Source organism: Bacillus sp. hwrm1 (assembly GCF_040207805.1).
GTDB lineage: Bacteria > Bacillota > Bacilli > Bacillales > Bacillaceae > Bacillus > Bacillus velezensis.
Genome location: NZ_CP157943.1, coordinates 1,892,326 through 1,946,448 on the forward strand (window position 1 = coordinate 1,892,326; position 54,123 = coordinate 1,946,448).

The following is a 54,123-nucleotide window of genomic DNA, read 5'->3' on the forward strand; positions in this document are numbered from 1 at the left end:
GAGGACGAATAGATGTCGGAAAGTAACTATAAACCGTCAGTTCCTAGATGGGTTGGTGATATTCTCTTAAAACAGAAAAAACAAGATCCATTCGCTACGCTCGGGGAAACGAAAAGGTGGGACGAGTGGAAACATAGATATTCAAGAAAATTAAAGTACGCAAGATTAAACGGATGGACGATTGAAGAAGAGTAAGGAGGGCAAAAAGATACGGATTAAATCTAGATAAAATCACAGTTTCATAGGAAGGGGAAGCAAAATGAGTGCAGCAAGAAAGTGGAGAGATTTGAGAAGCAAATTAATTGGATATAAGGTCTACGGTAAGTTCAGCGATGTTGTTATTGACCATATTCTCAATGATATGGATAAGTTAGACGTAAGACATGACAAAGATAAAAACAAAAAATAGAGAAAAGGGAGTTGTGGAATGGGAGCTGCTAAACAGTTATACGTTAAGCGCAGTCACTTTGTAACCTTGGATGAAGCAAAAGAAAATACGCAAGTACATATGAAAAATGGTGGCTCATACACTGCTTTAAAAGGCGAACTGATTGCGACCAATCTTGAAGGGGATCAAATGGTTATCACGCAAGAGCAGAAGGATAACTACATTCCAGTACCGATGACAGAGCTATCAGACTATGAAGCTCAAATGGCCAAAGGCTATGCTGAAATGGGAGACATTAATTTAGAAATGTCTGAAGCTTTTCATCATGCTGAAAATGAAGCAGAAACAACCACCAACAGTTTGGTTAACGGAGAATATAAAGAATATTGATTATTACATATGAAAGCAAGACAGGCAATGTGAAAAGGTTTGCTCAAGCTTTACAAAGGGAGTTAAACTTCGATGTCATTGAAATTACAGATGACTTAATCATTGAAGAAGAATTTATACATATTACATATACGATAGGCTTTGGGGAAGTGCCTGAAAGGACTTTGAATTTTATTATTATGAATAAAAATAAAATAAAAGGTGTTGTTGTGAGTGGTAACAAGGTTTGGGGTGATAACTATGGTTTAGCTGGGGACAAACTTTCAGCAATGTTCCACGTACCATTGTTATTAAAGTTTGAACTAAGTGGAACAAAACAAGATTTGCAGAAGATTAATCGGGAGGTACAACTTATTGACAAACACAATACCAAAGTGGATCAAGCTCAATAATGAGATCATGATTCAGAAAGACGGTAAGTTTCAATTTGAGAAGGATAAGGAGGCCGTGCACAGTTACTTTGTTGATTACATTAATCAAAATACAGTTTTTTTCCATGATTTAAAAGAGAAACTGGATTATCTGATTAAAAATGATTATTACGAAGAAGAATTCTTAAGCGAATATACATTTGAGCAGATTAAATCAATTTATAAGATTGCTTACAGTTACAAATTCAGATTTCCATCTTTCATGAGTGCCTTTAAATTCTACAATGACTATGCATTGAAAACAAACGACAAAACAAAAATCCTAGAAAGATATGAAGATCGCGTCTCAATTGTAGCTTTGTATTGTGCAGATGGTGATTATGAAAAGGCTGTTGAGGAAGTACACGTCATGATGAAACAAGAATATCAGCCGGCAACACCTACTTTTCTAAATGCCGGACGTAAGCGCAGAGGTGAAATGGTGAGTTGCTTCCTACTTGAAGTGGGAGACAGTTTGAATGATATTTCACGGGCGATCGATATTTCCATGCAGCTGTCTAAAGTGGGTGGTGGCGTAGCATTAAACTTAAATAAATTAAGAGCCAAAGGCGAAGCGATTAAAGATGTTGAAAACGCCACAAAAGGCGTTGTAGGCGTGATGAAACTTCTTGATAATGCTTTTAGGTATGCAGATCAGATGGGACAAAGACAAGGGTCAGGAGCAGTTTATCTAAGTGTATTCCATCCAGACATCACAGACTTCCTGGATACTAAAAAAATAAGTGCTGATGAAGATGTCCGAGTTAAAACACTGTCTATTGGTGTAGTTCTTCCTGATAAATTTATTGAATTGGCAAGAGAAGATAAGGACTTTTACATGTTCTATCCTCATTCAGTTTACAAAGAGTATGGGCAGTATCTTGATGAGATGGATATCAATAAAATGTATGATGAGCTTGTTGAAAACCCTAAAGTTAGGAAAGCAAAGGGGAATGCTCGAAAGCTGTTAGAGCATATGGCCATTCTTAGGAGCGAATCGGGCTATCCGTATATCATGTTTGCTGACAACGTAAATAAAGTGCATCCAAATGAACATATTTCAAAAGTGAAGTTTTCTAATTTGTGCGTTACTGGAGAAACACTTCTTTTAACTGAGAATGGATATGAAAAAGCAGCTGATCTTTACAAAAAGCAGAATGATCTTAAAGTGGTCATTGATAATAGAACAAAAGATTTTGCAGTTGGCAGCAAAGGCACTTCAATAGTAGATGCAATTCCAATGCAATTGACTAAAAAAGATGCGGAAATATTTAAAGTCAAAACGAAGCAAGGATATGAAATAAGGGCAACTGAGTGGCACAAATTCTATGTGAAAAGAGATGGTGAAATTCAAAAGCTCCAATTGAATCAACTGAAAACGGGCGATAAACTATTAGTCCAATCAGCTGAAGGAGCATACGGTGATATTCATGAGCCAGATCTTGCTTACATCATGGGTATTATTGCTGGTGATAGAACCATTACCGATAAAACTGCCAAGATTTATTTATATGACAATAAAAAAGTTCTTGAGCAGAAAGTTACTGAAGCCGTACATCGGGTTATACAAAAACACAAACTCGATCGTGTATATAAACACAATACATCACTGGTTCCAACATTTAATATGGCCAATCCAGATAAACAGGATTTGCTCTACATGAATAGCACTGTCTTATTTGACATCTTGAAGAAGTTCGGTATGAACAAAGGAACAAAAACAAGAGTCCCAGAATTCATTTTTCAAGCTAATAAGGAAACGCAAGCAGCTTATTTATCGGGTTTATTTCAGACTGATGGGTGCGTAAATGCAAATCATAAAGCCAAAGCATTAACTATTGAGTTAACATCCATTCACTATGAGAGCCTTCAGGACGTTCAGAAGCTATTACTGAACATGGGTATTTATACAACGATCTATTCTAACAACAAGCGTTCACAAGAACTCCTTCCTGATGGGAAAGGCGGTTCTAAGCTCTACAATGTAAAGCCAACACACAAACTAAGTATTCAAGATAGAAACTCAAGAGAGTTGTTTATGAGTGTTGTTGAAATGAAAGAATACGATATTTATAAATTCAATTTGCTAACTGTGACATTGCAACCTAAGTCAAGAAAGCCAAAGCATGATTTTACAACTGAAATTATCAGCATTGTAGAAGATGGTGTTGAGGATGTTTATGATACAACACAGGAAGACTATCACTCCCTGATTTTCAATGGGATTGTTACTGGCAACTGCTCAGAGGTGCTCCAAGCATCACAAGTATCAACTTATACAGATTACGATCAGGAAGATGAAATTGGATTAGATATCTCCTGTAATCTAGGTTCAATGAACATTGTAAATGTAATGAGCAACCAATCAATTGCTTCAACGGTCAGAATAGCAATTGACTCACTGACAACTGTCACAAGGAAAACAAACATTGTAAATGCCCCAGCCGTTGCGAGAGCAAATACACTAATGCGATCAATTGGTCTAGGGCAGATGAACCTGCACGGTTTTCTAGCTCAAAATAAAATTGCTTATGAAAGTGAAGAAGCAAAAGACTTTGCAAATACATACTTTATGATGGTTAACTTCTACTCCCTGCAACGTTCAATGGAAATTGCAAAAGAAACAGGGGAGACGTACTACAAGTTTCACGGATCAACTTACAAATCAGGCGAGTATTTTGATAAGTACGTGACAAATGATTATAGCCCTAAATATGAAAAGGTTAAAAACCTGTTTGGAGATCAACATATTCCTAACATTGAAGATTGGATGAAGCTTAAAGAGGATGTTATGAAATATGGCTTGTATCATTCGTATAGGCAGGCTATTGCACCTACAGGAAGCATCTCATACGTTCAATCATCTACGGCCGGTGTAATGCCTATTATGGAGAGAATCGAGGAACGTACATACGGAAACAGTAAGACATATTATCCAATGCCAGGTTTATCGGCTCAGAATTGGTTCTTTTATAAGGAAGCATACGACATGGATATGTTTAAGGTAGTTGATCTAATTGCAACAATTCAGCAGCACGTCGACCAAGGAATTTCTTTTACGTTGTTCTTAAAGGATACGATGACGACAAGAGATTTAAACCGGATCGACTTATATGCGCATCATAAAGGAATTAAGACGCTGTATTATGCTCGAACGAAGGATACAGGGCAGGATTCGTGCTTGAGTTGCGTGGTTTAAGCGAGGAGGCGCTGAAAGATGTTAAGTTCATTGGCAGTTTGGTATTTGAGAAAAAGAAAAAAGTCAGTACTAATTGGGTGTCACCTAAAGGGCGGATGTATAAAAACCCTTAATAAACACGCACTAACTTACGACAACGTATTATTTGATGTTAATTATAGGTCTGCTGATGATAGACCTATTATATTGCCTGAAGGGAAATTCACAATTGAACAAGAGTTTATATCTAAGAAGGAGGACTAATAATTGACGCAATATACAGCAGCAAACTGGTCAAAGCATGAAGATGATTTCACCCAAATGTTCTACAACCAAAACGTAAAGCAGTTTTGGCTTCCGGAAGAGATCGCATTAAACGGCGATCTTCTCACTTGGAAGTATCTTGGAACAAAGGAACAAGATACTTATATGAAAGTTTTAGCTGGGCTTACATTATTGGACACAGAGCAGGGGAACACAGGCATGCCGATTGTGGCCGAGCACGTCGAAGGCCATCAGCGAAAAGCAGTATTAAACTTTATGGCGATGATGGAAAACGCGGTGCACGCAAAATCTTACAGCAACATCTTTCTAACTTTGGCTCCAACCGAGAAGATCAATGAAGTGTTTGATTGGGTGAAAAACAATAAGTTTCTTCAAAAGAAAGCAAGAACAATTGTTTCAATTTATAAAGCAGTTCAGAAAAACGATGAAATTTCCTTATTCAAAGCAATGGTTGCATCTGTGTTTCTGGAGAGTTTCCTTTTCTATTCAGGGTTTTATTATCCACTTTACTTTTATGGACAAGGGAAACTCATGCAGAGTGGAGAGATTATTAACCTGATTATTTAATAGTCCCTTTTGTCGGCAACGGCAAATGTGAACCTCTCTAATTGCTGGAAAATCCTTTTTAGGACAATCAGCAGCGAAGCTATGCGAACCCAAAGGAGGTGAAAATGATAAGGAAAGAAGTCGAAGAAGCACCTTGGTGGATAACGGAAACGGGAGTTATCATATCAAAAAAATTAAAGAAACCAAGAAAGACATTTATTACTCCACATGGCTATGAAATGATAGGATACACGCATCCGAATAAAGGAACACAGAACTTTTTAGTACATAGGTTAGTCGCAAAATATTTTATTCATGAAATACCAAAAGGAATGTTTGTAAACCACATAGATGGAAATAAACTAAACAATCACGTTCGGAATTTAGAGATAGTTACACCTAAAGAAAATACTCTACACGCAATGAAAATTGGATTAATGTCAGGACAACCTGGAGAAAGTAATTCAATGTCAAAGCTCACAGACTCAGAGGCAACAAATTTAATCTATGATTTGCTTGCTGGAATGAATAATGTTGAAGCTGGTGAAAAATACAGCCTTCACCCTCGTTACGTTAGTCTGATTCGACATAAAAGAAGATGGAAGACTTTATGGGATCGCATAGAACGTTCAACGACTATCGCATAGGCGGCGAAATTCCGCAAAACGAGTAGGGCGCAAGCTATTGGCGTGGGTGAGAACCCCTTAAATCGAAACGGGAGGCATCCTACAGGGATGATGATATAGTCTGCTCCTTACGGTAACGTAAGGCGGTTGCGACAGGGCAACGAGCCGAGAGTAGCGAACTCGGTTGAACTAAAGGTATTAGAGACGAGGCGCTACACGGCGTATACATCGGTTTATTAGCTCAAGAGATATATAAGAATCAAACTCCTCAGAAGCAAAAAGAATTATATACATGGGCTCTGAACTTACTGCAGGAGCTTTATGAAAATGAATTGGAGTATACAGAAGATGTTTATGATCAGGTTGGTTTAGCTCCAGATGTAAAGAAATTCATCAGATACAACGCAAATAAAGCATTAAACAATCTGGGCTTTGATCATTGGTTTGAAGAAGAGGATGTTAATCCAATTGTTATTAATGGATTGAGCACAAAGACCAAGTCACATGACTTCTTTAGCCAAAAGGGGAATGGTTATAAAAAAGCAACCGTTGAACCATTAAAGGATTCTGATTTCATTTTTGATAACAAAGGAGCAATTTCATGAAGATTATTAAATTAGAGCAACCCAATTGTAATCCCTGCAAAATGGTATCCAATTATTTAAATGAAGTAGGAGTTGAATATGAGACAGTTGACGTTACACAGGAACCAGAAGTGGCGGCGCAATTTGAGGTAATGGGGGTGCCGGTAACTATCTTGCTTAATGAACAAGAGGAGGAAGTAAACCGAAGTATTGGTTTTAAACCTGATGAATTAGACGCCTTGATAAATGATTTAAGGGGGCAATAATGGGATTATTGATATTGGCTGGAATTGTGTTTGTTATAACAGCAATAGCCGTTTTAATAGATACTTACGGAGAATTAATTTATTCTTTGTTCTGTGGGATCGTGGCAGCCATTGTTACACTTTTTTGTGTTGGAGTGATTGGATTGCTTTGTCCCTTTGAAAGCCACGCAGTATTAGAAGAAGAGGTAAATGTATATTCAATCAAAGACTCCTCAAATGTCAGCGGCAAATTTGTACTTGGTTCAGGAATCATTGACGATACACAATATTTCTATTTCGTAAGTGAAAAGGAAGGGTTTAAGTCAGTACATAAAGTTAAAGCAGAAACTTCTAGAGTAAAAGAAGGAGACTATAAAACTCCATATGTGAAAAAGTATCGCTATGAATATACGAATAAATTTGTAAGGTTCATGTTCGATGAAAAACAGTCATTTAAGGAAAAATGATATGATTTCTTTTTACCGAAGCATACTGTAACTCAGGAATACAAAGTTGATCTTGAAAAGTAAACAATATTATACAGAGACAAGGAGAGATTAAATGAAAATCTGTAAAAATCATGATAAGGTATATGCTTCATCTGGATTTGCTGGAGGATCTTGCACCACTATAAATTGGATTTGTAGGAAGTGTGGCCAACGTGGTCAAAAAGTTACTAGTTCTAATCTTGGTAGTCAATATCATGTTTTAATTGGGAAGTTCTCAAAAGATAAAGACAGCAATTTCTTTAATGAACCGGAGCATAATTTATTTGATTTAAACTCAAAACCGCATTTGCAAATCAAAATCAAATACCTAGACCAAACACAAACAAGAATCAGCAAAATTGAGCAAGGGGATTGGATTGATCTTCGAGCATCTGAAGATGTTGCAATCAAAAAGGACGAATTTAAACTTATCCCGTTAGGAGTGGCAATGGAGCTACCAGAAGGTTATGAGGCTCATGTTGTTCCGCGTTCAAGCACATTTAAAAACTTTGGCATCATTGAGACAAACTCAATGGGTGTTATCGATGAGTCCTACAAGGGAGACAATGATTTCTGGTTCTTTCCGGCTTATGCATTACGGGATACAGAAATTAAAAAAGGGGAACGTATCTGTCAGTTCAGAATCATGGAGAAGATGCCTGCAGTTGAATTGATTGAGGTAGATCATTTAGGCAACGATGATCGAGGAGGTCACGGATCAACTGGGACTAAGTAATACAAGCCCTGGCTTAGATCATGATGTTTGTCCAGTGGAGGGTCATAGCCAGGGTACAACTTAAAATACTCAAAAAGCTCAATAATTATGCCAAACAAAGAGGTTGTTTCAGGATAAGGTTTTACAAAAAGGCGTCGATACAGGGATGTTGATGGGATGAACATCTCAATAAAAGAAGACTTTTATAGAAAAGTGAGGTGAGATTAAATGAACAATTATGTAGATAAAATTAAAGAACATCTTCATAAAATTGCTGAGCTTGAAAAAGGATTGGCATTATTCAGTGAAGATGAAGAAGAATACATAAGCTTATTAGCAAAGATTCAACAGATGTTTGATTTAATATCAGACGAAGCAATGGAAGGGTTTAAAGAGTTAACTTTACATATAAGAAATACAGGTCAGAAAAGAATACAACGAGGAATTGACCAGCTGCCTCACGCAATCAAAGAAAGTGTAAGTGATGAAATCGAAGACATGAAGAGAGCCGGCGAGCTGTTTGATTAAGCATAGTTATTTATAGGGTAAAAATAAAATAAGGAGATGTATTATAATTATATACTTTACGTTATTACTTGCAGCATACTTGTTTGCACTAAACATTAATGAAATTAGATTAATTACACGAGGAGAACAGAACGTTTACTCAAAAGTTACACATATGCTTTCTAATTCGCTGTATAAAGAACTGAAGAAAAATAAGAACTTAGTGTATGTCATGACATTGTTCAAGGGGATTTCTTTTATTATCCCCTTGGCTACTATTGGATTGATTACGCATGACAACTTGCTAATGTTAGCTTGGACAGCTTTTGCTTTAATTTATACCGGTTTAACAATGTTTAAAATTCTTGATGTTTTGGACGGTGACTCAAACAATAAACAAAACAAGTTCGTATATATGCTTTTTGTTTGCGGTAATATTGTCTTCGTGGTTAACTTTATTATTGATCGTTTCGTTTAAGCGTCTAGTTCATGAAACGGTTCGAGCCATTTAAGCCCTGGCCTAGAAGGATGTCTTGGTGAATTCTTAACTGTGAGAAGCCTGTTGTGGTGGGTTTTGATAGCAAATACCTCGTCTTTATTTATTCCTTTTAGGAGTTGTTTAACATCTTGGCATTGCTTATTAAAACTTCGTTTATCGAAACGTTTTGGACAATCACCCCAAGCAAAGATTACCTTTTTAGATTCTTTGGCTAAATTGGCTATAATTTGATGATTAGTCTTAACGGTAGCTTCATACAGGCTCCTGTTCTCTTTTTGAAGCTTATGAATTATTGAGGATAATTCCGCTGAATTTGTTTCGTAAAAAGGATAGAGATTGACAATATGAATGGATCCAACTTCATTTAATGAGTGGCTAAAATTACACAACTTAGTTATAGTGAGGTCGGATACTTCTTTGTCAGCAATACTTGGATTTAACATAATAAACACATACGAAGAGTCTAAATTATTGTTAAGCTTTATTGATAAACAATATCTTGCTTCAATTGAGTCTGTTAATCTTTCAGTTTTACATTCCAGTACTTCTTTAACCACCGCTGGCTTGTATTTGTAAACAGACAAAAAGATCACCTCTTTCCATTATGTGGGCAAGAATATTTTACCAAACGGTGGAATTGAAAGGAAGGAAATTATGAGTCAGTTTGATAAGCAGTACAACACAATCATAAATGACATAATTAATAATGGAGTATCCGACGAAGAATTTGATGTCAGAGCCAACTGGGATACAGATGGAACGCCGGCTTATGCACTCAGTGTAATCAGCAGGAAAATGCGGTTTGACAATACTGAAGTACCAATTTTAACGACTAAAAAAGTCGCCTGGAAAACGGCAATCAAAGAATCACTTTGGATATGGCAACTTAAATCAAATGATGTTAACGAATTAAACAAGATGGGTGTACATATTTGGGATCAATGGAAGCAAGAAGACGGCACAATCGGAAAAGCATATGGATATCAGCTAAGTAAAAAGAACAGGGAGCTAAATGGTGAGAAAGTTGACCAGGTTGATTATCTTCTCCATCAGTTGAAAAACAACCCATCTTCACGTAGACATATTACAACGCTTTGGAATCCGGATGATTTAGACTCTATGGCTTTACCGCCTTGTGTGTATGAGACACAGTGGTATATAAAACAAGGAAAGCTTGCCTTAGAGGTAAGAGCACGTAGTAATGACATGGCTTTAGGGAATCCGTTTAATGTGTTTCAGTACAATGTATTGCAACGTATGATTGCTCAAGTTACTGGCTATGAGCTAGGTGAGTATATCTTCAATATCGGAGACTGTCATGTATACACTCGTCATATAGACAATTTGAAAATTCAAATGGACAGAGAGCAGCATGAAGCACCTGAGTTATGGATTAATCCAGATGTAAAAGACTTTTATGATTTCACAATTGATGATTTCAGATTGGTTAATTATAAGCATGGAGACAAGCTTTACTTTGAGGTAGCAGTATAATGCTATCTCTTATTGCTTGCTGCGACAAATCAATGGCCATTGGATATGAAAATAAATTGCTTTACCATATTCCTGAAGACTTGAAACGTTTTAAAGAACTCACTACAGGAAAGTTGTGTATTCAGGGAAGGCTTACATACGAATCGATCGTAAACATTACAGGTAAGCCACTTCAAAACCGAAGGAATATAATATTAACCAAAAACAAGGATTTCAAGCCTGACCACTCTTCATTTGTTTATCATTCAATTGATGATGTATTAAAGCTTATAAGAGGACAATTGCATAAAGATGAAGAAGTAATGGTAATTGGAGGAGGTGCTATATACGAGGCATTCTTACCACATGCTGATAAGGTTTATTTAACGATTGTTGATTCAGTCGTTGCGAAGGCAGATTCATATTTTCCAAGGTTAAATGATGACTGGAGAGTAATTGAAAAGGATCACAGAAAAGCAGAAAACAATACCACATATAATTATTCATTTGTGACTTACTCAAAATAATTAAGAATAAAAATAAAATAGTTGTAGACTTTTGAGAGGCTGAATGATAAGATAAAGACAAGTTAAAAGCTTGTCTTTTTTTTACATACTTTTAGAATAAAAATAAAATAAATTATAGGAGTGGCGATATGAAAACTGCAACTGATTATCTTGTTTCCATTTCAAAACCTCTTGCAGCAATTGAGGAGACTAAACAACGACTTCAAAATGAAATTGATAACCTTTATAAAGAGCTCGGGAAAGTTGATAAAGAGCTCAATGAATTTTATCACAAGCTAGAAGAAGACAAATTTAATGCTTCAGAGGGATATCATCTTTCGTTAAAAGGTCAAAAGATATTAAGAAAGAGAAGGAACTTAAAACAAGAACTTCAATTATTGAACACACTTTTCGGCAGCTTAAACAATAATGGATGGACTCTTGAATCACTGAAGATTGCGGAATATAAAATTAGCAAAAAGAAACACAAGCACTTACAGTATTAATCAGTTTAAGCAATAGCCTACATTTACCTTGTGATTACATATTAAATCCTTATAAGGAGGTGATTAATTGCAACAAAAAGAGCGAGAATTGTTGTCAAAGAAAGAACAGCTTGAAGTTGATGTTTTAGAAAAGGAAGTAGCTTTACTCCGGCTAGAAGTGGAACAAGAAGATTTCAATCTCCACAAAATTGGGGAGATCGGTGTACTCAAAGATTTTCTTTTATACATAAAGAAATACAGAGCAATGTTTACTGTGCAGCAAGCAGAAGGAATTAGAAATATGGATGACCGAATGAAAGAAATCATCAAAGTCCATGAGGGACAAGTAATGATTGATGAAGAAGCTTTAGAGGGGTTCATTTATGAAATTGAGGATCAAATTAATTTAATTGGAAGTGGAGGAGATAAGGAATGGAAAACGTAAATCAAACGGCTATTGATAGCGCGAGCACAGTATTCGAAAAGGTAGGCGAGGATTATATCGGAAGCAAGTCGAGGTTCGGAGATATTCTAATCGGGGCACCATATTCGGAAGCATTCGTAAAAGCCTACGCAAACGAACGAAAAGATGTCCTCGTTATTCCGCAGACAATTGAATATACTGCGTTTCTCCACAACGAGGAAATGAAGAAAGTCGCTAAGAGCGAACAGGAGGCGATTAAAGATCGAGCACAAGCCCGCCGCGATGAAATCGTTGAGCAGGCGAAGGCGGATGTTGAGGGTCTAAGGGAGCACGGATTCTATCATACGGGCATTGACTCATCGAAAGGGAACGAAACTTACCAAGTAAAGGTTTATTACGTTGAATTTATAGTGGATTCAAAAGAACGAAAAGTAACGGCTCTGGTTAGACGGCTTAACGATAAGACACCACGCCATGTTGGTCGAGCACAAGCCGCACCTAACGACTGCTTCAACGTTCACATCGGAAAGGCGATTGCGCTAAGACGCGCGTTGGGGCTAACGGTGCCAGACGAATACTTGAACACTCCACAGCCGACTGAGGTTCGTGTGGGTGACGTTGTTCGCGGAAAGTACGAAGAGCAGATAAAAGAAATTGAGGACGGCAAGTTCCGATACATCAGCGGATATTACGACTTCATAGACAGTGCCGATCTAACGATTATCGACGACTCACGCGAAGAGGCAGAGCAGTCTGAATAAAAACGATATCAAAAGAAACATGAGATATGCACATCATTATTAGTATGAGAGAGGAGATACAGATTGGAATGGCTTTGGTGGATATGGGGGATACAACTTTTATTTCTTACTGTTTATACGTTGTTTAATATATTAAAGAATTAAGGGAGGTACTAAAGTGAGCAGGAAAGACGAAATAATTGAGGATATTAGACAGACTGTAGCGGAGATCAATGATCTTTACGAAGAGCTCCACGAATTAAAAAGGGAATTAACAACCTTAGAGGAGGGCGAGTAAATGAACCCGACAAGCACGAAGAAACAGGCAGAGGATAAGGTGCAGGAGTATCACCGATCATTAGTTTGTGATATGGATCGCGCACTTAGCTACGAGGAAGAAAGTAATTTCCGTAGCGCGATTGAAGCGGTAGAAGAAACTCTGAGCCTTCTCGGAATCGAAGGGGTGAATGTTTAGTGAAACGGCCAACACCGTACGAATTAAACGAATCAATAGCGGCGCTGAAGCTCGGCGTACCCAAACACCTTTATCATCACGTTTGGCGGCTTATCTACGAAATCGAAGCATTACATGAGGAGGCTGGAAGATGAGCGGTAAACTAACGAAATATCAACTCGAAGAAATCCGTCAGCGTGCGGAAATAACGACTAAAGGATTTTGGAATGCAAACATTCATCATGAATGGCCGGGGAATGAAAACCTTCGTTATTGGGTAGTTACTCTTGAAGATGGTTTAGCAGCAACAGTAACTAAAGAAGATGCAGAATTTATTGCAAATGCCCACCAGGATATTCCAGCTTTGTTAAACCATATTAACAAGCTGGAAAAAGAACTTGAGAAAAAAGATGAGGAGCGCAAAGAACGCAACAGTGTTTTTATAGAGTTGTTGAGTGAAGAGGTGCTTTAAAATCTGTATTTTAAAGAGAAGTTAAAGAGAAGGTGATGCGGTGAAAGAGTCGTTGAAGAATGATTTTCAAGAGTTTATGTGTATTGCAAAAAGCTTTCTTGCTGTTTCTGGAGCAGTCTTTTGGTTATTGATAATTTCACTTGTTTTTGTTGGAGGCTATTAAAATGAATCAATCATATAAAGTTAGTCTAGAAAAATTACCAATAGAAAGCTTAGAGACACTGAAGACAGACATACAAAATAGAATTAATGATGGCTTGCGTACTGATAACAACGTATACATAAAAGACCAAAGAAGAAAACTTCAAATCGTTTTAGACGAGCTGGTTAGACGAAGTACACTTGTTCACTAAAGGAGGTGAATACAATGCCAATAGTACTTTACGGATTTGGAAGAGGAGCGTAAAAAAAGAGGGGATTAATCCCCTCATAAATTAATGAAATTGACCATTCATGCTTTGCTGAGCCATGCGAACCAAACGTTTTGTGATTTCTCCACCTACTGAATCATTTGCTCGGCTTGTTGTCTCAGGCCCTAAGTTCACACCGAACTCAGAAGCAATTTCATACTTCATTTGCTCAAGAGCGCCAGCAGCTTGAGGTACGAGTAATTCATTGCTGTTGTTTGATCTGTTTTGTTGAGCCATATGATCATCTCCTAAAGTAGTATGTAAAACAAGTTTGTTCAATTGTATTGTGTGGAGATGATTTGAGATTATACACATTAATTTGAAAAGAGGGGATTTAAATGTCAATTGGTCATGGAGCATGAGTTAACTCGTACTTAAACAAAGAAGGGGGGATAAAATGAAAATCGATTATGTTTCAGATCTTCATATTAACCACTGGATTCCTTGGAACAATAACCAACTCAAATGGGAAAGGCGAACAAGGGAAATTGTTAGAAGGTTAATATCGAATGGAAATGGAGAGGTATTAATCATTGCCGGTGACTTTACTGAGTGGAATCAGCAAACACTGTGGGTACTGGATGAAGTAGCAAAGCAATATGAAAAGGTTTATTTCACATATGGCAATCATGATCTTTATTTACTCAGCAAAAATCAGCAACGAAAATACTCAGATTCATTGGGAAGGTTAAATGATCTAATTCAAAAGGCTGCAGATATCAAGAATGTCACTCCATTGATAAAGTCAACGGATACATACAAAGGTAAAGTCTTTGCTGGAGATGTCATGTGGTATCTTCCTAAAGGAAATAAAGGGTGGGATTTCTTCAAAGGAGTCTCAAATGATTCAAACTATATCAGCCTTAATGGATACAGCAAAGAAGATGGGGTAAGAGCAATGTGGAAAGAGTCAATGGACTGGTATGACACTCTTGAAAACTCTCACATTGATGTATTTGTTTCGCATGTCCCTCCTGTTCACAATCCATATTCACCATTTGAGCCTAACAGCTGCTATATGGTCGATTTGCCATTCATTAATGCGGAACATTGGGTTTGTGGTCATGATCATTTACAAGCTGAGTTTGACAAAGATGGAACGAGCTTTCACATGAATTGTATCGGATATCCGTATGACTATGATAATTACCCGAGTGTCAATGTGATACCTGGTGAAAAAGTAGACACATATAAAACGTTTGATCTTAAAACATTTGAGATTTGAGGCGAATTTGTGAAGAAACAATTAGATGATGTGTGGACAGTCGTATATAAAGATCATGATGAAGAACCTATGGCCTTTTCATACTATTCCAAAACAGATGCGGAGATTGCAAAACTGACAATTGAAAAATCAAATGGTACTAAGTTAGTCAATGAAAAGGAAGAAGTCGTTGGGCATATTCATTTAGACTGGGTCTATTTAATACAAGGGAGGTTAATTAAAAACTGACTATAGAAAGGGGAATGCAAGGTGATAACAAACATTAAAGAATCCTATGTGTTAAGTGAGGAAAATATTGAAGAAGTAAACGTTAAGATTAATGAATTTTGTAAGAATGGATTTAGCCATGCTCATGATTGGATGGAGTATAGTGATATGCCAAGTAAAAGGTTTGATCAATTAACATTTGAAAAAGATTATCCTAGTTATAAATACAATAGTGAAGCTAAATGGATAAAAGGAAAATATAAAGATGAATCCGTAATTTGGTTAAGCTCATCTCAAAATAAAAGGATATTCCATTCAATCGGTATTGGCACTGAAATAATGTTTGTTGATAATGCTATATATTACATTGAGAAAACAAGAGACTGTAAATATGTTGGTAAAATTTATTAATGAAATTCTAATTTTATAGGGAGCTTTTAATTACGAGAGCAGTCCCCACAAACAACCATAAAAAAGGTTCATCACCCAATCTTTATAAATAATCACGAAGGAAGTGACTTTTATAATTTTTATAAGCACGATTGCCGTGTTGTCTATTTTAATTATGCTGGGGAAAGGGCACAAGGATAACTGTTATAAGTGTCATAACGGACATCTATTTAACATACCTCGAACTCAGACAGTCCAGGACTACGATGGTTTTAACGAAGAGATAAAAGTATGTCCTTATTGCGGATGCGATGAGTCTTTTTATGAAGAAGTTAAATAGCAAGTGTTGCACTTTTGAGCAACTGAAAATTTAGAATATGAGAAATTAACATGTGACCATTATGAGATTTAGGTAAAGGACTGGTTAAAATGTTGATTTCATTTAGAAGGGATAAATCTCAATGAAAGAAATTGAATTTGATGAAGTTAAGAAATTTGTTGAAGTAATGTCTAGAGAATTTAGATCAACAAAGATGATGAAAATTCACATTAGTTATGCTGAATGGTTAGTTGCAGAAGTCGAACGCTTAAGGGGGTTAGTCAAGTGAGTAATAGTTTAGAGAGTAAGATTAGTATTCATTTCAGTAATGGCTCACATATCGAGTCTAAACAACTCCCCAATACACTAAGGGGATACAATAGTAATTTCTTATGGGGACAAATGCAAGAGAGTACTACAAAGGAGCTTAAATGGTGGGGAGTCACTCTAACTGGAAATCAGAGAGCTGTTAAAGCTCTAAGTGAGTTAATGGACATCAACAAAACACTGTTCGAAAATCTGTACAAAGTGCACGCAAACACAATTGAAGAACATGTAAACAAATTATATGAACAGGTTCCTGAGTATGAGAAGAAGTTTTTGAAGTTTGTCAATGAGCAGATGCCTAATCTGAGGGTGTGCTTACAGTTCGAGCTACCTTATAATCTTCAACTAATATCCAGCATAGAATATGAAATTTACATATCCGATGCCGAAATTGATTGCGAATATCCACATGATGCTAGGGATTGCATTATTACTTTCTTTCAACGGGTACCAGAAATAATCGATTTGCACAAGGAGGGAATGAATGAAGAACGCAATGTCCTGGTTTGATATAAACTTCGAGACTAAAACAGACAATAAAATTGATGGAGCTCTTATGCGGTTGTTTGATCTCATGAAGAAAAGCCTTCATATTTATTTCAATATTGAGAACTCTTCTGATATTCATGAGTTTTTAAAAATCGCTGCAACAAAGAGCAATGTTGATTATTCCTTCATTGAATGGATTAGGGGAAAGGGCATCCCAAGATTAAAGAAAATTAATTTCGAAAATTTACCAAGCAATGACCAATTTCTTGCAATGATTGAGATCGATGAATATTGTCTTAAATGTGAGATGGATTTTAAAGAGCCAGAAGAGGTAAGGGGTTGCATCATCACGATCATTAATAGTATTCAGGAATATACTAATATTTGCAAACAGTTAATCAAAGGGGGCGAATGATCTGATCGTTACAGCTTGGATTTTGTTCGTTGCATTTGGGCTTGTGTTGTTAGCAAACATGGATTCTCAAGGGGATATTAAATTTGCAGTGTATATTGGTGTAATTAAATTTATTTCAGTATTTATTGTTGCAATTGCAGCAGGAGTGATTTGGGGAGGGTTATTTCAATGAAGACTATCAAATTATATGAACTTGTATTAGAAGGCAAAAAACCGATTATTAAATTTAACGATAATGTATATGAATGGATTGAAGAATCAGTCGATCCCATGATGATGGGGAAAATAGTTGGGGCATCAATTGAGCATGATGAGATTAAATTTTTATTAGATTTGAATCCTTTTGAAGCATACAATCGAAGCGTTGCGCGGCATGATTGGAGAGATGATGAAGGGAATAATGTTTTATCATGGTTTGAGACTTCTTTCTATCCGAAAAACGGAATTGCAGCTATTTACTTGCCTATTGATGAAAAAACAGAAATCGCATTTGATTTTATAGAAGAGGATTCTTTATTAAATGAATATGCAAAAAACACTCAAGACATGTCGTATGTTGAATGGCTGGAAAATGAAGTTAAGCAATTAAGGATTAAATAAAATCGGTCTTTTATATAGAAGAAAAAGGAGTGTAAAGGATGTACGTACCATTTAAAACAAAGAAAGAACGAGATAAATACGGAGCAGAAGTTAACATTTTAACTAAAGTTAAAGATTTGGCATTTTTAGAAGATGGGGAAAGCATGACAAGAAGCATGGTCGCAGATTACTTTGAGGTCAAAGATTATGAAATTAAAACAATGGTGAAAATTCACAAGCGTGAATTACAAGAAAATGGATTAGAAGTATTAACTGGCAAGGGTTTAATCGCATTTAAGCAAGCGTATTTATCAGACAGAAGTGAATATGAGGACAGTTCTCATTCATTAGAAATCTTTTCTCCCACAGCAGTTCTGAGAATTGGCTTATTATTAAAAGATTCTGCCATTGCAGTTCAAATTAGAAAAGCAGTGCACAATAAAAATCTTCCCGTAGTGCGATATTCAAGAAACAATAACATTACAAGTATTGAATGGAGTCAAGAACTTGAAGATTTAGTTTTTGATTACACGGAACGTGGTCTTCAGGAAGGGAAAACGTTAAAAAGCTTACATAAAAATTTGTCTGATATTTTAGGTATTGAAACTAAATTTATCAGCAACAGATGGTACAACAATTGGAACAACAAACTGCCACTAAAAAAGCGTCTTAGTAAAGAATTAGAGACAGCTGTTGCTAGGGGAGAACATTTACATAAAAATGCATTAGAAAATAGAGTAAATAAATTAGAAGATGAGCTAAGAAATTTAAAAATCCAACTAGGGTTATTACTGGGGGTCAATTAAATGATTAAAATTATCAATGGCAGTATTTAAAATGCTTCCGAAGATATCATTTGTCATCAAGTAAATTGTCAAGGAGTTATGGGGGCTGGATTGGCGAAGATAATCAAAGAAAAGTATCCATCTGCATACAGAGTTTATAAATATATGTGTGACAACGTAGTATACAAGCCTGACCTGTTAGGAAAGGTTCGAGAGGTAAAAGAACATGACGGAAAGATTATTGCCCATATCTTTGGACAACTCTCTTATGGAAGAGGAAGAGTATTCACCGACTATGAAGCTTTAAATTTAAAGTGTGACTTAGAGTTAATTAAAACCTCAGCTATGACAAATAGAAGATCCTTTGCCTTGCCTTATGGAATCGGGTGCGGCTTGGCGGGTGGAAATTGGAACGAAGTATATAAAATGATCGAGACCATTTTCGAGGACTACGAAGTGGCAATTTACAAGTTAGATTAGAACTAATTTTAGAATAAAAATAAAATAAGAGAATTGGAGGGCGTAGAAATAGCTGAAGAAATTAAGAAATTTCAAACACTGTTCAACAAAATGGAAAGGCAAATGAGCACGGTGAAAGAAGCTCTCGAGAACAAAGAATACGAAAGAGCCCACCGTAACCTTATTAACCTTTCAGATAATAATGAAGAATTAATGCAGGAAATCAGATGGGCTCGGAAAGGGATTAAGATTTAACTTTTCTTCTTTCTTCATGGTTCCATTCGTACAGCTCTTCAATTGAGCAACCAATGGCATCAGCAAAAGTCATTCCTGTAGCTAAGTTCATATTTGCTTTGGCTCCACTTATATAATCGTGGATACGTTGTCTCGGGTATCCTGTACGTTTGAAAAGGTCATCAACTGTGAGGTCATATTCAAACATTAATTCATTTAAACGAGGGCGCAGGGGTGTCCATTGCTTCATTTCATACACTTCTTTCAATATTAATTAACATAAAACAGTGTAGCAAAGGTCTATTCTAATTTCAATTTTGGTTTCAATAATTTAGGAGAGTGATTGATTGGGAGGTACAAACCAAGGTAAGGTTTTTGAAGCAAACATAGAAAAATCAGCTGCAGATCAAAAGCTGTTCTTCTACAGAATTAAAGATGTTAATCCAATGTTTTTAAAAAAGGGTGCAGCGGTATCTAAAAACAAATATGATTGCTTCTTACACTTTAAAGGATATCTGTTTCCATTTGAACTTAAATCAACAAAGAACAAGTCTGTGTCTTTTAGTGAAAAGATCATAAAGCCACAACAGATTAAACACTTAAAAGAGGCAGCGCAATATCCGAACATAATTCCTGGTTTTCTGTTTCAATTTAGAGAGCCTGAGAATAAGGTTTATTTCGTACATATTAATGATTTCCTTACATATAAGACCATAGCTGAAAATCAGTTACCACATACATATAAGAATAAAGTAAACAAGTCCAGCATTCCGATTTCCATATGTGAAGAGATCGGTACTGAAATACGCTGGATGAAGAAAAAAGTTAACTATACATATTATTTGAACAAACTTTGCGATGATTTGATTAAAAAAGAACAGCAGAGTGTGAGCGCTGTATGAGTGAATTCGTTAAATCATCGTCAAAGCAATCGTTTGAAATAGAAAAATATCGTATAACGATTGAAAGCATGAATCAACCATCGGCTGATGCAATTAAGAAAGTGAATCTAAAAGTGAATGAAGTAATGTCTAATTTATTAGCAAAAGAAAAGAGCCATTAAGCCGGCTCTTTTTTTGTTGTACTTAAACTATAATGCTTGTGACGATTATCGGGATGACCTTAATGCCGGTCGCGATGAATCATATTGCCGGCGGGGAAGGCAGCAAGGATTTCGGTGATCCGGCTAACCTTGCCCTCGGATTTACGGTGCTCGTCATCATCGTGCTGCTTTATCGGTTTACAAAAGGATTTTTGAAATCCATTTCGATTTTAATCGGCATTGTCATCGGGACGGCCATCGCATATTTTATGGGAAAAGTGCAATTTGACAATGTGGCGAATGCTGACGCAATTCAAATGATTAAACCGTTTTACTTCGGGACGCCGACATTTCATGCGGCACCGATTATTACGATGTCCATCGTTGCCATTGTCAGCCTTGTTGAGTCAACCGGCGTCTATTTCGCTCTCGGTGACCTGACAAACCGGCGCCTGTCTGAACGTGATTTAGCAAAAGGCTACCGCGCGGAAGGCCTGGCGGTATTCATCAGCGGCATTTTTAATGCTTTTCCGTACACGGCTTATTCCCAAAACGTCGGCCTCGTGCAGCTGACAGGAATTAAGAAAAACGCGGTTATCGGTGTCACGGGCGCACTTTTAATGCTCTTCGGCCTTTTTCCGAAAATCGCAGCCTTCACGACCATCATCCCGTCTTCCGTACTGGGAGGCGCGATGGTGGCCATGTTCGGCATGGTCATCTCCTACGGCATTAAAATGCTCAGTCAAATTGACTTTAAAAAGCAGGAAAACCTTCTGATTGTCGCGTGTTCGGTCGGATTGGGACTCGGTGTAACCGTCGTTCCCGATATGTTTAAGCACCTGCCGTCTTACTTCAATCTGCTGACCACAAACGGAATCGTCGCCGGAAGCTTTACCGCCGTGCTTTTGAACATTATTTATAATATGATTCCTAAAACGAAAAAAACCCTTGATGTAACAAGGGTTCAAGAGGGTTAGTCATCCGTTTTTCTTAAAAAAATAACATTTTAATAACATTTCTTTATGAAATCCCGAGATCGAGGATGCTTCCGAAAGTTTGCTGAACTTTTTGCGAGGCATCCTCTTTCATTTTATTTGTAACGTGGGTATAGATTTTCATTGTTGTTTTCACATCATCGTGGCCGACTCTTTTCATTACGGTCGCAATATCGACACCTGCTTCAGCTAACATACTGATATGTGAGTGTCTGAATATATGAGGAGTCGCATGTTTTTTTATGGATGTTTTTTTTAGAATTCTTTCCATCCGATATATGATGCTTTTTGGCAGGTAAGGGTACCCGTTTGCTCTTGCGAAAATAAAGTTTTCATTATGGTACTCAGATAATTTTGTTTGTGATTGCAAATGCATCTTTTTCACTTTCGTTTTATATGCTTTCAGCATGGCTATAATTTGATCGTCTATAGCAATTGTTCGAATTGATCCAGGTGTTTTGGGCGGAGTTAATTCATACTCTCTCATGTTATTACTTTCTGAATAAATGGTTTTAGTTATCCGGAGTTCTTTTGTTTCGAAATTGATGTCAGACCATTTGAGGGCACATAACTCGCCGGATCGCATACCGGAAAACGCCAGTAAATAAAATCGTTCCAGATCCATGTGTAAACCATGGTTTTTAACTACTGAAAGAAATTCCTCGATCTCCGATTTTTCAAGGTATTTTTCAGCTATGTTGTTATTTTCGATTTCTTCAACGGTTATACGTTTTTTAGGCACTATAGTGTCTGCAATAGGGTTGCTTTTGATTAGCTTTACTTTAACCGCATACTTGAAAATCATTCCTGCTGTTGTATGTACGCCACTCATCGTGCTTCGTGAATATCCTTGTTCTGATAGATCGTTTAGTATTTTTTGATACTGTCTTAAAGTTATTTTTCCGATATTCGTTTTGGCAATATAGGAGTTTAATATTTTCATTTCTTCTCTTCTAATTCGGACAGTGTTCTTTTTCTTCCCTGTTAACATATACTCTTCTAGCCATTCGGCTGCCACTTGATCAAAAGTCATCTTTTTCACTCTTGATTCATCGATGCCATCTTCATTTAAAGCAGCAATCGCATCACGGACTCTTTGCTCGGCTTCTTTTTTTGTTTTGCCCCGCCGCGGAATTTGCTTTCGTTTGCCGGTGACTGGGTCACGAGGGCCTTCTCCAACTGCTAACCATTTTTTACCCTTGATTAATTCTTTGGTATACATTCTTTCACCTCTTAGATTAAGTATAGGAGTTGTTTTAAATACAAATGAAATTAATGAGTAGGGGGAGGAGAGTTAATGTATTCTGGAAAAGAACTTATGTTCTGGTGTTTTGTTTAAAGAAAAGCCCTAAAAGGGCTAATCAAAATTTAAAAACAGGACTTTTCTCAACGACTCGATTTTTACTGATGAGATTCCGTTCAAGTCCGGATCAGTTTCAGATGAGAATAAGATTGAAAACCCTTGAACCATAAGGGATTAGGAACATGGTGAAATTATCCTTTCGGATCGGGTTCATTTGTATTCCGGTTCAAGTTCCGATCTTATTAGTAAACAGAAATAACTTAATAAACAATAAAGAATAATTACTTTTCCTCTTTTTTGTTTTTGAAATTCTCTGCAATCATTTTTTCAATTCCATCAAGTCGCCTTAGAGCATCTGCAAGATATTTATCTTTTTCATCCTCCGTCATCAGTTCCTGTCCTTCGACATTATCAAAACGAACATCATTCTGCTTACGGAGTTCTTTAGCTTTATCTTGGTAGTACTCTTGACCTCTCAGCAAGTAATCTATGGAGACACAAAAAAAATCAGATATTTTAATAAGTGTTTCGTGATCTGGCTCTCTTTTTCCCTGCTCATATGAAGCATAGGTTGTTCTTGCAATTCCTAATTTATCCGCAACTTCTTGCTGTTTTAATCTTTTATCAACTCTAAGGTCTTTAAGTCGATTAGAAAAATTCAAATTTATCGCCTCCCACGTTTTGTGGAACTAACAATATTATAACTCCACAATAAGCGTAGTATATGCTATTACTCAAAATGAGTAATATTTTTTAAAAAAGTATTTACAGGACTCGTAATGAGTAGTATATTTAAAACAACGACACGTTATGAGTATTGGGGGTGTGAGAAATAGCTTCTAAAGTAAATCAAAGAAATTGGTTAAAGCATATACGTTTATCAAAGGGCCTGACACAGAAAGAAGTTGCAAATAAAGCTAATATTGCTCGAACAACGTACGCGTCTATAGAACAAGGTGAAAGAAATGCACGAGTTCCGACAGCAAAAGCTATCGCTAATGTTCTGGATTTTAAATGGACTCTTTTTTTTGATGATTCAGTACGCGTTTTGAGTAGTGATCAAAAATCAAACACAGCATAGGAGGTACCAAGTATGTTTACCATGCAATACGACGATAACTTCATTGATCAAATTGCAGCAAAAATTGCTGAAAGGGCAACAGATATGTTAGTCAAGCGGCTGGGGGCGTTGAATGAGCTACCTCACATCTTAACCAGAGAAGAAGCGATGAAAGTACTCAGATGCGGTCAAACAAAAATGTCTGAACTCATGTCGCGACCTGATTTCCCGGTAAATGATGAGTTCGGCAAGAAAATTCCAACCCAGCTGCTATTTAAATGGATTGAAAGAAATACCCGTTGGGTGGAGGAAAATACCCAGTATTTCCGTAAGGGGGCAACCGCATGAATCAACTTGTTTTTATTGAAGGCGATCAAGTTGTAACCGATAGCCTGACTGTTGCTGAGGTATTCGGAAAGCGTCATGATCATGTTTTACGTGATATTAAAAACCTTGATTCTAGTAAAGAATTTAATCTCCACAATTTTGGGGAGGTTGAATATAAGGACAATAGGAATCGCACTTATAAAAAATATCTCATCAAGCGTGACGGTCTTACATTCTTAGTTTTTGGTTACACAGGTGCAAAGGCAGCGCTGTTTAAAGAAAAGTATATTTCGGAGTTTAACCGAATGGAAAATGAGCTTCAGAAACTAAAGCAGCCGTCTTATATGATTGATGATCCAGTCAGCCGAGCAAAGCGATGGATCACCGAACAGGAAGAACGGCAACAGCTTGAACAAACATTGAGGATTCAGGAGCCGTTGGTCAGTTTTGCTGAATCGTGTATGGCGTCTGAAAAATCCCTGCTTGTCAGAGAGGTTGCAAAACTTGCATCAAAACAAGGCATTGTTATTGGTGAGAGGCAGTTGTTTCAGAAATTACGAGATTGGAAGATGATCTTTTCCAACAAAAATGAACCTTATCAAGAATATGTGAACCGCGGTTACTTTGAAGTAGCACAGGGAGTTCGAGAAGTAAGCGGAAAGTCAAAAACGTGGCTCACAATGAAGATTACACCAAAGGGACAAGCCTACATCATTAACAAGTTGAAAAAGCAACAGGCGAGTTAGTGTTTCCATTACTTAAATTTTATCAGTAAAAAACTGAATATATCAGGAGGCAAACATATGGAGAACAACCCATACAATTTGCGAAATTTACCGCAGATTATGCGTGGTGTCCGAAAATCGGCGGGCCTTGCACAGTATCAAATCGGTAATTTAATTGGGGGAAAGGATCAACGATATGTTTCTGATGTGGAAAATGGCTTTAGCAAACTCACTCCTGAACTATGCATTAAGTGGTTTGAAGTATGTGAAGCCTATGAACATATTGATCTCGTGCATTATCTTTTCCGTCTGCACCCAACAGCGGCTGCACCCATTGATCCTGCATTAAATGAAAGTGCAAGTGCCGCGGTAATCAATATGGTCCATCAGTTGGAAGAGGCCTTGGAAGCAACAAAACATCTAGCCCGTTGGCTGGCAAGTGACAGGCCGGGTAGGAGGGCAGGTGAACTGCCAATGGGTGATATTAAACAGATTTTCGATCTTATCCCGGCAAACAAGACACTCATTTATTCACTAGCCCGCGGACACGGTTTAAAGATACAAGAACTAGCTGATAGGTGGACAAGAAAAGCACTAGTTGATCAAGTAGCAATGGCAAAACATGAGGAGAGGCAGGCAATTACGATATGAACAACAATCAATTTCTTAAATCAGATTTAGAAGCTGCTAAACGGAAAGTGGATTCAGCAGAAGAATTGGCGATTATGCTAAGTGAGGCCCTGCGTGATGGTGATTACGAGGAAGCCATTAGCTTAGCCGGAAGCATAAAAGTTTTGACGGAGGATATTAACCGGTTAGCAAACAAAGGCCGTTTGTACGATGTAGCTATGAAAATGCAGCAGCGAGGTATTAATTTAACTGTAATAAGCAGGTGCTCGCAATGAACATTGAAAATCCAATGGTTTTGAACAACTGGCACGATAAAACGTCAGAACCTGAAATAAAAAAGGATTTTTTTGGGGACATCATAATGCCAACAGATGATTATGTAATCGACAGCGGCGAGGTAATTTTGAGGGATAATCTTGAACGGTACTTAAAGGAGCAGCTTGGTTTTGAATTTCAAACATCGCAATAAAAAAGCCCACTCGGCAAAGTGGACTTCGTAAGGCGTTTTGATTATTGATTGGAACCTAATTATATCAAAACGCCTCATAGAAAACAATGGAGGTTTTATAAATGGCAAAATCAATTACAGTGTCATTCAGCGACCGGGCGGACGACCAGGAACGTTTAAGTCAGGTTGGCGGTTCAATTACATTTGATAAGTATGGCCGTCCTGTTTTCAGTTTTCCGTCAATGGACGCATACCGAGAATGGCAGAGGCGCGGCACAAAAGCTTATTTGAGAGAGGTGGCAGCAAAATGAATGGATTGTCTCAGGTAGATTACTCAGATTATATGCCCGCACCTCAACAGGCAACCAACGTGACTACCGAAGCTATGGTCAGTCGTCAAGCTCAAGAGGTACAGGCTGCTATGGTCATTGCTAAGAAATTCCCGCGGGATGTATACGCGGCGTTCGATCGGATTAAGAAAGCATGTGAACGGAGGCTTTTGGCCGAGAACGCGGTGTATGAATATCCGCGAGGCGGCTCAAAAGTATCTGGTCCTTCTATACGTCTTGCTGAAGCGTTGGCGCAGAACTGGGGAAATATTGATTACGGGATTATGGAACTGGAACAGAAGGCAGGAGAATCGTCTGTCATGGCTTATGCCTGGGACCTCGAAACGAATACCCGTCAAACCAAGATTTTCACGGTTAAGCATGAACGGAAAGCGCGCGGTGCTATTACAAAGCTTGATGATCCAAGGGATATTTATGAAATGGTTGCCAATCAAGGCGCGCGGCGGTTGCGTGCCTGCATACTTGGAGTAATTCCAGGCGATATCGTAGATGCTGCGGTTGATATGTGTCAGCAAACATTAATCAGCGGCCATAAAGAACCTTTGGAGGATCGTCTCAGAAACGCTTTATCTCTTTTCAAAAAAGAGTTTGGCGTTACAAAAGAAATGATCCAGGAATACATCGGCAATTCGATCGATGCTTTCACTGAACAAGATTTCTTGAAAATTGGACGCATTTACACGTCCCTTCGTGATGGGATGGCAAAGAAAGAGGATTACTTCAATATCAAGGCCACAGGCGCGACTAAGTCAAAGGCTGAAGAAGAATTTAAAAAGCAAAAAGAGCAAGTTGGGAAGGCAGATGAAAAAAAGAAAAAGGCTGGTGATCCTGCTGATGAGGACGATTCCGGCGCTAAACAAGGAGAATTACTATTCTAACGAGATTGATAGATATTACATGTCAAATTCTCAATATAAGAGCTTTCTGCAATGCGAGGCGGCAACAATGGCCAAGATTAACGGTGAATGGGTGCCGCCGGGTTCAGAGGCTCTCCTCTTCGGTCAATATGTTCATGCCTGGCTTGAAGGGAAACAGGTATTTGATGAATTCAAGAGAAACACGCCATCACTTTTTACACAAAAAGGCCAGCTGTACAAGCAATATCAGTTAGCTGATCTGATGATTGAGGCGATTCAACAGGACGAACTCTGTATGTTCGTTCTGCAAGGAGCAAAGGAAGTTATCGTAACGGCTGAACTTTTCGGTGTTCCGTGGAAAGGCAAGCTGGACGTATACAACCCGGCCGGCAGCCGTTTTGCAGATCTGAAAACAACCCGTTCACTTCGAGAAAAGGTGTGGAATCCGGAAATAGGCTATTGCTCGTTTGTCGAAGCATACGGATACATCGGACAGATGGCGCTCTACGCAGAAATGGAAAAGCGTATGACTGGGCGTAACGAGTGGCTTGAACCTCTTATCGTGGGGGTGTCTAAAGAGGATCCGCCGGATAAAGCAGTCATCAATATCGATAAGGGTCGAATGGAAGTAGAGCTTGAAGAGATTGAGCAGCGCATGGGTCGTATCCTGCAAGTGAAACATGGCGGCGAAAAGCCGGAGCGGTGTGAGAGATGCAAATATTGCCGTGCAACAAATCAGTTAAACAGTATTATTCATTTCTCGGAGCTGATCAGCTGATGGAAAAGGATTTAATTAAGGTTCCGATTCCGCATTGTTATTACTGGCTGGTTAAGACAGTAAGGCGTGAAATGAGGAAGGGCTTATATACACGGTATGTAACGGACTATCTGAAGACAAATGAACCGTCTTTAGAATTAACAGATATTGATTTTAAGGCTCTAACAGCAGTGTGTAAAAGGAAGTAGGTGAGCGATATGGATACGCAAGGATTAGGCTATGTCATTTTACCCCGCCTGCCATTTAAAGATTCACGGGATGAGACAATATACGATCATTTATTCAAACGGGCAGAGTATAGAGCGGATCAGGATTTAGAGCCCGGTCAGACAATCATTAAGCTTGTGGAATTAGCAAAGCGTTTTAATTGGTCATCCGATCAGATCAAATACTCGTTAGACAGAATGGTCAAGCAGGAGTATTTAAAACTGGACAGGCTGCCGCAAAAACGCGGCTTTATTGTTACAGTTTTGAATTACGCGGATTACATACAGCTTGGCAATTACAACAAGAAGAAGGATCTTGTCCAAGCGTCGGAAGAAAGAAAGGAAGTTGATGAAAAAGTGAAAAATGTCTTTGAATTATTCGAGAACAAAGTCGCCCGTACTATCGGACCAATTGAAGCTCAGCGAATTGGCTATATGGTTGAAGATTACGGCGAGGAGAAGGTCATGGAGGCTATGAAACAGGCTTTCAGGAACAAGGGCAACAAGGTTGGTTTAAATTACATTGAAGCAGTTCTATCAAATCCGTTTACGCAGAAGAGAAAGGAGAAAAAACAGCATGATAGCTCACAAAACACAAAGTACGGACATGGCAATGGCGGGCATTCTCAAAAAACTACGGGACAGGTCAGCCCAATTTTCAGCGGAACAGGCCGCCTCAGAAGAAAAGGTTGAATATGATTGTCCTGACTGCAAGGACAAAGGAATCATTGTTTATCGGATTCACCAAGATACTGAACGACAGCTGAGAAAAGAACAAAAAACAATGGAGAGTCTTAACGCTGATCAAATGGTGAGGGAAGAGGATTACCTAGCAGGAAAAGTGTGCTTGCCGGATAAGGCCCGGGAATGGAAAACCACATTTTCAAAGCAATGCGAGTGTGTAAAACGAAAAAAGATCGCGCGGCTTATGAAGGCCAGCGGCATTACGGAGGAATTTGAAATGCTCTTATTCGGTAATTTTATTACAGACGGCAAGCCTGCCATGATTAAAGACGCATATGAGTGCGCTATGGAATACTTTAAGGATTTTCAAAAAGTTAAAGGAGAACGTTCGAACAGCATCGCCCTCCTTGGGCAGCCTGGCAGCGGAAAAACGCACCTATTAACGGCAATCATGAACAACCTTATTAAGAAAAAATCTGTTTACTGCATGTATTTCCCTTACGTTGAAGGGATGGGGAATTTAAGAGATAACTTTGATCAACTAGAGTCCAAGCTTGATGCAATGAGAAAAGCGGACGTTCTATTCATCGACGATTTATTTAAACCAGTAAAGGGAGAACCGCGGGCCACAGATTGGCAGGTTGAGCAGATCCAGTCGGTCGTTAATTATCGCTACCTGAATCACAAACCCCTGCTGGTTTCATCAGAATTAGATACAGCAGCATTATTAGATATAGACGAAGCGCTCGGATCTCGGATACATCAGATGTGCCGTAATTATACGGTAACCATCAAGGGAGACCGAATGCAATTAAATCATAGGTTAGGAGAATGGGAATGAGCTTAAAAACGAACGTTCAAGGATCCGGAGGGATTTATATGTTCGGCCCCGCTGAACAGACAGGCGGACAGGATCTCACACCGGCGATTAGGGTCCTGGAGGAGAAAATAAGGCAAATGGAGCTGGTGAGAAGTGCTTAAAGCAGTTGCTGCGCTGCCAGTCATATTACTGACTGCACCTTACAAGGAAAAGCAGATCGAGCATTGGGAACAGATTGACGGGAGGTAAAAGGCTGTTGAGTTCTATTCAGTTTATTGTTTACGGAGAGCCGATCGCACAAGGACGGCCGCGAGGATCCATTCAAAACGGAAAGGTTAGAATGTACGATCCTGTAAAGTCAAAAAATTTTAAGCAGTATGTGGCACTGGTTGCGTCTCAGCATCGACCGAAGCAGGTTATTACTGGTCCTGTCGCAATGGAAGTCAGAGTTTTCAGACCGATGCCGAAAACTGTATCCGGATCCAAGAGAAAAAAGGAGAACGCTGAAAAAGGCCTTTTACGCCCTGTAACAAAGCCGGACGTCGATAACTATGTAAAAGGTGTCAAAGACGCTTTAAACCATTTGATATACAAGGATGATAGTCAGGTAGTCGATTTGAAAGTCAGCAAGTTTTACAGCGAAGAGCCGCGGGTGGAAGTCATTATAACGGAGATTGTGTCATGACACGCCGCTTTTTCTATGGACCCTAAATCAAATTATCAGGAGGTCAACAACATGCAAGAAAACAACAATAATCCTTACGTGCCAGGACCGGTGAAGGAATGGAAGATGACGCCGGAAGAACTAGCAGCATATGTCGAAAAACATCCAATCATATACCGAGAGGAACTAAAGCCGTCCCCAGCATTCACAATGAGCGGCTGGGAGAACCCCTACTAAGGGCATAAAAAAACACCGAAGCTTATGCCTCAGTGCTTATGAATCGAATTGGTACTTCTATCATAGCACAGGAGGAGTCTAGGTGTACAACCCTAAAGAAATTAAAAATCACGAAGGAAGTATTCAGCAAAGTATGGAGCCTGGGAAAATTCGTATCATCGTTTTAGATGGTACTGAAGGAACAGCGCATGTATTGGATGTCCCAGAGCACGGAAAGACCATCATCCAAACATCAAAAGGAAGCTTTGCGCGAGTCGATCACGAAATAGGATTCAAGGTGAAATAAAACGAATGTAATTATTCAGCAAAGGGGTTTTTGAATTGATGCCATTACAAGTCAAATTACAACGTGTCGTCAAAGCAACGAAAGATGAAGCGATGACCGTCGAACAGGCAGCAGAATATTTGAAAGTTCCCAAACAATATATACCGGTCCTTGTAGCGCGTTCAGATGATTTAAAGATGATTGGTGATGAAACAATTATTGCAAAACGGGATAAAACTAATATTTGGCTGGTCGGGGCATGCGTGGGGCTTTTCTTCTTCGCTGTCTCTGTCCTGCCGGGAATGTTGGGGTGACGGGATGAAAAGTATTGAATTGTTCGCCGACATTGGGGGAATCGCTCTTGCGGCTGAATGGGCCAGCGTTGAGACGGTAGCATTCTGTGAGCGTGAACCTTGTCAAAAGGTATTAAACAAAAATTTCCCGGACGTTCCCATCTTCAGTGATGTATGTACCTTGAATAGACAGTTTTTAGAGGAAGAAAGACGAGCGAAAAAGCAGTATGTCAGGTTGGAGAATACAGTCTCAAGTCTAGAGGGGAAGCGAGTCGGTGGACAGCTGAACTCGACGTGGGTCGAGTGGCTTGTGGGATTCCCGACCGGGTGGACAGAATTAAAGGATTAGGCAACGCGATTGTGCTGTAGTAGATTTATCCGATATTTAGATTTTTAAGAGATTTCACAGTTGAAAGACATAATTTCACTTTTTTATGGTTTAATATGAATATAAATTATAAAAGGTGGGTTACTTTTTGGCTGTATCATTAGAAAACTTAGACGACTTAGAATTGACTTTGCTCTATAGTGAGTTACTCAAGGAGTTGAAGCATCGAGGTATAATACGTACGAATAATGTGGTTGGAGAGCTTGGGGAATACTTAGCCATTAATTTTTACAATAAAACTAAAGGGCTACCTAACCTTCAGGCTGCTCCGACAGGCACTCAAAATATCGATGCTTTAAGCATAAAAGGAGATCGATATAGTATTAAAACAACAACCGGAAATGTTACGGGAGTTTTTTATGGTTTGAACGATCCCGAATTAACGGATGCTGATGTTCAAAAATTCGAATATGTAATAATTGTCTTGTTTGATAAAGAGTATGCTTTAAAAGGAATATACGAATTAAGTTGGGATAGTTTTATACAGCATAAGCGTTGGCACAAGAGAATGAGAGCTTGGAATCTATCTATAACTAAATCATTGCTTTCTGATTCAAAAAAAATTTTTTGAAAAAAGATTAGAGCTTAACATAGGATGTGATTGTTAATTGGTTAAAGCAGTAATAAAAAAACTCTTTATGAATAGATTCGTAAACTTTTCCCTTGCTTTTATATTCTCCATGTTACTAACTGTATCAGTAGCATCGTTTTTTGAATCGATAAATAAACCGACGTGGTCATCTAACACTATTGTTATAGGAGTTCACGGATTAATGTATTACTACCTTATATTTGGTCTAATAACCCCTTTAGAACAGATTAAACCACCTAAAAATTTATTTCAATGGTTAGAGAACCCAATAATATATGAACCGAATACATTCTTTAAGAACCTAGAAGAAATAAAAATTGATAAGCAGAACCTCCATAATAACCTTAATAATTTTCGTTTACAGTTATTGATTTATACAAGTCATGATATTACAAAGCTAAGAATGCTTAAAGCTCTTGTTCGTACTAAAATCACTGAGGGTAGCCTAGACACGATAAACCGTACAATAATTACATTACTAGCAGGTCCGTTGTTTCTATACGTTATTAGAAACAATGCCTTTATGGAAAGCATTAAAATTCCATTAAAAGATGCAAACCCGTTATTAATGAATGTTATGAATATTTCTTTAATTTTGATGCTTTTTCTGTCTATTATTATTAATATCGTTTTCCTTTTTTCGGGAAATAAAAAACGTTTAAAGTTTATAGAAGAAATGGCTGATGCCTGTATAGAGGATATTAAAACGAAATAAGTCCAAGACGGAAAGCCTGCGGACACTGATCATTGCACAGAATTACTGTGCTCTGATTGGTGTCCGTTTTTTATTTGTCCAAGGGAACGACATGAAACAGGAATGAAAAAGCCTAATAAAAAACGCATAGGAGTTGTTCTGGACGACTTTTAGCGACGATGAAGGCCCAAAAAAGCAAATATTCGGACGAGGCAAGAACGGACCATTTAAAACAGAAAGAATAAGGGGAGTTTTAGGATGAAATACGGATTCGCTTATAAGCACGGAAAGCTTGTAAATATCTTTTGCGGCAGAGAAGAGCTCTATAACGAGTTGAAAACCTTCTTGGTCAAAACCTTCAACTTAAGAGTTTCGGAGGTATCTAGACGCCAGTATATTGCTGAACAAAAAAATAATAATTGGAACGATACATATTCATTTTGAGGCAAAGGAATGATGAAAAGTGCAAGATTTAATCATTGAATATAAAAGATCGTTAAAAGAAGCAAGAAAGATATACCGGTCATTAACGGAAACACCGGAAGTTGAAATGACGGCTGAACAAAAGAACGATAAGAAGATAATCAGTAGCATAATCAGCGATATTGAATTCACTCTTGAATGGCTGCAGAACGGAAGACAGCCGGGCGCCCGCCGAGGTGCTGACAGAAGAGACGTATATCAAAGGACGATTCTTGCTGATCCGCACTTAATTGATGCGCTGCCGGAAGAATATGCAATCGTTCAAGAAGCTGAGGGAGAGGTAAGTGATTGGGATAAGGAAAGAATCTCTGACGCCCTTTCCGTGCTCACAGAAAGAGAAAAAGACATATTCATGATGCATGCTGTGCAAAACATGTCATTTGAAGAGATAGCGCAGTTATTGGGGATTAAAAAAGGAACTGTGCAGAAGAACATTGAACGTTCCCGTCTGAAAATGAAAAATAGAGCAGATCACAGCCTATTCTGTTTAGCGTGAATAGGCTCTTTTTTATTGGAGAAATAAAGAAAAAAGCCCATCAAATAACTTGACGTAAGTAAAGTATTAGGGTATAATTAAAGTATAGAAAGGAGGGAAAGAAAGTGGCTGAAATCGCATTGGTACTGGGGATTATCCTCACAACTCTCACAGTTGTTGAAAAAGTCCTCATCATCAGGGAAAAGCTTAAAACAAAAAAGCCCAAAATCAAAAAACGCCGTCGACCAAGAAAGCGCAGATGATTTTGAGCCGAGGGAGAAGGTAGCGCTTCTCCCTTGCTCCTAGTATAACAAAAATAAAAAATAAAGACATTATTTGAAAGCCAGCCACTTTCAAAAAAAAATGAAAAGTGTACAGTCTACTACCGATATTGTTGTTCTTCTTGCCCTGGCGTATATGTTGTTCTTCCGTCAGGATGTGGCAGCGGGACCGTTAAAAACGGCTCTCGATATAAGTCTAATCATTTTGTTTGTTGTTTCAATCATTGAAAAAGCATTTTCCCTTTACTTGAAATATCGCGAGAAAAAAGGATGATTCAAAAATGTACAAGCCTAAAGAGCGTGATGCAATCAAGAAATTCTTGAATGAAGAGATACTCAATACAAGTGAAGCGCTTGAGATATTGGGGTTCACCCGTCAGTATCTGAACCAGTTAGTAAAGACCGGCGAATTGGAGCCAATGAAAGAAATGCCTCGGGACAGGCTTTTTCTGAAAGAGGATATTTTGGATTTTCAAAAGAATAGACGGAAATGAGCATCCGAAAAATAGGGTGCTTTTTTTATGTAATGATAAATATTTATTGGAAAAAAATCAATATTTTTCATATATAAATATTGACGGTGGTAAATATAAGTGTTATAATTAAAGTATCGAAAGGAGGTGTTAACGAGCATGGAAATCGTTGAATTCATCCTTAGGGATACAGCTTGGTTAGTCGGAATTCTCGTTGGGATTACGACACTGATCAAGAACATCAAGGACCTAAAGGGTGATAAAAACAAAAAACGACGTTCTCCCGCCAAGAAGAAACGTCGCAAATAACCCATGAGGGGAATTACTTCCCCTCCTTGTATTATAACATCTTAATGGTGCTTAAACAAAACCATTAAAATTCCATGCTCGGAGATAATGAAAAAAATATTAGACTCAACAACACTGTTATTTTTCGTCTTGTTTTGCTTACAATTCGCTCGTATGGACTATAACAACCTGACTGTACTGGACATAATATCAATTGTGCTGGCAGTTATATGGCTCACGCTGACGATTATAAACGTAGTTATGAAATGGAGGAATTCAAAGAATGGATAAGTTTGTATTTAGTGATGTCGAAGAATTGAGAGAGTTCCTTGATAAAGAAGTCATAACCACCTCGGAAGCGATTGAAATCATCGGTTGCAGTCGTCAAAATCTTAAACAGCTAGTTGATCATGGAACGCTGAAGCCAATCAAATCAACAAATAGAGATCGTCTCTTTCTAAGAAAAGATATTGCGGCTTATAAAAAGAAACGTTAATCTGTCCCTCTAATAAAATGATGCTTTTTCGTCTTACGATTGCCACTTATTTATAAAGGACTTTCGTTCGACAAATTCTGCATATGGTTACTATTTCCTTATAAATTACCGATAATGTTTATAAGGAGGAGATAATGATGAGTAAGAGAGTCAAATTCGATTATTTTAAAGTTTATGCAAGATCCTATGATCAGATTAGAGATGTGATGGAAGAACGTTTATGTAATTTAGATGAGGTAATCAGAGGTGCTCAAGATATTCATGTTGCTGATCGGGTTTTTTCAGCAGGAAATGATAGAGCGAGACTACAAGATATTCAAGAGAATAACGGCAAATGGGAAATGCATTTTATTCGAATACGCAAGGATAATTTCCCTCTAAAAGCTCATGATAACGGAGATGTTAGTTTTTTTGATGATATGGATGAAGCAGAGGGGTTTGGTGAAGAAGTATCCGCCCTTTTTGACCCAGAGAATTGTGTCATAATGGTTAGAAGAAACATGTTTAGTTTACCACCTAGTTCAATAGCTAGTTTCTTTACATCATTAATTGATGAGATAGGCTTCACTGTGTTATTTAAGCCGCTTGTTCATCCAAGTTCAATGCAACTCTTAAAACACGATCACTTAATAAGAAGTGCGGAAATATCTATTGCTGATGTCAAAAACACCTCTACAGAAACAAAAAGATCTTTGGGCCAAATTCTATCTCGGACCGAATCAATTAAAGAGCCAGTAAATATTCAATTTAAAATTGGATTAGCGCAAAAAGGGTCAAAGAAACATAGTAGAGTTCCGATTTACGAAGAGTTAAGAGCTATTGCCAATGACCCCAATGCAAATAAAGTTGAAGTGAAATTAAAAGAAAATGAAAATAAGAATGTAGAAACAATAGATTTGATTGAACATAGACTCTATGATATTCACAGTTTTTCTAAACTAGATATAAATCGTGAATCCAGGAATATTCTGCATGAAACTGTGATTAATAAAATGCGATTACTATATGAAAGAAGAGTTGACGAAATAAACAATATATACGAGTAAAAAACTTTTGAGGTGACTGTTAATGAGGAGATTTGAACTTACATATCCTTATATATTCGCTTTTATTTTTGGGGTAATTGTATTTTTAAAGGATTGGTCAATAAGTGAAGTGAAAAATTTCGATGCAATTTTAAACTCGTCAGTCACAGTTAGCTCGATAGTTATAGCATTTTTAGGTACAATGATATCAATCCTTATAAGTCTAACGAATGCAGAAATCATGCAAAGAATATTTGAACATAAAGGTGATTCTGACCTTACTTCTTATGTGAAAACTTCAATAATTTTTGGTTTAGTATTAGCCGTGTATTCAATGTTTTTATATGTAATGATTGATTCAACCGGACTCTTTTCAAAATTATTACTCGTATTGTTTGTCATGCTCCTTACGATTTTTATTTTGTCATCGTATAGAGTCATACAGGTGGTTTCGAAAATATTATCAGCTGTGCTTGAGGAAAGTAAACGAAACACAAAAACTCAACCCGCAAAAATTTATGTGCCTAAAATAAAGAGTTCACAAGAAGATAATAAAGTAGATTGAAAAGCTTCCTTTTTAGGGAGCTTTTTTCATTATTTAAGGGGGAAAAAATATGAGATTACTACTGATTAAGGTGAATGACAGGCTAGGGAGTAAGCATGCCATAGAGAGGGACGTGCTAAATGGTATTTGTAAGGGATACTTTGTGTATGACGATAGCTTGACTGTCTCGGTTGTTGAAATAGAAGACGTTGCAATATCAGATCAAATGTTTCAAGATCGTTATGCCTCTTCTAAGCTTGATGTGAGTAAGAATTCGGTATTTAAGCCTAGTCTTAATAAAGGTATGGACTACGTTAATCACCAAACAATTGAAGGAACAGAGGAATAGAACAATGCCGCCCAAGCCCCTAAAGGAATGTGCCGCCCGTGGTTGCCGTGCCCTTACTCGGGATAGGTACTGTGATGCACACAAGACACAACAACAAGAAGAAACAAAACATTACAATAAACATTCAAGAAACAAAACAATAACAAGTTTTTATAAATCAACTGAATGGAAACGAACAAGACAACTTGCTTTGATACGAGACAATTATCTCTGTCAGCATTGTTTGAAAGCGCATTGCTTCACTCCGGCTGACATGGTGCATCATATAGTGGAAGTAAAGCAAGATTGGTCGAAACGATTGGATATAAAGAACCTTGAAAGCTTGTGTAATGCCTGTCATAACAAAACTCACGGCAGTAAGGGCAAGTGACCCTCCCCCCCCTAACAAATCTCTGGAAGGGAAACAATCGAAGAACGGCGATCCCCCTTCTGTAAACAAACACCGCTTTTCAAAGTTCCGAAAACAGCAAAAAGCCCCCTCGGCGAATTTGCCGAGAAGGCTTGATACGACTGGTTTTATGATTGATTCCATCGTATCACGATTGATGAAAAAAACAAGCAAAAAAAAGTACTTTTTTGAAAAGAAATGAGGTGAAAACATGCCGAGACCTGCTAAATCTGCAACACTTCAACTAATCCAAGGTAATCCCAATAAAAAGAATACGGATGAGCTGGCTGCCCGTGCTGAGCACGAAAAAAAGATAAAAATGCGCTCCGACAATATTAAAGCGCCACCTTGGTTAAATAAAATTGCGAAAAAAGAATTTAAAAGGGTTGCTGCTTTGTTATCTGAGGTGGAAATTATTACTGAAGCAGATATCAGCATGTTGGCCGCCTATTGTAATGCATACTCTCAGTATATTTCCATTTCAGAAATCATTGAAAAAGATGGGATCATGGTGCATACCGAGGGACAGGATGAGGATGGAAATCCTATTCAGTTGATTGGTGAAGAGCATCCGTTATTGAAGCGGCAAAAGAATTACTATGATCAAATGAAATCAGCTGCGAATGATTTCGGCCTTACGCCATCTGCACGGGCAAAACTCGCTATTACCCGCACACAGGAGGAACGAGAAAAGACGGCTGCGGAAAAGGAGTTTGGTAATGTATGAAGACAATAAAACAATTTCTTATTGATTACTCACGCGACGTTATATCGGGTGAGATTGTCGCATGTGAAAAACACGTATGGGCTTGTCAGCGCTTTTTGAATGATATCAGCCGGGAAGGTACCAGAGAGTTTCCGTACGTCTTTGATGATGAGAAAGCGCGTCGATTTCTTTACTGGATGACACAATTCAAGCATACGAAAGGGCCGTTGCAAGGTGAAAATATTGTGCCGGAGCCTATTCAAATATTTATTTTCGGCAATGTGTACGGTTGGGTGCATAAGGATAACGGCTATCGACGATTTAAAAAAGTGTATTGGCAGGTTGGCCGTAAAAACACAAAAACACAAAGCCTGGCATGTGTTGGATCCTATGAGGCAATGGCTAACGACGAATACATGTCCGAGGTTTACATAGGTGCAACAAAAACGGAACAGGCGAAAATCTGTTGGAACGAAATTAAAGCACAGATTATGCAAAGTGACCTTTTGAATAAGCCGGAGAAGAAATACCGAATTGCTTACGGTAAGATTGAACATCCCAAAACACAGTCAAAAATAGAGGCGCTTTCGAAAGATGCAGGTAAAACGGGGGACGGGTTCAACCCGCAATGCGGCATCATCGATGAATATCACGCCCATAAAACTTCAGAGATTTACGATGTACTCGCTTCTGGTATGGCTGCTCGTGCTCAACCGTTAATGATGATTATTACGACAGCAGGGTTTGAGCTAAATAATCCCGCCTATCGTGTGGAATACGATTACGTTTCACGTATACTGGATCCCAATAAAGTTGAGCAAAATGAAAAGTATTTTGTGATGATTAATGAATTAGATAAAGACGATGACATTAAAGATGAGCGCAATTGGATAAAAGCAAACCCTATTGTGGCAGCTAACGAACACGGGCTGAATTATTTGCGTGGAGAATTGGAAGTAGCGCTTGCTGTGCCGGAGAAGATGAGAAATTTCATGACAAAGAATATGAACATTTGGGTTAATATGCGCGAGAATGGTTATATGGATATGCAAGCTTGGGCGGATTGCGGTTCGGATGAATTTCCTGAGCTGAAGAACCGAGAATGTTATGTCGGCATTGACTTGTCAAAAACGATTGATTTAACCGCCGCATCTTTCATCTTCCCGTTAGATGACGGCAGCTTTGCTGTCGATAGTCATGGATTTATGCCGGAGGATACATTCCATGAGCGGATGAACACGGATAAGGTCCCTTATGATGTATGGGAGAAAAAGAACTGGTTAACAACAACAGATGGTGCTGTCGTCGATTACGATTATATCAGAGCGTATATTAAGAAAATGGAGAAGGAACATGGCTGGCGCATCAAGGAAATTGGATACGATCCATATAACGCTACTCAGTTCGCTCAGCAAATGGAGGCAGACGGATATGTAATGGTTGAAATCCGCCAAGGGGTGGCAACTCTCTCAGAGCCGACCAAAGACTTCAGAGCAAAGGTCAAGTCCAAAAAAATCATACACCCGAAAAATGAACTTCTAACTTGGGCAATGGGGAACGCTGTAACAAAAGTTGATGCTCAAGAGAACATCATGCTGGATAAATCAAAATCAACCCAACGGATTGACCCGGCCGCCGCGCTTGTGAATGCGTATGTACGGGCTTCTCAAATCAATAATGAGGTTGATTTAAACGCATATATCAAGTCAGCTTCATTTTCTTTCTAAAGGTGGTGTAGAAGTGAAGAAAATACTGACAGCCATGATGCTTTTTTTAAATGATTTTCTTTTTATCATAGGTGCTGCTTTTATATTGGCAGCTGCATATCGTTTGCACACAGACATCGGTCTTGTTTTGACAGGTGTCTTTTTTATATTTTATGCACTGCTGCTCAGTAAGAAAAGGAGGTGATTAATTGTTTTTGGAAGGGCTGTTTTCTAAGAGATCAAATGATGAAGAGCCTTGGGGCCTCGCAAATCCTCCTGATTGGATTATAGATATGTTCGGCGGCTCAAAAACAGCTAGCGGTGAACGTGTCAGTGAATCAACGGCACTCATCCATCCAGATGTTTTTTCGTGCGTTAATGTTCTGTCTGATGACATTGCAAAGCTTGCCGTCCATACATTCAAAAAAAAGCAAGGAAATATTATAAGCAGTATGGATCATCCTGTTGCCCAATTGCTTTATCTAAAGCCGAATCAATACATGACGGCTTTTACTTGGAAAAAGCTCATGATGACTCATGCTTGTACGTGGGGGAATGCCTATTCTTATATAAAAACAGATCGGAATGGCTTTATTACAGCTCTATTGCCATTAAACCCAGCCAATACGCAAGCCTATGTAAACCCAAAGACAGGTATGCTGTGGTATGAAACGGTCATTAATTCAAAAAGTGTTGAATTGTATGCAGATGAGATCCTGCATTTCAAGGGTATGACAGAAGACGGGATCAACGGTAAGAGTCCTATCGGAGTTATAAGGGAGCATATTGGCGCGCAATCGGCTGCCACAAAATTTAATGCGAAATTATATAAAAATGATGCGACACCACGGGGAATCTTAAAAGTTCCGACTTTAATAGACGAAGATGCAAAACAGCGGGCGAGAGATGAATGGGAAAAGGTAAATGCGGGGCGGAACATTGCGATTATAGATGCCGGTCTTTCTTATGAATCAATATCTATGCCGTTGCAAGAAGCTCAGTTTGTGGAGTCTATGAAATTTAATAAGGCACAAATCGCATCTATTTTTAAAGTTCCATTGCATAAAATCAATGAGCTGGACCGGGCAACATTCAATAATATTGAACACCAATCGATTGAATACGTAAAAAATACGCTGCAGCCGTGGCTGGTTTCTTTTGAACAGGAAATTATAACGAAACTCTTTACTGATGAAGAGATTAAAGACGGATTCTATATCAAATTCAATGTAAACAGCGAGCTGCGCGGTGATGCGAAATCTAGGGCGGAGTATTATGAAATTATGGAACGGATCAGTGCATTAAATATAAATGAAATTCGTGCTTTTGAAGAGAAAAACGCAATTGAACACGGTGATAGGCACCTTGTATCGCTTAACTATACATTCCTTGATTCATTGGAGGAGTATCAAATGAACAAATCAGGTTCCGTTAAGGGAGGTGAGGACATACATGAGCAAGGAAGTTCGCCACCTAACAACGAAGATTGAGTTGCGTTCTGCTGGTGAGGGAGAAGAGAAAAGAGATTTTATTGAGGGTTACGCCTTAAAATTTGAAAAATGGTCTGAGCGTTTAGGTGGATGGTTTAAAGAAATCATCAGCCGGGATGCATTAGCTTCCACGGACCTTTCAAACGTAGTAGCGCTTTTTAATCACCGCCAGGATTATCCGTTAGCGAGAAACACCGTTTCTGGCGATGCTGGGCGGCTTGAATTAGAGACAGATGCTATTGGTCTAAAATTCCGTTTTACCCCCACAGATACGACGTATGCTAAAGATTTAATGGAGAATATTAGAAGCGGAGTCATTAATCAGTGTTCCTTCGCCTTTTCACTGAATTATAACAAGAATGAGCCGGATGAATGGCGTCATAATGATGAAGAAGATGTATATGAACGTCGAATCAATAACATCGAGCGTATTTTTGACATATCACTTGTAACAACACCTGCTTATAACGATACGGAGGCTGTGATCGGTGAACGCAGTTTAGAAAAAGTCGAACAGATTAAAGAAATGCGCGATGCGCCAATAGAAAAACTAAAAATCGAATTGGAACTTTTAGACCTAACGTTATAGGTCTATTTTTTATGTTCAAATCTAAGGAGGATACCCGAATGCCAGTAGCAATGACAAAAAAGGAACGTGAATTAAGACAAAAATTCACACAAAAGAAACAAGAGGCTTCAAATCTTTTGGAGGATGGAAAGCCTGAAGAAGCTCGCAGCATGCTGGAAGAAGCAAAAGAGCTGCAGAGTCAAATTGAATTAATGACAGAGGGCCGCAGTTTAGAACTTCCGGAGATTGGCGAGGAACGAAACTTTTCTGCAGAAATCAAAAGTGAACCGAAGAAAGAGACGGAAGATCGTAATATCTTAACAGCGACGAAAGAATACCGGGAAGCGTGGTTGAAGGTGCTAACCGGCCGCAGCCATGATCTTGAAACAGAAGAACGAAACATGATGGAACGCGTTTTGAAAGAAAACCGTTCATTATCTGCAGGCAGTGATAAAGACGGCGGCTATACAGTGCCGGATGATATTTCAAAAGAAATTTTGAAATCTATCCAGGAACTAAACTCTGTTCGTAATCTGATCCGTGTTGTTCCGAAAACTGCGCCATCCGGAAATTATACGGTTCGTAAAGGCGTTGCCGGAAAACTTTATAACACAGCGGAGAAAGAACAGATTAAAGAACTAAAGAATATGGAATTTGATCAAATTTGGTATAACGTCAAGAAATTCGCCGGAATCATGCCTGTTTCCAGTGAGTTGTTAAATGATTCATTTGTAAATTTTGTTCAAGAGATCGTGGACTGGCTGTCTGAATCAGCCGTTGTAACAGAGAATGATGAAATCTTTTATGGAGACGGCGGAGAGAAAAACGTTGAAGGTATCATTAGCAGCGGCAAATTCAAGTCTATTAAAGCACCGTCACTCATTACGATTAAGTTTTTAAGAAAAGTGAAAAACCAAATTAAGCGCGGTTATCGACGTAACGCTGTTTGGGTGATGAATACTGAAGCGTTTGAAACCCTAGCAAATATCGAAGACAAAAACGGCCGCGGCATTTTAGCGGAGGATCCAAGAAATGAGGATAATTTCTTGCTATTTGGGCGTCCGGTTGAAATCTATGATGAAGTCCTGACGGATGATAAAACACAGAAAACACACATTCTTTTCGGCGACTTTAAACGCGGCTATTTCATGTTTGATCGTCAAAAATTTGAAATCAAATCTACAGATGTTGGCGGAGATGCCTTTCTTACAGATCAGACATATTTCCGCGGTATTGAGCGGTTCGACGGAAAAGTAGTGGATCCAGAAGCTGCAATCATTGTAACTGATCTTGTTGTTGGTGAGGATGCAAAAGTGGAAACACCTGAACAATCTGCTGATCTTGGAAACTAATACTGAAAGGATTGATTAAAAGATGGCAAAACTAAACAACATTCTAAACGAAAGTAACGGTGTGCTAACGTCAGCAAGAGACAACGGGGAAGGAGCGCCTATTACGGATATTTCTGTTGCTGACAATAGCGAAGAAAACCCACTCTTTGTAAAGGGGCTTAAAGGGGATCCGGGTGAACAAGGACCGCAGGGGGAACCTGGTCCTGCTGGTCCGAAAGGTGAAACAGGCGAGCAAGGTCCTAAAGGCGAAAAAGGTGATCCAGCAGTTATTGATGAGGGCAGCATTGTACATGAAATGCTTGCTGACAAATCAGTTCGCAGCAATAACATTGGAACAGGCAGCGTCATGATGGATCATTTGAACAGTGAAGTGAAGGCTGCACTTGATGGTATGCAAAAACAAATTGATGAACTGAAATCCGCCACTCCTGTAGAATGAAAGGCAGATGATGCCAGATGACAGAAGCTGAAAAAATAGAATTAGAAAAAGCGAAAAAATTCCTCCGGGTTGATGGTGACCTGGAGGACGATTTAATTCTCACGTTCATTGCCTCCGCAAAAGAATACATCACTTCGGCAACGGGCCTTGCTTTTCCCAATCAATCAGCCCGGGCCGCTATGTGCGTAAATGCTTTTGTGGCACATTGGTATGAGAACAGGGAAATAGCTGGTACAACATCTAATTTAGACGGTGTGCTGACCTCGTTAATCAATCAGCTGAAATATACATTGCCGGGGAGGGCGTCAGATGCTGAATGATATGCGTTACCGCATTCAATTTCAAAAAAAGAAGCCCGGCGGCCGTCTGCCTGTGGAGGGAAATGATAGCTGGGAAACAGTTATTGAATGCTGGGCAAAGGCGGAGGGCTTAAAGGGCCGGGAATATTATGCTGCAGCGGCCATACAAAAAGAAAAAACAGTTCAATTTACAATCCGGCACCGGGAAGATATCAATGAACATATGCGAATCGTCTTTCAGGGCGATTCATATGAAATTGAGGCTATCTTGCCGAATTATTCGCGGCGGCATTTCATTACGATTAAAGCGAATGTGGTGAGCCGATGAATTTTGAATTGGAATTGAAAGGGTTTAGAGAGCTTGAATCTACTTTCGCTGATCTGGCCCGTAAGGATGAAAAGATTCATAAAGCAGCAGTAAAAGCCGGAGGGGCTGTTTTGGCAGCGGAAATTAATGAGGAAGCTCCGCGCTCTTCCATTGGCGGAAGTCATCCGCACATTGACGATGATATTATAGTCGGCAGCCGTATCAGGCGGGACGAAGACGGAGAGATATACGCAGTTGTAGGCCCTACAAAAGATACAAAATTCCGTGTTCACTTGCCGGAATTCGGCACGCTCCATCAGGCTGCCAATCCATTTATACACCGGAGTATGGTAAAGGCGAATGGCAAGATGCTTGATGCAATGGAAAAAGTCATAAAGGCAGGCTTTAAACTGTGAATCTAGTAGAGAGATCATTACAACTAAAAAATAAAGTATTTGAAGCGCTGGAAAAAGATCCAGCGCTTTTAATGCTGACTGGCCCTGAAAACATCTATGAACTGGCTGTGCCAGAAGGTTTGGAAAGCCAACCACCTTACATTGTGGTTCAAGAATTAGAGTACAGAACGACTGAATGGGCAGACGGGCATCCAATTAAAGATAGCACTTTGTATCAAATTGATGTGTATCACAACCAGTCGTGTGATCCAATTATGGCAGCTATCATGGATGTTATGGGGAAACTGGATTTTCAAACGACAGTTCTTATCAATGAATTTTTACAATCAGAGCGCCTCATTCGAAAAGGTTATCGGTTTGAGGCAAACATTTTATTATAATCGGAGGTTTTAAGATGCCTGAATACAGCTCAATGGTGGGATTAGAAGGCGTTCAATACGCACCATTAAAAAAAGAAAACGGCTTGTGGGTTGCCAGCAAGATTGTCGACTATCCACATGCAATAAATGCAAAGATGGCAACTGATTCATCTACAGAAAAGCAATATGCTGATAACAAGGTAGTTGACCTTGCTGTTTCAACTGGTTCAACGAAATTAGACTTAGAGATGAGAGATGTTCCGCCAGAACACCTTGTCAATTTGTTTGGGATAGAGGAAACCACAGACGGACTGTATTTATTTAAGAAGAATGTTACTCCGCCTTGGATTGCTATGACTTTCTTTGGTGTGAAAGCTAATGGAAAAAGACGATATGTCGGCTTAGTCCAAGGTCGGTTTACGCTGCCTGATGACGACTGGAATACAAAAAAAGAAAAAGTGGACTTTCAAACTTCTAAGTTGTCAGCTGAATTTCTTGAAAGAGACCAGGATGATGTATATAAAGTAATCGCGGATGAAGATGCTCCTAATTTCGATTTAGATAAGTTTTATGAAAAAGTGTATGGCAGTGCCTATACATCATCCACTGCCGATCAAAAAACAAGTACAGATCTAGGTGCTTAACTTAGGGATTAGGGAAGCTTAAGAGCTTCCCTTTGTATTCGTATGAAAAGGAGGAGTCAACATGGCTCAAAAACATATTTCTATTAAACTATGGTTCGAAGATGAAAAGAAATTCAAAACTTTTATTGCACCCCGGACCAATACAAAAACACTTCTTGAAGCATTACGATTAAATGCAGAAGCGGAAAAAACAGCGGATAATTTGGAGAAAAGCATCAAAATCCTCGAAAAACAGCTGCAATTTATTGTTGGGATATTCCGCAATCAATTTACTTATGATCAATTATTTGAGGGGCTGGAATCTTTTGAAGTTGCGAAAGAAGTGAGCCGCATTCTCTCGGAAGTTGCCGGCTATAAAGAAATTGAGGCTGCTGATCAGGATTTTTTGCCGGAACAGACGGAGAAGAATACACCTACGAGCGCGGAATTGAGCAAATAAATGAAATTTACGCTACTCTCCTGCAACAAGGGTGGAGTATGAACGCAATTGACGAGATGGACATATATCACTATTTAGAGATATTGACCGAAACCAATAAACCAGAAGAAGTGAAATTTGAAGATGTCTTCTTTTAGACGGGCTTATAGCCTGTCTTTTTTGTTGAATCTTTGCCAGGAAAGCGGGGTGGATACATATGGCTCAACCTATAGGAAATATGGTCGTTAAGGTCGGCCTTGATGATACAGGATTTAACCGAGGAATTGAGGGCTTAAAAAGGCAGATGCGCCTGGCAAATTCAGAAATGAAGGCAGCCGGAAGCATTTATAAAAATGTCGGCAACCAATCAAAGCTCTTGCAATCACAGATGGAGGGCTTAAGCAATAAGTATAAGATTCAAGGCAGATTAGTCCAAGAACACCGTCAACGGTATGAAGAACTGGTCAGACAGAAAGGAAAAGACAACCGGGAGACACAGATTCAGGCGCGGCGTTTGAATGATGCTATTGCGGTTCATGAGAATCTCGGCAAAGAGCTGAATAAAGTCGGCAAAGAGTTTCAGACCATGTCAGACAGCAGCAGTCGAGCCGCAGGCGTTTTTTCTGTTTTTAAAAAGGATTCAAAGGATGTATCAGAAGAACTGAATGCTGTTTATAAATCCGCAACAGCCACGGGAAAGGCGTTAGCGGGAATTGGTGCCGCCGGAGCGCTTGGGATCGGTGCAACCGTTAAGGCCGCAGCAAGCTTCGAGAAAGATATGAGTCGTGTCGCCGCATTGGCGAATGCAACGGACGATCAATTGGCATCATTAACAGAAACAGCTAGACATCTCGGCGCTGTTACGCAATATACGGATGGGCAAGTAGCCGAAGGCATGCAGTATTTAGCGATGGCCGGCTATAAGACGAACCAAATTATCGGTGCTATGCCCGGCTTGCTTGCGACGGCTGCCGCCGGCCAAACCGACCTCGGCGTTACGGCTGATATCGTTTCTGACATCTTAACTGAATTTCATATTAAGGCAGAGGACACAAACCGTGTTGCTGATGCAATGACGTATACGTTCACGAACTCTAATGCCACTTTGCAAGAGATTGGCCAAACGATGAAATACGCGGCTCCGGCTGCTAAAACAGCAGGTGTCAGCATGGAAGAGTTGGCTGCAGCAACCGGTATTATGGCAAACAGCGGAATTAAAGCAGACATGGCCGGAACAGCCCTTCGAGCAACGCTGACACGTTTGGCGGCTCCGCCTAAGCCGGCGGCTTCCGCAATTGAGGAATTAGGTCTGAAAGTGACGGACTCTACTGGCAAGATGCGCCCGCTGGCCGACATCATGGGACAGATCACAGAAAAGACAAAAAATTATACTGAAACAGAACAAATCCGAATCGCCAAGCAGCTTGCCGGACAGAATGCTCTATCAGGTTTTATCACACTCATGCATGCAGGGAAAGATAAACTGCAAGAATTTACAGCGGAAATAGAAAACAGCGGCGGCATTGCTGAAAAAGTGGCTGACACGCAGATGGACAACCTAGCCGGATCTGTAGAATATCTGAAATCTGCAGCAAATAACGCGGTCATCACCATAGGAAATCAGTTTATACCAATTATCAGGGCTACTACTGACGGACTGACATCATTAGTGACATGGTTTGATTCTTTACCACACTCTGTGGCGAGCACCATCGCTATTACAGGTGGAGCAGTTACGGTATTTTCTCTTTTGGGCGGGGCTTTTCTGTTGGTACTTGGAGCTTTACCGAGGATCGCCGCAGGCTGGAATATGCTCCGCACGGCTGGAGGATATTTAACCGGTAACGTCAATCGGGCATCTGCAAGTCTCGGCGTTTATACGACTGAAGCTGTTGCGGCAGGTGCTGCATCCCGAACAGCGGCAGCTGGTATTGCGACAACCTCCACTGCGGCAACGGTAGCAGCCACCCGAATGGAAAGGCTCAACCAAACAAACGCCGTGGCAGCGACGCGAGTGGGCCGGCTGGAGCAATCGACAAATAGAAGCTCGAAAGCGATGCGCGGACTTGGCGGCGCTTCCCGTGTGGCCGGTACTGGTCTAACTCTTTTCGGCGGTCCAATCGGAACAATTGCCGGACTCGTTCTTACTTTTGCTCCTGAGCTGTTAAAGTTCGGCGCCGGAATTATCAAAACCGGATTAAATGCCGTAAAAGGGGCCGGCGGATTTATGAAGCTTGCAAAAAGCGGTTTCGGCCTGTTTAACATACTTAAAAAAGGCACTGCTGTTGTCGGTCTTTTACGTGGCGGACTTGGATTGTTAGGCGGACCAGTCGGCGCGTTAATTACGGGTGTGACTCTTTTAGCTGATGCCGGATTTAAGTATTACGACAATTTAAAGAAACGAGTGCTCCCGGCAACAATTGATTTTGGAGACGGTGTATCAAAATCCACAGCAAAAGCCGTCAACGCCTATGAAGACATGAACATTGAGGTTACAGCCAAGCTGAACACCCTGAAAGCGACCAATGCTACCATCACGACTGATATTGCAGATGACATGTCAAAGCGCTTTAAAGACATGGGAGATTCTTTGAAAAACGGATACAAAACCAGCGCGACCAATGCAACTAAAGTGCTGAAAGAATTTTATGCTTCTAATAACGGAATGTCTGATAAAGAAGAAAATAAAATCATTGGCAAAATTGATGCTTATAACGAGAAAAAACAAAAGAAGATCCAAAAGTATGTTGATCGAGTAGATGAAATTTATAAGACTGCCGCCCGCGAAAATCGAAAAACCACGGAAAAAGAGAATAAAGAAATAGCAAAAATCCAAATTGCAATGCTCTCTGAAATGGAGACTGCGCTCTCACGAAGCAAGGCTGAGCAGATAAAGATATCTAAAAAGTTAAAAGAAGAGACGTCTAATCTTTCTGCTAAACAAGCGGCTGCTGTTATAAAAGACAGTAACAAGGCAAAAGAGAAAACAATTAAAGCAGCTAAGAAACAACGTGATGCCGTTATTGATGCCGCGGATGAGCAACGTTATGTAAAAGGGTCAATTTCTCAAGAAGAACACGATAAAACCGTTGAAAACGCAAGGAGTCAGGCTAAAAAGACAATTAAAGAAGCAAAAGAAACTCATAAAGGTGTCGTAGAAGAGGCAAAAAAACAAGCTGCTGGGCATATTAGCGAAGTTAATACAGAAACTGGAGAGGTACTCGGTGTATGGGACCTATTTAAAGTAGACTTGGCTGAGAGAGTTAATGCTGTTACTGGCTGGATCAATAATATTTTAGAATTTATGCACATGGATACTATCCCAGAGTGGAAGCCTGCTGGATACGATAACCGTCAGCCTTCCTCTATGCAAATCGCACCGGGGGTAGCCTATGCCAAGGGAACAGACTTCCACCCAGGCGGCCGGGCATTAGTCGGCGAAGAAGGATGGGAGCTTGCTCACACGCCCGGCATCGGCACTTACATTGTCGGAATGGGCGGCCCGCAAGTGTGGGATCTTCCGCGCGGCACGTCTGTTCTTCCGCACGCTCAGTCGAAAGAAGCAGCTGCCACAGGACTTCCCGGTTATGCAAATGGGGTCGGAAACTTCTTCAAGAATGCGTTTGAGGGGTCGAAAAAGCTGGTGAAAGGCGCTGTCTCTGTCGGCAAGAATGTCATTGGCAAAACGAAGGACGTCGCTTCTGACGTTATGGATATGATTATCAAAGGGCCGCAAAAGATAATCAGCAGCATTTTCAAAGGAATGATCCCGTTTAAAACAGGAACCGGAATAGACGGGTTAGGGACTGGTATTCTCAAAACGCTAAAAAGCGGTGCCCTTCAATTCTTAAAAGGGGTCTTGCCGGATGTGGGATTTTTTACGGCAGATGCCTATAAAGGAACAACTGGATCTGCCCAGGTCCAAAAATGGGTATCGGAAGCGGTCGGCATTGCTGGTGTCCCGTTTTCATGGGTTCCCGGCTTAATCACGATTGCCATGAAAGAGTCAGGAGGAAATCCGAATGCCATTAACCTTACAGATTCCAATGCAAGAGCAGGAAACCCGTCAAGGGGGTTAATGCAGACCATTCCGAGTACGTTTTCCTCTAACGCATTTCCGGGTCATAACAACATACTTAATCCGGTGGACAACATTCTGGCGGCCATTAATTACATCAAAGGGCGATATGGAGATATATCAAATCATCCCGGCTTGAAATCAATGGCGCGCGGCGGCCCGTATGTGGGATATGCAAAGGGCGGTACTTCTCCGGGGCGCGGCGGCTCCAAGCTCGCCGTCCTCAACGAACGAGGGTACGATGAAACTACCATTACGAAAGATCCAGCATACCGCGAAAGGAATATCGGATTGTGGGCGCGGGTTGGGCGTGAGCTTGGCGTACTGCCTTCACTGCAAGAAGGGATGATCTCAAAGGCTTTGCTATTACTCCAAAAAGCATCCGCAGCACAGCCTGAAAATGATAGAAGCGTCAATATCGATATGACTCGGGTCGTGGAGAATCAAGAAAGGCAAATCAGCATGATGGGGCAGCAGATTGACGCTCTCCAGCAGAACATTCAGCTACTGCAACAGCTGGTCTTAAAAGATAACAACACTTATATTGACGGGGCCCGAGTAGACCAAACGAGCGCTGACCGATATAGAAGAAAACAATATAGAAATGGGGGTAAGCCTGCTTGGTAAAACTATTTTTGGATTTTGATAACGGATTGGGGGAGCAGAGCCTTGACAGCTTGCTCCCTCAATTTGAAGTATTGAGTTTTTTGGCGGAAGCTCCGGCTATCAATCGGGAAACAATTACGATCCCGCGGCGTCATGGTGTTATCTCAGCACAGCATCCACGTGATGTGACCTACTCATCAAGAAAAGTCACTGTAGAAGTATATTTGAATTCAAAAATTCACAACAATTTCTATATACTTAGACATCAGCTCTATGCTTTACTGGTGAAGCCATTTGCCTATTATATTTCTACTGACTTATGGCCGAATCGCCGTTTCCTCGTTATGTGTGATGGGAATTTCAGCATTTCCAAAGAAAAGGAGAAAACACATGCTGTTTTTTCTGTCGAGTTTACCAATATTACCGGAATGGCAGAGTCTAAGCATTCAACCAAAACAGCGCAGAATCAGTCAGGAGAGAACTGGAACATTGGTATGAACCTGCAATCAGATGACAACCTGGTCTATTATTTTAAGAATCAGAAATGTTTCTCTGTCTTTAATTCCGGAGATGTCCAAATCAATCCACTAGATCACGCGTATAACGTCCTGTTGAACGCCAAGGGGAAGAATGTAACGCTAATCAATCATACTAATGGCGAGAAATTAACGATTGAAAAAGAGTTGAAGAAGTCACAGCAGGTATCATTTTTAAAGCAATACGCGCTGCTCAATAATAAACCAATAAAAACATCTGGACGTCTGCCGAATCTCGAAATTGGATGGAATGAGTTTGAAGTTCAGAATGCCGATGATTTTGTCATAGAATTTGACACACGGTTCTACTACTTGTAAGGCAGGCGGTTTATATGGCGAATACAGATTTTATTAAAGAGATTGCCGGCGACGCCCAGCAAATATATAAAAAGCACCGTATTCTCGCATCACTGATCATTGCTCAAGGATGCTTAGAAAGCGCGTGGGGCACAAGTGAATTGGCGACAAAAGGGCATAATCTTTTCGGTATGAAGGGCGAATACAACGGCCAATATGTCATTATGCAGACATGGGAAGTTATCAACGGAGAAAATGTACAAGTTCCGGCTAAATTCAGGAAGTACCCTTCATGGAAAGAATCTATACAAGACCTGGCGAACCTGTACTTGAATGGCCTTAGCTGGGACAAAAACCATTATAAAGCTGTCGTCGGGGAAACAGATTATCAGAAAGCAACTGCGGCTCTCGTCAAAGCCGGGTATGCTACCGACCCAAATTACGCAACAAAATTGAACAGCCTCATTTTCACCTATAAATTAACGAAATATGATACATCAGAAGGAGTACCAGACGAACCGAGTAATCCAGGCACACCAGATCCTGAGCCGGATATACCAAGTAAAGAATATGATGGTAAAGACATTACGCTGAATCAAAACTTGCCAAAAGACGTTTACTTCCCTCAGTTGCATGTTTCCAGCCAAGACGGAAATCAAGTGGTCGAAGTCATTGGAGCCGATCCGGATCTATTAGATGACACCACCGGAAAAAAAGATATTGAGTTTACGATCACTCGGACTGCTGATAATGGCATTGAATATGATTTGCTCATAAATGACAATATCCTTTATTTGGACGAAAAAAAATTCAACCATCAAAAATACTTTATTACGATGGTTGAGGTTGATCAGGAAAAAACACTCAGCAAGAAAGTTTCTGCAAGCCATGTTTTCGTTGCCGTTTTGAACAATCATTATGTAGAAGAGACGATCAGCGGCACACTGACTGTACGAAAAATGCTTGATTTCACATTGAAGGGGACGAAATTCTCTTACATTTTCAAAGACAAGGAAAGTGAATTTAAAAGTGTGGAGCAGGAGAATTTTGGTGATAAGTTCGCGAATGAGCTGATAAGCGAAATTGTGGAAGACTACAGCTTAGAGCTTGATGTGGATAATTACAAGATATACGTTTATAAAAAGATGGGAAAGCGTATCAATCACACTCTCGACTCTCGTTATAATATGCCCGGCATTAAAATTAAAACATCGACAGACGGCTGCTCTACCCGAGCACGGGGGTACGGAGCAATAAAGGAAAACAGCAGCACCGACAGCAAAAAAACGGAGTACGTCTTTGAGCCGGTCCTTTATAAGCACCCTGACGAAAATAAGTTTCTGCTTGATGGTATGCCGCGGTGGGCTGAGCCACTGCGCGACGAGCGTTATAAAAAAGAGTCCAGCATGATGGAGGCGCTTAAAAAATACGTGAATCCTTACCCGAAAATGGAGATCGAGGTGGATTATGAATACATCTATGAGCCAAAGCTTCTTAACATACAAGATGATTTTTGGAAAGGAGACACACTTCATGTGTTGGCTGATACAGTTTATGGCGTAACCTATGAAGACGATGTCCGGCTGCTTTCCATTCAATATAAGCCCTTAAATCCATATGCAAAACCAACATTGAACTTTGCTAATTTCCGTAAAGATATTCAGGATATCCGGATGGAGCAAGAAAAGCGATTAAAAGATCAAAAGCGTTATGTACAAAAACTGAGAATGATGATTTAGAAGCGCTCTTTTTAAGAGTGTTTTTTATTTTGTCTTGAAAGGAGAGTGACACATTGGGATTCAAGTTAATCAAGGATTATGACACCACTAGAAACGCAAGGTATATTGCTGAACAAAGAGCAGATGCTGAGACCGTTGAAAATGGATTGAATAGTCTTGAAAACGAGATAAACAGCCATAAAAAGAGCAATAAAGCCCACTCGTCGGAGCAAATTGACCATGGCGGCTTTTCTTTACGCTCATATATCGATGGTCTATATAACCGGATACGCAACCTGATTTTAAATGCTGATGGAACAAATGTAAAAGAAGTTGTGGATGCGCGGGTTGATGCTGAAGGAAATATAACTCCATTGCTCAAGGAGCGGCTGGATAAAGAGTATAACAAGCTTCTCCAAAAGATTAAACGAACCGTCAATGTAGATGACTTCGGTGCTGATCCAACCGGAGAAACCGATAGTTCAGAAGCGTTTAAAAGAGCAATTGGCACTGGTAAGGTTCGCCTCATGCTATCAGCCGGCACATATGTTGTTAAAGGAGTCAAACTTCCATCTTGGACTTATATGATTGGTCAAGGTATGGGTGTCACTACACTTAAGCTCCATGAAGATACACCGGCCAGCGAGTGGGTTGTTACAAATGCTGATCATACGTTAGGGAACCGGAATATCGTTGTTGAAGGTATGTCTCTTGATTGGAATCCGGAACGTCAAGGCGGTGTAGGAGCGACTGGCGGGATACATTCAAGC

General features: G+C 39.5%; 81 protein-coding genes and 4 pseudogenes (1 of these 85 only partly in view). 80 read left to right on the forward strand and 5 right to left on the reverse strand.

Going from position 1 to position 54,123, the window contains the following annotated elements; genetic code table 11:
- The first annotated feature begins 12 nt into the window (after positions 1-12).
- From ABK447_RS09815 to ABK447_RS09875, 13 genes and pseudogenes are all read left to right on the forward strand, one after another.
- Positions 13-195 carry a hypothetical protein gene (locus tag ABK447_RS09815; protein ID WP_197200298.1) on the forward strand — a complete coding sequence of 61 codons (183 nt, stop codon included), beginning with the start codon at positions 13-15 and terminating at the stop codon, positions 193-195.
- A 64-nt stretch (positions 196-259) separates the two neighbouring features.
- A complete protein-coding gene (locus ABK447_RS09820; RefSeq protein ID WP_020954075.1) occupies positions 260-409 on the forward strand; it encodes a hypothetical protein in 150 nt (49 codons plus the stop codon).
- A gap of 18 nt (positions 410-427) precedes the next feature.
- A complete protein-coding gene (locus ABK447_RS09825) occupies positions 428-778 on the forward strand; it encodes a hypothetical protein (RefSeq protein WP_038458556.1) in 351 nt (116 codons plus the stop codon).
- A complete protein-coding gene (gene nrdI / locus ABK447_RS09830; protein WP_197200297.1) occupies positions 775-1,170 on the forward strand; it encodes a class Ib ribonucleoside-diphosphate reductase assembly flavoprotein NrdI in 396 nt (131 codons plus the stop codon). The genes ABK447_RS09825 and nrdI overlap by 4 nt, the downstream gene beginning before the upstream one ends.
- The gene (locus ABK447_RS09835; RefSeq protein WP_197200296.1) at positions 1,133-4,387 is read left to right on the forward strand and encodes a ribonucleotide reductase N-terminal alpha domain-containing protein; all 3,255 of its coding nucleotides are present in this window, start codon (positions 1,133-1,135) and stop codon (positions 4,385-4,387) included. The genes nrdI and ABK447_RS09835 overlap by 38 nt, the downstream gene beginning before the upstream one ends.
- Before the next feature lie 300 nt (positions 4,388-4,687).
- Positions 4,688-5,215, forward strand: a pseudogene (locus ABK447_RS09840) (ribonucleotide-diphosphate reductase subunit beta); the annotation flags it as partial.
- 107 nt (positions 5,216-5,322) lie between these two features.
- Entirely contained in the window at positions 5,323-5,844 is a 522-nt protein-coding gene (locus ABK447_RS09845) for an HNH endonuclease signature motif containing protein (protein WP_072589213.1), read from the forward strand.
- A 176-nt stretch (positions 5,845-6,020) separates the two neighbouring features.
- Positions 6,021-6,428, forward strand: a pseudogene (locus ABK447_RS09850) (ribonucleotide-diphosphate reductase subunit beta); the annotation flags it as partial.
- On the forward strand, positions 6,425-6,673 hold the full coding sequence (locus ABK447_RS09855; protein WP_104843482.1) for a glutaredoxin domain-containing protein: 249 nt from the start codon (positions 6,425-6,427) through the stop codon (positions 6,671-6,673). The pseudogene ABK447_RS09850 and the gene ABK447_RS09855, both read left to right, overlap by 4 nt.
- Complete coding sequence (locus ABK447_RS09860) at positions 6,673-7,119, forward strand: hypothetical protein (protein ID WP_197200295.1); 447 nt, start codon at positions 6,673-6,675, stop codon at positions 7,117-7,119. The genes ABK447_RS09855 and ABK447_RS09860 overlap by 1 nt, the downstream gene beginning before the upstream one ends.
- Before the next feature lie 328 nt (positions 7,120-7,447).
- Entirely contained in the window at positions 7,448-7,876 is a 429-nt protein-coding gene (locus ABK447_RS09865; protein ID WP_197200352.1) for a dUTP diphosphatase, read from the forward strand.
- Between the two features lie 207 nt (positions 7,877-8,083).
- A complete protein-coding gene (locus ABK447_RS09870; protein ID WP_096034946.1) occupies positions 8,084-8,383 on the forward strand; it encodes a hypothetical protein in 300 nt (99 codons plus the stop codon).
- Between the two features lie 154 nt (positions 8,384-8,537).
- Entirely contained in the window at positions 8,538-8,840 is a 303-nt protein-coding gene (locus tag ABK447_RS09875; protein ID WP_233162034.1) for a hypothetical protein, read from the forward strand.
- Here ABK447_RS09875 and ABK447_RS09880 read toward each other — a convergent pair.
- Complete coding sequence (locus ABK447_RS09880) at positions 8,837-9,445, reverse strand: DUF1643 domain-containing protein (RefSeq protein ID WP_197200294.1); 609 nt, start codon at positions 9,443-9,445, stop codon at positions 8,837-8,839. The genes ABK447_RS09875 and ABK447_RS09880 overlap by 4 nt on opposite strands.
- Before the next feature lie 70 nt (positions 9,446-9,515).
- On the opposite strand from ABK447_RS09880, the gene ABK447_RS09885 reads away from it, so the two are divergent.
- The 9 genes from ABK447_RS09885 (at position 9,516) to ABK447_RS09925 (ending at position 13,768) form a co-directional block, all read left to right on the forward strand.
- A complete protein-coding gene (locus tag ABK447_RS09885; RefSeq protein WP_197200293.1) occupies positions 9,516-10,355 on the forward strand; it encodes a thymidylate synthase in 840 nt (279 codons plus the stop codon).
- Positions 10,355-10,861, forward strand: a complete 507-nt coding sequence (locus tag ABK447_RS09890) for a dihydrofolate reductase (RefSeq protein ID WP_197200292.1) — start codon at positions 10,355-10,357, stop codon at positions 10,859-10,861. Before ABK447_RS09885 ends, ABK447_RS09890 begins: the two co-directional genes overlap by 1 nt.
- A gap of 128 nt (positions 10,862-10,989) precedes the next feature.
- A complete protein-coding gene (locus tag ABK447_RS09895; protein ID WP_327973333.1) occupies positions 10,990-11,346 on the forward strand; it encodes a hypothetical protein in 357 nt (118 codons plus the stop codon).
- Positions 11,347-11,413: 67 nt separating this feature from the next.
- The gene (locus ABK447_RS09900) at positions 11,414-11,770 is read left to right on the forward strand and encodes a hypothetical protein (RefSeq protein WP_349909953.1); all 357 of its coding nucleotides are present in this window, start codon (positions 11,414-11,416) and stop codon (positions 11,768-11,770) included.
- Positions 11,758-12,510, forward strand: coding sequence for a hypothetical protein (locus ABK447_RS09905; RefSeq protein ID WP_349909955.1), 753 nt, complete (start codon positions 11,758-11,760; stop codon positions 12,508-12,510). Before ABK447_RS09900 ends, ABK447_RS09905 begins: the two co-directional genes overlap by 13 nt.
- Before the next feature lie 277 nt (positions 12,511-12,787).
- Positions 12,788-12,964, forward strand: a complete 177-nt coding sequence (locus tag ABK447_RS09910) for a hypothetical protein (RefSeq protein ID WP_349909957.1) — start codon at positions 12,788-12,790, stop codon at positions 12,962-12,964.
- Positions 12,964-13,098, forward strand: a complete 135-nt coding sequence (locus ABK447_RS09915; RefSeq protein WP_349909958.1) for a hypothetical protein — start codon at positions 12,964-12,966, stop codon at positions 13,096-13,098. Before ABK447_RS09910 ends, ABK447_RS09915 begins: the two co-directional genes overlap by 1 nt.
- On the forward strand, positions 13,095-13,415 hold the full coding sequence (locus ABK447_RS09920; protein ID WP_216593170.1) for a hypothetical protein: 321 nt from the start codon (positions 13,095-13,097) through the stop codon (positions 13,413-13,415). The genes ABK447_RS09915 and ABK447_RS09920 overlap by 4 nt, the downstream gene beginning before the upstream one ends.
- A gap of 164 nt (positions 13,416-13,579) precedes the next feature.
- A complete protein-coding gene (locus tag ABK447_RS09925) occupies positions 13,580-13,768 on the forward strand; it encodes a hypothetical protein (protein WP_349909960.1) in 189 nt (62 codons plus the stop codon).
- Positions 13,769-13,849: 81 nt separating this feature from the next.
- Here the strand turns inward: ABK447_RS09925 and ABK447_RS09930 are convergent, their stop codons facing one another.
- On the reverse strand, positions 13,850-14,062 hold the full coding sequence (locus ABK447_RS09930; protein WP_349909962.1) for an alpha/beta-type small acid-soluble spore protein: 213 nt from the start codon (positions 14,060-14,062) through the stop codon (positions 13,850-13,852).
- Positions 14,063-14,222: 160 nt separating this feature from the next.
- Between ABK447_RS09930 and ABK447_RS09935 the strand changes: the two genes are divergently transcribed.
- The 10 genes from ABK447_RS09935 to ABK447_RS20910 all read left to right on the forward strand — a co-directional run bounded on the left by ABK447_RS09935 (position 14,223) and on the right by ABK447_RS20910 (position 19,275).
- Positions 14,223-15,050 (forward strand): metallophosphoesterase, encoded by an 828-nt coding sequence (locus ABK447_RS09935; RefSeq protein ID WP_349909964.1) that lies wholly within the window; start codon positions 14,223-14,225, stop codon positions 15,048-15,050.
- Between the two features lie 9 nt (positions 15,051-15,059).
- Positions 15,060-15,278 (forward strand): hypothetical protein, encoded by a 219-nt coding sequence (locus ABK447_RS09940; protein ID WP_106021338.1) that lies wholly within the window; start codon positions 15,060-15,062, stop codon positions 15,276-15,278.
- Between the two features lie 21 nt (positions 15,279-15,299).
- The gene (locus tag ABK447_RS09945; protein WP_349909966.1) at positions 15,300-15,668 is read left to right on the forward strand and encodes a hypothetical protein; all 369 of its coding nucleotides are present in this window, start codon (positions 15,300-15,302) and stop codon (positions 15,666-15,668) included.
- Positions 15,669-16,108: 440 nt separating this feature from the next.
- Positions 16,109-16,255, forward strand: a complete 147-nt coding sequence (locus tag ABK447_RS09950; protein ID WP_094246823.1) for a hypothetical protein — start codon at positions 16,109-16,111, stop codon at positions 16,253-16,255.
- Entirely contained in the window at positions 16,252-16,803 is a 552-nt protein-coding gene (locus ABK447_RS09955) for a hypothetical protein (RefSeq protein WP_197200289.1), read from the forward strand. Before ABK447_RS09950 ends, ABK447_RS09955 begins: the two co-directional genes overlap by 4 nt.
- Entirely contained in the window at positions 16,778-17,197 is a 420-nt protein-coding gene (locus tag ABK447_RS09960; RefSeq protein ID WP_197200288.1) for a hypothetical protein, read from the forward strand. Before ABK447_RS09955 ends, ABK447_RS09960 begins: the two co-directional genes overlap by 26 nt.
- Positions 17,198-17,365: 168 nt before the next feature.
- A complete protein-coding gene (locus ABK447_RS09965; protein WP_160342484.1) occupies positions 17,366-17,797 on the forward strand; it encodes a hypothetical protein in 432 nt (143 codons plus the stop codon).
- A 38-nt stretch (positions 17,798-17,835) separates the two neighbouring features.
- Entirely contained in the window at positions 17,836-18,582 is a 747-nt protein-coding gene (locus ABK447_RS09970; protein WP_225046076.1) for a hypothetical protein, read from the forward strand.
- A gap of 90 nt (positions 18,583-18,672) precedes the next feature.
- Positions 18,673-19,041 carry an Appr-1-p processing protein gene (locus ABK447_RS09975; RefSeq protein WP_326252590.1) on the forward strand — a complete coding sequence of 123 codons (369 nt, stop codon included), beginning with the start codon at positions 18,673-18,675 and terminating at the stop codon, positions 19,039-19,041.
- Positions 19,042-19,131: 90 nt separating this feature from the next.
- Positions 19,132-19,275 (forward strand): hypothetical protein, encoded by a 144-nt coding sequence (locus tag ABK447_RS20910; RefSeq protein WP_323054506.1) that lies wholly within the window; start codon positions 19,132-19,134, stop codon positions 19,273-19,275.
- Here the strand turns inward: ABK447_RS20910 and ABK447_RS09980 are convergent.
- Positions 19,265-19,504: a helix-turn-helix transcriptional regulator gene (locus ABK447_RS09980; RefSeq protein WP_014470254.1), complete on the reverse strand. Its 240-nt coding sequence runs from the start codon at positions 19,502-19,504 to the stop codon at positions 19,265-19,267. The two genes, ABK447_RS20910 and ABK447_RS09980, sit on opposite strands and share 11 nt — an antisense overlap.
- Before the next feature lie 97 nt (positions 19,505-19,601).
- On the opposite strand from ABK447_RS09980, the gene ABK447_RS09985 reads away from it, so the two are divergent.
- On the forward strand, positions 19,602-20,156 hold the full coding sequence (locus ABK447_RS09985; protein WP_349909970.1) for a hypothetical protein: 555 nt from the start codon (positions 19,602-19,604) through the stop codon (positions 20,154-20,156).
- A 196-nt stretch (positions 20,157-20,352) separates the two neighbouring features.
- Positions 20,353-21,273 (forward strand): annotated as a pseudogene (locus tag ABK447_RS09990) (nucleobase:cation symporter-2 family protein); the annotation flags it as partial.
- A 43-nt stretch (positions 21,274-21,316) separates the two neighbouring features.
- Here the strand turns inward: ABK447_RS09990 and ABK447_RS09995 are convergent.
- Both ABK447_RS09995 and ABK447_RS10000 read right to left on the reverse strand, forming a co-directional pair.
- On the reverse strand, positions 21,317-22,513 hold the full coding sequence (locus ABK447_RS09995; protein WP_349909972.1) for a tyrosine-type recombinase/integrase: 1,197 nt from the start codon (positions 22,511-22,513) through the stop codon (positions 21,317-21,319).
- 362 nt (positions 22,514-22,875) lie between these two features.
- Positions 22,876-23,256, reverse strand: a complete 381-nt coding sequence (locus ABK447_RS10000; RefSeq protein ID WP_043021753.1) for a helix-turn-helix domain-containing protein — start codon at positions 23,254-23,256, stop codon at positions 22,876-22,878.
- 260 nt (positions 23,257-23,516) lie between these two features.
- Between ABK447_RS10000 and ABK447_RS20915 the strand changes: the two genes are divergently transcribed.
- The 46 genes and pseudogenes from ABK447_RS20915 to ABK447_RS10230 form a co-directional block, all read left to right on the forward strand.
- The gene (locus tag ABK447_RS20915) at positions 23,517-23,675 is read left to right on the forward strand and encodes a helix-turn-helix domain-containing protein (RefSeq protein ID WP_373431977.1); all 159 of its coding nucleotides are present in this window, start codon (positions 23,517-23,519) and stop codon (positions 23,673-23,675) included.
- Positions 23,676-23,687: 12 nt separating this feature from the next.
- The gene (locus ABK447_RS10010) at positions 23,688-24,002 is read left to right on the forward strand and encodes a hypothetical protein (protein WP_101311995.1); all 315 of its coding nucleotides are present in this window, start codon (positions 23,688-23,690) and stop codon (positions 24,000-24,002) included.
- The gene (locus tag ABK447_RS10015) at positions 23,999-24,727 is read left to right on the forward strand and encodes a phage regulatory protein/antirepressor Ant (RefSeq protein ID WP_014418219.1); all 729 of its coding nucleotides are present in this window, start codon (positions 23,999-24,001) and stop codon (positions 24,725-24,727) included. Before ABK447_RS10010 ends, ABK447_RS10015 begins: the two co-directional genes overlap by 4 nt.
- Before the next feature lie 57 nt (positions 24,728-24,784).
- Positions 24,785-25,357: a helix-turn-helix transcriptional regulator gene (locus tag ABK447_RS10020; RefSeq protein WP_014418218.1), complete on the forward strand. Its 573-nt coding sequence runs from the start codon at positions 24,785-24,787 to the stop codon at positions 25,355-25,357.
- Entirely contained in the window at positions 25,354-25,611 is a 258-nt protein-coding gene (locus ABK447_RS10025) for a YqaH family protein (RefSeq protein WP_014418217.1), read from the forward strand. The genes ABK447_RS10020 and ABK447_RS10025 overlap by 4 nt, the downstream gene beginning before the upstream one ends.
- Positions 25,608-25,805: a hypothetical protein gene (locus tag ABK447_RS10030; RefSeq protein ID WP_046341367.1), complete on the forward strand. Its 198-nt coding sequence runs from the start codon at positions 25,608-25,610 to the stop codon at positions 25,803-25,805. Before ABK447_RS10025 ends, ABK447_RS10030 begins: the two co-directional genes overlap by 4 nt.
- 101 nt (positions 25,806-25,906) lie before the next feature.
- A complete protein-coding gene (locus ABK447_RS10035; RefSeq protein ID WP_038458929.1) occupies positions 25,907-26,095 on the forward strand; it encodes a hypothetical protein in 189 nt (62 codons plus the stop codon).
- Positions 26,092-27,012: a hypothetical protein gene (locus ABK447_RS10040; protein WP_025852621.1), complete on the forward strand. Its 921-nt coding sequence runs from the start codon at positions 26,092-26,094 to the stop codon at positions 27,010-27,012. The genes ABK447_RS10035 and ABK447_RS10040 overlap by 4 nt, the downstream gene beginning before the upstream one ends.
- The gene (locus ABK447_RS10045; RefSeq protein WP_371877451.1) at positions 26,936-27,769 is read left to right on the forward strand and encodes a PD-(D/E)XK nuclease-like domain-containing protein; all 834 of its coding nucleotides are present in this window, start codon (positions 26,936-26,938) and stop codon (positions 27,767-27,769) included. Before ABK447_RS10040 ends, ABK447_RS10045 begins: the two co-directional genes overlap by 77 nt.
- Positions 27,770-27,966: 197 nt before the next feature.
- Positions 27,967-28,668 (forward strand): DnaD domain protein, encoded by a 702-nt coding sequence (locus tag ABK447_RS10050; RefSeq protein ID WP_046341364.1) that lies wholly within the window; start codon positions 27,967-27,969, stop codon positions 28,666-28,668.
- Entirely contained in the window at positions 28,589-29,500 is a 912-nt protein-coding gene (locus ABK447_RS10055) for an ATP-binding protein (RefSeq protein ID WP_079891877.1), read from the forward strand. Before ABK447_RS10050 ends, ABK447_RS10055 begins: the two co-directional genes overlap by 80 nt.
- Positions 29,497-29,640 carry a hypothetical protein gene (locus ABK447_RS10060; RefSeq protein WP_192840832.1) on the forward strand — a complete coding sequence of 48 codons (144 nt, stop codon included), beginning with the start codon at positions 29,497-29,499 and terminating at the stop codon, positions 29,638-29,640. Before ABK447_RS10055 ends, ABK447_RS10060 begins: the two co-directional genes overlap by 4 nt.
- A gap of 95 nt (positions 29,641-29,735) precedes the next feature.
- Positions 29,736-30,164, forward strand: coding sequence for a RusA family crossover junction endodeoxyribonuclease (locus ABK447_RS10065; protein WP_046341362.1), 429 nt, complete (start codon positions 29,736-29,738; stop codon positions 30,162-30,164).
- Between the two features lie 51 nt (positions 30,165-30,215).
- Positions 30,216-30,380, forward strand: a complete 165-nt coding sequence (locus tag ABK447_RS10070; protein WP_162918043.1) for a hypothetical protein — start codon at positions 30,216-30,218, stop codon at positions 30,378-30,380.
- Between the two features lie 82 nt (positions 30,381-30,462).
- Positions 30,463-30,666 carry an XtrA/YqaO family protein gene (locus ABK447_RS10075; protein WP_025852610.1) on the forward strand — a complete coding sequence of 68 codons (204 nt, stop codon included), beginning with the start codon at positions 30,463-30,465 and terminating at the stop codon, positions 30,664-30,666.
- A gap of 35 nt (positions 30,667-30,701) precedes the next feature.
- On the forward strand, positions 30,702-30,959 hold the full coding sequence (locus ABK447_RS10080; RefSeq protein ID WP_046341360.1) for a hypothetical protein: 258 nt from the start codon (positions 30,702-30,704) through the stop codon (positions 30,957-30,959).
- Positions 30,960-30,963: 4 nt separating this feature from the next.
- Positions 30,964-31,146 (forward strand): annotated as a pseudogene (locus ABK447_RS20920) (DNA cytosine methyltransferase); the annotation flags it as partial.
- Between the two features lie 268 nt (positions 31,147-31,414).
- Positions 31,415-31,897, forward strand: a complete 483-nt coding sequence (locus ABK447_RS10090; RefSeq protein WP_207579543.1) for a hypothetical protein — start codon at positions 31,415-31,417, stop codon at positions 31,895-31,897.
- Between the two features lie 202 nt (positions 31,898-32,099).
- On the forward strand, positions 32,100-32,633 hold the full coding sequence (locus tag ABK447_RS10095) for a hypothetical protein (RefSeq protein WP_229024204.1): 534 nt from the start codon (positions 32,100-32,102) through the stop codon (positions 32,631-32,633).
- A gap of 237 nt (positions 32,634-32,870) precedes the next feature.
- Positions 32,871-33,056 carry a hypothetical protein gene (locus ABK447_RS10100; RefSeq protein ID WP_088056589.1) on the forward strand — a complete coding sequence of 62 codons (186 nt, stop codon included), beginning with the start codon at positions 32,871-32,873 and terminating at the stop codon, positions 33,054-33,056.
- Between the two features lie 19 nt (positions 33,057-33,075).
- Positions 33,076-33,591 carry a sigma-70 family RNA polymerase sigma factor gene (locus tag ABK447_RS10105; protein WP_207579542.1) on the forward strand — a complete coding sequence of 172 codons (516 nt, stop codon included), beginning with the start codon at positions 33,076-33,078 and terminating at the stop codon, positions 33,589-33,591.
- Positions 33,592-33,695: 104 nt separating this feature from the next.
- A complete protein-coding gene (locus ABK447_RS10110; RefSeq protein ID WP_014304494.1) occupies positions 33,696-33,833 on the forward strand; it encodes a hypothetical protein in 138 nt (45 codons plus the stop codon).
- A gap of 299 nt (positions 33,834-34,132) precedes the next feature.
- On the forward strand, positions 34,133-34,345 hold the full coding sequence (locus ABK447_RS10115; RefSeq protein ID WP_072177182.1) for a helix-turn-helix domain-containing protein: 213 nt from the start codon (positions 34,133-34,135) through the stop codon (positions 34,343-34,345).
- Between the two features lie 138 nt (positions 34,346-34,483).
- Positions 34,484-34,633, forward strand: coding sequence for a hypothetical protein (locus ABK447_RS10120; protein ID WP_162839616.1), 150 nt, complete (start codon positions 34,484-34,486; stop codon positions 34,631-34,633).
- A gap of 262 nt (positions 34,634-34,895) precedes the next feature.
- Positions 34,896-35,108 (forward strand): helix-turn-helix domain-containing protein, encoded by a 213-nt coding sequence (locus ABK447_RS10125; RefSeq protein ID WP_094295986.1) that lies wholly within the window; start codon positions 34,896-34,898, stop codon positions 35,106-35,108.
- A 137-nt stretch (positions 35,109-35,245) separates the two neighbouring features.
- Complete coding sequence (locus ABK447_RS10130) at positions 35,246-36,154, forward strand: DUF6731 family protein (RefSeq protein ID WP_207579541.1); 909 nt, start codon at positions 35,246-35,248, stop codon at positions 36,152-36,154.
- A gap of 22 nt (positions 36,155-36,176) precedes the next feature.
- Positions 36,177-36,698 (forward strand): hypothetical protein, encoded by a 522-nt coding sequence (locus ABK447_RS10135; RefSeq protein ID WP_207579540.1) that lies wholly within the window; start codon positions 36,177-36,179, stop codon positions 36,696-36,698.
- Between the two features lie 49 nt (positions 36,699-36,747).
- Complete coding sequence (locus ABK447_RS10140) at positions 36,748-37,026, forward strand: hypothetical protein (RefSeq protein WP_094295983.1); 279 nt, start codon at positions 36,748-36,750, stop codon at positions 37,024-37,026.
- 4 nt (positions 37,027-37,030) lie between these two features.
- Complete coding sequence (locus tag ABK447_RS10145; protein WP_060560115.1) at positions 37,031-37,396, forward strand: HNH endonuclease; 366 nt, start codon at positions 37,031-37,033, stop codon at positions 37,394-37,396.
- A 229-nt stretch (positions 37,397-37,625) separates the two neighbouring features.
- The gene (locus ABK447_RS10150) at positions 37,626-38,141 is read left to right on the forward strand and encodes a phage terminase small subunit P27 family (RefSeq protein WP_014418201.1); all 516 of its coding nucleotides are present in this window, start codon (positions 37,626-37,628) and stop codon (positions 38,139-38,141) included.
- A complete protein-coding gene (locus ABK447_RS10155; RefSeq protein WP_046341351.1) occupies positions 38,138-39,847 on the forward strand; it encodes a terminase large subunit in 1,710 nt (569 codons plus the stop codon). The genes ABK447_RS10150 and ABK447_RS10155 overlap by 4 nt, the downstream gene beginning before the upstream one ends.
- A gap of 13 nt (positions 39,848-39,860) precedes the next feature.
- Positions 39,861-40,031: a hypothetical protein gene (locus ABK447_RS10160; protein WP_014418199.1), complete on the forward strand. Its 171-nt coding sequence runs from the start codon at positions 39,861-39,863 to the stop codon at positions 40,029-40,031.
- Positions 40,032-40,035: 4 nt separating this feature from the next.
- Positions 40,036-41,316, forward strand: a complete 1,281-nt coding sequence (locus tag ABK447_RS10165; RefSeq protein WP_046341350.1) for a phage portal protein — start codon at positions 40,036-40,038, stop codon at positions 41,314-41,316.
- A complete protein-coding gene (locus ABK447_RS10170; RefSeq protein ID WP_032859296.1) occupies positions 41,279-41,905 on the forward strand; it encodes an HK97 family phage prohead protease in 627 nt (208 codons plus the stop codon). Before ABK447_RS10165 ends, ABK447_RS10170 begins: the two co-directional genes overlap by 38 nt.
- A 38-nt stretch (positions 41,906-41,943) precedes the next feature.
- Positions 41,944-43,236: a phage major capsid protein gene (locus ABK447_RS10175; RefSeq protein ID WP_014418196.1), complete on the forward strand. Its 1,293-nt coding sequence runs from the start codon at positions 41,944-41,946 to the stop codon at positions 43,234-43,236.
- 22 nt (positions 43,237-43,258) lie between these two features.
- Positions 43,259-43,675 carry a collagen-like protein gene (locus tag ABK447_RS10180; protein WP_207579539.1) on the forward strand — a complete coding sequence of 139 codons (417 nt, stop codon included), beginning with the start codon at positions 43,259-43,261 and terminating at the stop codon, positions 43,673-43,675.
- A gap of 17 nt (positions 43,676-43,692) precedes the next feature.
- On the forward strand, positions 43,693-43,995 hold the full coding sequence (locus ABK447_RS10185; protein WP_038458892.1) for a head-tail connector protein: 303 nt from the start codon (positions 43,693-43,695) through the stop codon (positions 43,993-43,995).
- Positions 43,985-44,302, forward strand: a complete 318-nt coding sequence (locus ABK447_RS10190; protein ID WP_025852580.1) for a phage head closure protein — start codon at positions 43,985-43,987, stop codon at positions 44,300-44,302. The genes ABK447_RS10185 and ABK447_RS10190 overlap by 11 nt, the downstream gene beginning before the upstream one ends.
- Positions 44,299-44,697, forward strand: coding sequence for an HK97-gp10 family putative phage morphogenesis protein (locus ABK447_RS10195; RefSeq protein WP_025852578.1), 399 nt, complete (start codon positions 44,299-44,301; stop codon positions 44,695-44,697). The genes ABK447_RS10190 and ABK447_RS10195 overlap by 4 nt, the downstream gene beginning before the upstream one ends.
- Positions 44,694-45,077, forward strand: coding sequence for a DUF3168 domain-containing protein (locus ABK447_RS10200; RefSeq protein WP_207579538.1), 384 nt, complete (start codon positions 44,694-44,696; stop codon positions 45,075-45,077). The genes ABK447_RS10195 and ABK447_RS10200 overlap by 4 nt, the downstream gene beginning before the upstream one ends.
- Positions 45,078-45,091: 14 nt before the next feature.
- Positions 45,092-45,700: a major tail protein gene (locus ABK447_RS10205; RefSeq protein ID WP_014418190.1), complete on the forward strand. Its 609-nt coding sequence runs from the start codon at positions 45,092-45,094 to the stop codon at positions 45,698-45,700.
- Positions 45,701-45,761: 61 nt separating this feature from the next.
- The gene (gene gpG / locus ABK447_RS10210; RefSeq protein WP_046341343.1) at positions 45,762-46,139 is read left to right on the forward strand and encodes a phage tail assembly chaperone G; all 378 of its coding nucleotides are present in this window, start codon (positions 45,762-45,764) and stop codon (positions 46,137-46,139) included.
- A 196-nt stretch (positions 46,140-46,335) separates the two neighbouring features.
- Positions 46,336-50,823 carry a phage tail tape measure protein gene (locus tag ABK447_RS10215; RefSeq protein ID WP_046341341.1) on the forward strand — a complete coding sequence of 1,496 codons (4,488 nt, stop codon included), beginning with the start codon at positions 46,336-46,338 and terminating at the stop codon, positions 50,821-50,823.
- Positions 50,817-51,656 (forward strand): phage tail domain-containing protein, encoded by an 840-nt coding sequence (locus ABK447_RS10220; protein WP_025852570.1) that lies wholly within the window; start codon positions 50,817-50,819, stop codon positions 51,654-51,656. Before ABK447_RS10215 ends, ABK447_RS10220 begins: the two co-directional genes overlap by 7 nt.
- Before the next feature lie 14 nt (positions 51,657-51,670).
- Positions 51,671-53,374 (forward strand): phage tail spike protein, encoded by a 1,704-nt coding sequence (locus ABK447_RS10225; RefSeq protein WP_025852569.1) that lies wholly within the window; start codon positions 51,671-51,673, stop codon positions 53,372-53,374.
- Between the two features lie 53 nt (positions 53,375-53,427).
- A protein-coding gene (locus ABK447_RS10230) for a peptidase G2 autoproteolytic cleavage domain-containing protein (RefSeq protein ID WP_025852567.1) crosses the window boundary here: on the forward strand, positions 53,428-54,123 show its start. Its footprint extends 1,869 nt past the window's final position; 696 of the gene's 2,565 nt are visible here — the first part of the coding sequence; it begins with the start codon at positions 53,428-53,430; its stop codon lies off the right edge, out of view.

Excerpts from the sequence above, each read along its gene's own strand:
- ABK447_RS09890 (WP_197200292.1), top strand. The coding sequence starts at position 10,355 with ATGCTATCTCTTATTGCTTGCTGCGACAAATCAATGGCCATTGGATAT.
- ABK447_RS10115 (WP_072177182.1), top strand. The coding sequence starts at position 34,133 with ATGTACAAGCCTAAAGAGCGTGATGCAATCAAGAAATTCTTGAATGAA.
- ABK447_RS10030 (WP_046341367.1), top strand. The coding sequence starts at position 25,608 with ATGAACATTGAAAATCCAATGGTTTTGAACAACTGGCACGATAAAACG.
- ABK447_RS10025 (WP_014418217.1), top strand. The coding sequence starts at position 25,354 with ATGAACAACAATCAATTTCTTAAATCAGATTTAGAAGCTGCTAAACGG.
- ABK447_RS09995 (WP_349909972.1), bottom strand. The coding sequence starts at position 22,513 with ATGTATACCAAAGAATTAATCAAGGGTAAAAAATGGTTAGCAGTTGGA.
- ABK447_RS10135 (WP_207579540.1), top strand. The coding sequence starts at position 36,177 with ATGAGGAGATTTGAACTTACATATCCTTATATATTCGCTTTTATTTTT.
- ABK447_RS09935 (WP_349909964.1), top strand. The coding sequence starts at position 14,223 with ATGAAAATCGATTATGTTTCAGATCTTCATATTAACCACTGGATTCCT.
- ABK447_RS09820 (WP_020954075.1), top strand. The coding sequence starts at position 260 with ATGAGTGCAGCAAGAAAGTGGAGAGATTTGAGAAGCAAATTAATTGGA.
- ABK447_RS09920 (WP_216593170.1), top strand. The coding sequence starts at position 13,095 with ATGAGCGGTAAACTAACGAAATATCAACTCGAAGAAATCCGTCAGCGT.
- ABK447_RS09860 (WP_197200295.1), top strand. The coding sequence starts at position 6,673 with ATGGGATTATTGATATTGGCTGGAATTGTGTTTGTTATAACAGCAATA.
- ABK447_RS10145 (WP_060560115.1), top strand. The coding sequence starts at position 37,031 with ATGCCGCCCAAGCCCCTAAAGGAATGTGCCGCCCGTGGTTGCCGTGCC.
- ABK447_RS10100 (WP_088056589.1), top strand. The coding sequence starts at position 32,871 with ATGAAATACGGATTCGCTTATAAGCACGGAAAGCTTGTAAATATCTTT.
- ABK447_RS09870 (WP_096034946.1), top strand. The coding sequence starts at position 8,084 with ATGAACAATTATGTAGATAAAATTAAAGAACATCTTCATAAAATTGCT.
- ABK447_RS10225 (WP_025852569.1), top strand. The coding sequence starts at position 51,671 with ATGGCGAATACAGATTTTATTAAAGAGATTGCCGGCGACGCCCAGCAA.
- ABK447_RS10060 (WP_192840832.1), top strand. The coding sequence starts at position 29,497 with ATGAGCTTAAAAACGAACGTTCAAGGATCCGGAGGGATTTATATGTTC.
- gpG (WP_046341343.1), top strand. The coding sequence starts at position 45,762 with ATGGCTCAAAAACATATTTCTATTAAACTATGGTTCGAAGATGAAAAG.
- ABK447_RS09925 (WP_349909960.1), top strand. The coding sequence starts at position 13,580 with ATGAATCAATCATATAAAGTTAGTCTAGAAAAATTACCAATAGAAAGC.
- ABK447_RS09965 (WP_160342484.1), top strand. The coding sequence starts at position 17,366 with ATGAAGACTATCAAATTATATGAACTTGTATTAGAAGGCAAAAAACCG.
- ABK447_RS10175 (WP_014418196.1), top strand. The coding sequence starts at position 41,944 with ATGCCAGTAGCAATGACAAAAAAGGAACGTGAATTAAGACAAAAATTC.
- ABK447_RS09895 (WP_327973333.1), top strand. The coding sequence starts at position 10,990 with ATGAAAACTGCAACTGATTATCTTGTTTCCATTTCAAAACCTCTTGCA.
- ABK447_RS09950 (WP_094246823.1), top strand. The coding sequence starts at position 16,109 with ATGAAAGAAATTGAATTTGATGAAGTTAAGAAATTTGTTGAAGTAATG.
- ABK447_RS10095 (WP_229024204.1), top strand. The coding sequence starts at position 32,100 with ATGTATTACTACCTTATATTTGGTCTAATAACCCCTTTAGAACAGATT.
- ABK447_RS09855 (WP_104843482.1), top strand. The coding sequence starts at position 6,425 with ATGAAGATTATTAAATTAGAGCAACCCAATTGTAATCCCTGCAAAATG.
- ABK447_RS09875 (WP_233162034.1), top strand. The coding sequence starts at position 8,538 with ATGCTTTCTAATTCGCTGTATAAAGAACTGAAGAAAAATAAGAACTTA.
- ABK447_RS10035 (WP_038458929.1), top strand. The coding sequence starts at position 25,907 with ATGGCAAAATCAATTACAGTGTCATTCAGCGACCGGGCGGACGACCAG.
- ABK447_RS10150 (WP_014418201.1), top strand. The coding sequence starts at position 37,626 with ATGCCGAGACCTGCTAAATCTGCAACACTTCAACTAATCCAAGGTAAT.
- ABK447_RS10020 (WP_014418218.1), top strand. The coding sequence starts at position 24,785 with ATGGAGAACAACCCATACAATTTGCGAAATTTACCGCAGATTATGCGT.
- ABK447_RS10205 (WP_014418190.1), top strand. The coding sequence starts at position 45,092 with ATGCCTGAATACAGCTCAATGGTGGGATTAGAAGGCGTTCAATACGCA.
- ABK447_RS10155 (WP_046341351.1), top strand. The coding sequence starts at position 38,138 with ATGAAGACAATAAAACAATTTCTTATTGATTACTCACGCGACGTTATA.
- ABK447_RS10180 (WP_207579539.1), top strand. The coding sequence starts at position 43,259 with ATGGCAAAACTAAACAACATTCTAAACGAAAGTAACGGTGTGCTAACG.
- ABK447_RS10125 (WP_094295986.1), top strand. The coding sequence starts at position 34,896 with ATGGATAAGTTTGTATTTAGTGATGTCGAAGAATTGAGAGAGTTCCTT.
- ABK447_RS10015 (WP_014418219.1), top strand. The coding sequence starts at position 23,999 with ATGAATCAACTTGTTTTTATTGAAGGCGATCAAGTTGTAACCGATAGC.
- ABK447_RS09980 (WP_014470254.1), bottom strand. The coding sequence starts at position 19,504 with ATGAAGCAATGGACACCCCTGCGCCCTCGTTTAAATGAATTAATGTTT.
- ABK447_RS09885 (WP_197200293.1), top strand. The coding sequence starts at position 9,516 with ATGAGTCAGTTTGATAAGCAGTACAACACAATCATAAATGACATAATT.
- ABK447_RS09970 (WP_225046076.1), top strand. The coding sequence starts at position 17,836 with ATGTACGTACCATTTAAAACAAAGAAAGAACGAGATAAATACGGAGCA.
- ABK447_RS09910 (WP_349909957.1), top strand. The coding sequence starts at position 12,788 with ATGAACCCGACAAGCACGAAGAAACAGGCAGAGGATAAGGTGCAGGAG.
- ABK447_RS09815 (WP_197200298.1), top strand. The coding sequence starts at position 13 with ATGTCGGAAAGTAACTATAAACCGTCAGTTCCTAGATGGGTTGGTGAT.
- ABK447_RS09845 (WP_072589213.1), top strand. The coding sequence starts at position 5,323 with ATGATAAGGAAAGAAGTCGAAGAAGCACCTTGGTGGATAACGGAAACG.
- ABK447_RS10190 (WP_025852580.1), top strand. The coding sequence starts at position 43,985 with ATGCTGAATGATATGCGTTACCGCATTCAATTTCAAAAAAAGAAGCCC.
- ABK447_RS10045 (WP_371877451.1), top strand. The coding sequence starts at position 26,936 with ATGAAAAAAAGAAAAAGGCTGGTGATCCTGCTGATGAGGACGATTCCG.
- ABK447_RS10050 (WP_046341364.1), top strand. The coding sequence starts at position 27,967 with ATGGATACGCAAGGATTAGGCTATGTCATTTTACCCCGCCTGCCATTT.
- ABK447_RS10040 (WP_025852621.1), top strand. The coding sequence starts at position 26,092 with ATGAATGGATTGTCTCAGGTAGATTACTCAGATTATATGCCCGCACCT.
- ABK447_RS10170 (WP_032859296.1), top strand. The coding sequence starts at position 41,279 with ATGAGCAAGGAAGTTCGCCACCTAACAACGAAGATTGAGTTGCGTTCT.
- ABK447_RS10185 (WP_038458892.1), top strand. The coding sequence starts at position 43,693 with ATGACAGAAGCTGAAAAAATAGAATTAGAAAAAGCGAAAAAATTCCTC.
- ABK447_RS10130 (WP_207579541.1), top strand. The coding sequence starts at position 35,246 with ATGAGTAAGAGAGTCAAATTCGATTATTTTAAAGTTTATGCAAGATCC.
- ABK447_RS10195 (WP_025852578.1), top strand. The coding sequence starts at position 44,299 with ATGAATTTTGAATTGGAATTGAAAGGGTTTAGAGAGCTTGAATCTACT.
- ABK447_RS10215 (WP_046341341.1), top strand. The coding sequence starts at position 46,336 with ATGGCTCAACCTATAGGAAATATGGTCGTTAAGGTCGGCCTTGATGAT.
- ABK447_RS09905 (WP_349909955.1), top strand. The coding sequence starts at position 11,758 with ATGGAAAACGTAAATCAAACGGCTATTGATAGCGCGAGCACAGTATTC.
- ABK447_RS10120 (WP_162839616.1), top strand. The coding sequence starts at position 34,484 with ATGGAAATCGTTGAATTCATCCTTAGGGATACAGCTTGGTTAGTCGGA.
- ABK447_RS20910 (WP_323054506.1), top strand. The coding sequence starts at position 19,132 with ATGGAAAGGCAAATGAGCACGGTGAAAGAAGCTCTCGAGAACAAAGAA.
- ABK447_RS09930 (WP_349909962.1), bottom strand. The coding sequence starts at position 14,062 with ATGGCTCAACAAAACAGATCAAACAACAGCAATGAATTACTCGTACCT.
- ABK447_RS09960 (WP_197200288.1), top strand. The coding sequence starts at position 16,778 with ATGAAGAACGCAATGTCCTGGTTTGATATAAACTTCGAGACTAAAACA.
- ABK447_RS09825 (WP_038458556.1), top strand. The coding sequence starts at position 428 with ATGGGAGCTGCTAAACAGTTATACGTTAAGCGCAGTCACTTTGTAACC.
- ABK447_RS10140 (WP_094295983.1), top strand. The coding sequence starts at position 36,748 with ATGAGATTACTACTGATTAAGGTGAATGACAGGCTAGGGAGTAAGCAT.
- ABK447_RS10055 (WP_079891877.1), top strand. The coding sequence starts at position 28,589 with ATGGCGGGCATTCTCAAAAAACTACGGGACAGGTCAGCCCAATTTTCA.
- ABK447_RS10070 (WP_162918043.1), top strand. The coding sequence starts at position 30,216 with ATGCAAGAAAACAACAATAATCCTTACGTGCCAGGACCGGTGAAGGAA.
- ABK447_RS10010 (WP_101311995.1), top strand. The coding sequence starts at position 23,688 with ATGTTTACCATGCAATACGACGATAACTTCATTGATCAAATTGCAGCA.